We start from the raw sequence: 57671 nt of genomic DNA on the forward strand, positions 1-57671 counted from the left end.
CCTGAGGACCTTGGGGTTGTCGTTGAACGAGGCCAAGCGGGCATTGGACGAGCCCGATTTCGCACCGGCCGATCTGGTGGGAGACCTCATCCGGCACACGCGCCGGCGGATCGCTGCGGAGCAGGAACTGCTCGGCAAGCTCGAACGCGTCGACGCCGCCTCACCTGCGGAGTGGGACGACGTCCTGCGCATCGTCAGTCTGGTGCGTGCGCTCGAATCGGAGTCCGCGGCCCGCCGTCAACAAGCGATCCTGTCTCACGACGGGACCGCGTCGCTGCCCGTCGACGCGCTGGTCGAGGCCATCCTGTCGGAGGACGACCCCAATGTGGCCGGAGCGCTGCAGTGGTCGCTGGCGCGGGCCGCCGGCCCGGGACTCGCGGATCTGGCCGACGGTCTCGACGCGAAGGAGGTCGATGTCCGGCGTCGCGCCACTACCGCGATAGCGGCAATCCACACCGCGGAGGCGGCGGTTCATCTGACACGAGCCCTCGATGATTCGGACGCCACGGTCCGCGGGTACGCCGCCCTCGCTCTCGGCTCTCGCGGAAACGTCGACGCGATACCCGCCCTGATCGAGATGGTCGTCGAGGGGCGACGCGATGTCGAGGCCGCCGAAGTGCTGGGCCTGCTGACGACGGTCTCACCCTCGGCCGACGACATCGTCCAGGCCCTGCAGGACAGGCTCGACAATGGCGACGACGCGCCGACGCGGTTGCGGATCACGCAGGCCCTTGCCGAGATTCCCGGCACCGCGGCCCGGCGGGTACTCGACGGGCTGACCCACGACGGCGACCGGACGATCGCGTCCACCGCGGCCGCGATCGTGAACATGCAGGACCGCGGACGAAGCCGGCGCCGCCGATCGGGAATCGGGACGGCAGTGACGGTGGACGACACACGGTCATCCAAAGTTGCTGGAGCATGACAGCATTCGTAGTCGACCCCTACTCGGTGGCGGTCCGTGGCCGTGATCGAATTTTCCCAGCGCATTGCGGCCTTTGACCGATTGACGGCCATCCGTTGCCGGTAGTCGGGTTCGGGGTTGGTTCGCACCGGACTGCCGATCCGGGGTATGCCGGGCGGCCGGCTCCGGGCGCTCGCGTCGACCAATGACGGCCGATGCGGGTGAAGGGAGTCGACGATGATGACCCGATTGCAAATCGCGGCAGCGGTGGTCGTGGGCTATTGGCTGGGCCGAGGGCACCGGAAGAAACTGGGACTGCTGCTCGCGGCGGCGGGTGCCGGCCGCCTCGCCGGCGGACCCCAGGAGATGGTGGACCGGGCCTCGAAACTGCTGCAAACCTCGCCCGAGTTCGCCGAGCTCAGTGAATCGGTGCGTGGCCAACTCCTCGACGCCGTGAAGGTGGCGGCCATGACCGCCGCCACCGCCCGAGTCGACGCACTCGACAATCGGCTGCTCTCCGGCAGCGATGCGGTCCTGGAGACCGCCGAAGACCTGGTCGAGGACACCGCGGACATGGCCGGAGACGTCACCGACGACACCGTGGACACGGTGGACGAAGCCGCCGACGACACCGTGGACACGGTGGACGAAGCCGCCGACGACACGGTGGGCATGGTGGGCGCGCTGGGACGCAGGAAACGACCGAAGAAGGCACCGCCGCCGGACGACGTCGACGACGAGACGGCAGAGGAGGCCGCGGAACGACCGGCGCGGCGACCGCCCCGCAAGCGGAGCACCCCGGCGAAAACCTCCGGTAGTCGAAGGCGAGGAGCACAGCGATGACCACAGCAGGTGGCGGCCCGAGTTCCAGCGGCCTCGCCGATGTCATCGACACCATCTTGGACAAGGGCCTCGTCACCGACGCCTACGTGCGGGTCTCGCTGGTCGGTATCGAACTGCTCACCATCGACGCCCGCGTCGTTGTCGCCAGTGTGGATACCTACCTGCGCTTCGCCGAGGCGGTGAACCGATTGGAGATCGGCAGCGAACCGAAGGGCCTGACCGACCTCGTGTCCGAGGTGAAGGGCAGCGGCAGCACGAAGTCCAAGACCAAGGGCGCGCTCGAGGCCGTGGGGGAGACGCCCGGGGAGCTGCTCGGCGGTTCGGAAGCCGAACGCGAACCCGAGCCGCGCCGAAGGCGAACGTGATCCGACGACGCCGACGTGGCCGCGCCGGCGCTCAGGCCGATTACATATTGCTGTTCCCGATAGGAGACGCCCACAGCCGGGTACGTTCGTGGCATGGGTGACGAGGCAATCGACCCCGAAGTGGCTTATGAAGCCCTGTCCGCCGGCGCGCGCCTCGCTCTGCTGCGAAACCCCGAAGGCATCATGCCGCCGCAGTTCATCGGGCAGGTGATGGCCGTATGCGGGGACGCGTCCGTCGCGGGGATCAGTGGTGGAGCTGATTCGGTACCGCAGATGGCGGTTCTCCAAGGGCCACTCTCCGAGTACCTCTCCCAGTGCAGGTATGTACTCGATGCGTGGTGGAACTCCCTGACGCCGCGACTCCGGGCGGTCATCAGGTGTCGCGAAGCCGTACCCGAATCGCTGACACTGCAATTACCCCAACACACGCCCTGGACCGCGGTGTCCACGCCGTGTTCTCACCTGTTGGTGCGGGACTATCTCGAATTGCAGGCAACGGGACTCGAACTGATGTAACGCCGGCGGTCAGTCGGGGATCTTCTTTCCGGAAATCTCGCCTGGTTCGTATTCGTCGTGGCGGCGCAGCCAACTCATGAAGGGGTCGTCGCCGCGGCGGGGTTCTGGTTCCCAGTCCTCCTGACGGCCGCGGGCAGTGAGGTCGAGCCAGTGATAGGTGCCGAGGAGGATCTCGGTGGAGCGCGCATAACCGGAGTAGGTGTGGAAGATGCGCTCACCCTGGCGGAGAAAAGCACTGACGCCGTGCTCTTCGCCGCACCAGCCTTCCCATGCGGGGTCCAACCGCACGAGCTCGGCCTCGTCCTTGTAGTTGTATTCGACCGGGGCGACCGACGCGTCGAGGGTGACGTGGTAGTCGTAGTTGAAGTCGCTGCCGTGCGAGGAATACCACGGAAACATCCAGCCCATGCGCCGGCGGTACTGCTCGAGTTTGGGCAGCGGTGCACGCGACACAGCCGCGAACGAGGTGTCCCGGGCGTACAGGTGCCGGAGGTCGCCGACGTTGTCCATCGTGAACGAGCAGGAGGGGCATCCCTCGTCGGCGTCGGGTTCGAACATGAAGTGGTAGATCAGGAGTTGGCTGCGGCCGTCGAACAGGTCGGCCAATCCGGTCCTGCCGTCGGGGCCGTCGAAAACGTAGTTCTCGGTGATCTCGACCATCGGCAGCGCGCGCCTGGCGGCGTTGACCCGGTCGCGGTGGCGGGTCAGCTCCTTCTCCTGTGCGAGTAACTCGCGGCGCGCGATGAGCCATTCCTCGCGGGTGGTGACCTGTGGATCGGATGCTGTCATCGTTCGACTCCTCTCGAAGGGCACATGCAATCGTCGCAGGCGGCTCCCGGCGGTGGCTACCACCGAGACCGGGAACGACTGATTCGCGGTTCGTCTCCTCGTGCAGGATGCGAAGCTGAGTTCGTGAGTAGCGCTCTCCATCCTGCGGTGGAACCGTACGAAGCCGGGTTTCTCGAAGTTTCCGACGGCCATTCCCTGTATTGGGAGACCACCGGAAATCCCACGGGGACGCCGGTGCTGTATCTGCACGGAGGCCCGGGATCTGGATGCACTCCCGGCGCACGACGCTTCTTCGACCCGAATGCTTTTCGCGCGGTGCTGTTCGACCAACGCGGATGCGGGCGCAGCCGCCCGCTAGCCGCCGGCCCCGACACCGACCTATCGACCAACACGACAACACATTTGATGGAGGACATCGAACGCCTGCGTAAGCATCTGGGAATCAGGCGTTGGGTCGTGGCCGGGGTGTCCTGGGGTGTGACCCTGGGTTTGGTCTACGCCCAGCGCCATCCCGAGCGTGTCCTCGCGATGGCGCTCGGAGCGATCACGTCCGGATCCCGAACCGAGATCGAATGGATCACCCGCGACATGGGTCGGATCTTCCCCAGGGAGTGGGAGGAGTTCATCGCTCCCGTACCAGCCGGCGAACGGGACGGGGATCTGGCGGCCGCCTATGCGGGCCTCCTCGCCGACCCGGACGCGGCGGTGCGCGAGGAGGCGGCGACGAGGTGGTGTGCGTGGGAGGACACCCACGTGTCGTTGATGCCGGGATGGACACCGAGCCCCCGATACGAGGACGCAACGTTCCGGATGATTTTCGCCAGGTTGGTGACGCATTACTGGAGTCACGAGTGCTTCCTCGTCCCGAACCAGATACTGGACGGAATGAGCTGTCTGGCAGGTATCCCGGCAGTGCTGATCCACGGCCGTTTCGATGTTTCTGGACCGTTGGACACGGCCTGGAAGCTCTCGCGGGCCTGGCCGGAAAGTCGACTCGTCGTGGTTGACGATGCCGGCCACGGTGGAGGCGGATTCAGCTCCGCGCTGGTGGCCGCCTTGGACTCCTTCAGCGGGCCATGATCGCGGCACTTCGAGAGCTTCGGCCGACGTCAGGTACTCGTGAGGATGACGAGTCGCTGGGTCGCCCTGGTCATGGCGACGTAGCGGTCGACGGCTCCTTCGATCCCCGTGCCGAAGGTGTCCGGGTCGACGAGGACGACCAGGTCGAACTCGAGCCCCTTCGACAGCTCCGAGGTCAGCGAATGGACGCGGGGCGTTGCCCGGAACGTCGAATCGCCGATGACGCAGGCGATTCCGTCGGAGTTCGTTTCGAGCCAGGTGTCGAGGATCGAACCCAGATCGGAAACGGATCCGTGCATGACGGGGATGTCGTTGCTGCGGATGGAGGTCGGCACGTTGGCGTCCGGGAGCACGGCGCGGATGACCGGCTCGGCTTCGGCCATGACCTCTTTCGGTGTCCGGTAGTTGACGGTCAGAGAGGCCAGTTCGATCCGGTCGAGCCCGACCCTCTCGAGCCGTTCCTGCCACGACTCCGTGAACCCGTGCCGGGCCTGGGCGCGGTCGCCGACGATGGTGAAGCTCCGGGACGGGCAGCGCAGCAACAACATCTGCCACTCGGCGTCGGTCAATTCCTGCGCTTCGTCCACGACGACGTGTGCGAACGTGCGGTCGAGCAGGTCGGGGTCGGCGCTGGACAGCGCGGCTTCGTCGACCAGCATCTCCTGCAGGTCCTTCTGTCGCAGTTGTGTCATCAAACTTTCACCGTCGTCGTAGGCATCGGACGCGATCAGGTCGTCGATGACCTTGGACCTCTGCTCGCGTTCGGCGGCGACGGCGGCCTGGTGGCGACGTCGGCGTCGTGGTTCCTCCGGGTCGCCGAGCCGCTGCCGTGCGGCGTCGAGGAGCGGCAGGTCGGACACCGTCCAGCGCTGGGCGTCCGGGCGTTGCAGCTTCCGAACGTCGTCGGGGTTGAGCCAGGGCGCGCACTTGCGCAGGTACGCGGGCACCGACCACAGGTCGGCGACGAGGTCGGCCGCCTCGATCAGTGTCCACGCGTTGTCGAGGGTCGTGCGCAATTCGTCGTTCTGCTGCAACGACTTCCGGAGCTGGACGGCCGGAACGGCACCGTCGTACTTGTCGATCAGGATCGTGAGCAGCAGCTCCCAGATCTGCTCGCGCGCCTCGTTGTGCGGAGTACCGGGTTCCGGCGCTTCGAACGCCTCGGCCCAGTCGTCGGCGCTCAGCCAGATGTCGGACCACTCGGTCGCGACCGTCATACCCTCGGTGGGTGGCTCCTCGTAGAACGCGACGGCCGCGTCGATGGCCTTCACCAGATCCGCGGACGACTTCAGGCGGGCCACATCCGGGTCGGTTTCGACTGTCGCGGTGGCACCCTCGGCGACGAGGTCCCGCAGTGTGCAGAGCTGCACGCCCTCCTCTCCGAGGCTGGGCAGGACATCGGCGACGTAGGCCAGGTAGGGCTCGTGCGGACCGACGAACAGCACGCCGTGACGGAGTCGGGCGTCGGAGTAGAGCAGATACGCGGCGCGGTGCAACGCGACGACGGTCTTGCCCGTACCCGGCCCGCCGTCGACAACGAGGGCGCCACGGGATCCCGCGCGGATGATGGCATCCTGGTCGGATTGGATGGTGCCGAGCACGTCCCGCATCCGGGCCGACCGGTTGCTGCCCAGGCTGGCGATGAACGCGGACTGGTCGTCGAGCGCGGCGTTCCCTGCGAACCCGTCCGGGGTGAACACCTCGTCCCAGTAGTCGCTGACCCGGCCGCGGGTCCAGCGGTACCGGCGGCGGCGTTCCAGACCCATCGGATTGCCGTGGGTCGCACCGAAGAACGGCTCGGCCACGGGGGAGCGCCAGTCGACGAGCAGCTGATTGCCCGCACGGTCCATGAGGCCGAGTCGTCCCACGTACACAGTCTCGGGGTTGTCTGCGCTGACGAAGTGCCCGAGGCACAGGTCCAACCCGTAGCGGCGCAGGGCACGCAGCTCGGCGTTCAGCCGGTGGACCATCATGTCCCGCTCCATCGCCTCCTGACCCAGCCGGCGAGGTGCCTTGCGCTCGGTGTCGATGCGGTGGTCGAGGTCGGCGATCGACTGCTCGAGGCTTTCCGCGATAGCCGCGAAGTGTTGCTCGTCGTCGGCGATCAGCGTCGGGTCGGCCTTGGGCGCGAGGTGGTCGGGAAGGTCGAATGCGCTGGTAGTCAAGTTGGTCATGTCAGCAACTCCGATCCGAGGTTCGGACGATCGTGTCGAGCAGCAACGTCGCGGCGACCGCTGCACCGTCGGTGCGGATCGTGCCCGCCACGGCGGCCGCGCGTGCTCCGGTCTCGGGGGTCAAGGCCGCCGTGAGCGCGGCCGACAGGGTCTCGACGGCCGGAACCGGACCGTCGTGCGCCGCGCCGATGCCCAAGTCGGCTACCCGACCGGCCCAGTAGGGCTGGTCCGCCATCTGCGGCACCACCACCTGAGGCGCGCCGGCCCGGGTGGCCGTCGTCGTCGTCCCGGCGCCGCCGTGATGCACGACAGCGGCCACGCGCCGGAACAGTGCCTGCTGGTTGACCTCGCCGACGGCGAAACAGTCGTCCACGTCGTCGATCAGGGCCAGGTCGGCCCAGCCGCGCCCGACGAGTACGCGGCGGCCCTGCGCGCGGACCGCCTCGATGGCCACCGAGGCGGCGTCCGTCGCCGCGTGCAAAGGCATGCTGCCGAAGCCCACGTACACCGGTGGTGTGCCTGCGTCCAGGAACGTCATCAACTCGGCAGGGAGTGGACGGTGGTCGGCCAGGATCCACGCGCCGGTCTGTACGACGTCGAGGTCCGGTGTCTCCTGCCACGGATCCAGGGTCGGGTCGGTCGCCAGCCACGGCCGGTCGCCGATGACGTAGTCGCGAACGTTGCCCACCGGGGGCAGGCCGATCGACGCCCTGTTGGTGTCCAGCGCCTCCCCGAACAGCGCATCGATGCTCTGAGCGTCCAGGTCCCACAGCACCCGGTTGTCCGTCACGTCCGGCGGGAATGCCCGGCCCGGATACGCGAGCGGCGGGCGATGCGGCGACGGCAGGGTCAGCTGCTGGAACGTCACGGACACGGAGCGGATGCCCAGCTTCTCGGCCACCGACAGTGCACCGGCAGCGGCCGGCATCGCGCCGGTCGCCACCAACGCGTCGCATCCCTCGGCCGCCGCGGTGACCGCGTCGAACTGGCCGGCGATCAACTCGGCCGCGCGCCGGGGCAGGTCCGCCGCCGACGGCGCGGCCGTCGTCAGCGCGCGCGCCGACCGGCCGACAGGCACCATCGACACACCGACCCCGGCCAGCCGCTGCGCGAAGTCCTCGTCCGGCGGCGCGCACACCCGCACCTCCGCGCCGAGTGCCTGCAACTGCACCACGAGACCCACCAACGGTTCGACGTCCCCACGCGACCCATACGTCGACAACAACACACGCACTCGCGACTCCTATTTCTGCAGGTTCTGGCTTCGGCCGGTAATTCTGCGGCACGACCCGGGCCTTGCCGCAAGCCCTGGGGTGCGCTATAAATTTGAAAGTGGAAAGGGGTTGGTACTCCTCTCCAGTTCCTGGTCCGATTCGGGCAAGCCCCAAGGCATCGTCGGCCCGTCGTGGATCGAATGCGTTCGCCCACAATCGAGCTCACCGATCACGGTAACGCCATCCGGTGACGGCACTTGGCGGTATAGACTTCTCGGCACACGCCGCTGGTACGCCCTGGCCTGTCGTCCGCCCTCGCGGACGCCCTGTGTCAACACTCAGGAGGTCGCAGATGACTCCGCAATCGTGCGACGACCTGACCGTCGCCACCCGGCGTAGGGAGCGCCGATGGTGACGGCTCACCCGATCCCGTCTCGGGTGATGCCGCACCGGCCTCGACGCCTCCTGCAAGAGGCATAGGCATTGCACGTACCTCTCCCGACCTCCGCCATCCCGAGAGTGGCCGCCGCGGTGGTGGTCGGTGTCGCGGCGGGCTCCATCGGCGGCCTGGTGATCACAGCCGCGTTGGGGGCTCTCGTCGGCATCGCCGCTGCTGCCGCCGTGTTCGTCGTCTCCGGTTGGGCGGTGTTGTGGCCGATGGATGCGGCGGCGACTCGCCGCAACGTGGGACGCGAGGATTTTCGTCCGATAGTCGACGAATTGGTCGTGGTGACAGCGGCTTCGGGAGGTCTCGGAGCAATCGTCGCACTGCAGGTGGCCGGCGGATCCTCGGCGGGAACCGCGCACGCCGCCGTGGCCCTGATCGGGGTCTTCCTGGCGTGGGCTTCGCTGCACCTGATGTATGCGGCCCGATACGCCTTTCTGTACTACGAGGGATCGGGTCCTGAAAAATCAACGGGTGGTATCGATTTCAATTCCACCGCCCCGCCCGCGTTTCGCGACTTCTTCTACTTCAGTTACAACCTCGGGATGACCTACCAGGTATCCGATACCGACGTCTCGAGCCCGGAGATCCGGGCGGTGGCGCTCCGGCACTGCCTGTTGTCCTACGTTTTCGGTGCAGTCATCCTCGCGACGACGATCAACCTGGTCGCCGGGATCCTCACCAGGTGAAGACTCGGATTCTCGTACTGATTTCAGGGCTCGCGAGAACCGAGCATCCTGCCTGGTCCCCGGTGTTAATGTTGATCTACTCGGCCACACCGAAAGGTGCACCTCGATGAGAAGATTCACTCGAAGAGTCGGTGGAACCATCGTGGCGCTGACGCTTACCGCCGCGGCATTCGTCGTGTCACCACCACCGGTGTACGGATTCGCCGAGGATATTTGCTACACCGAGGACGGTGCCCCACCGCACAACTGCGCTCCGCTGCCACCCGAATGCCTACTCGACGATCCGAACTCGCCGATCTGTGGCGCCGAGGCGTTCCTCCGCTACGGCTTCACGTTGCGCCGTCCGCTCGGCGGACGGAGTCTCGTGCATTCGGACTCGACGTACATCATCGCCCGCACCGTCGGCTTCTCCGAGCGGGACGCCTACTGGATCGCGGCGTACGACGAGGCGACCGACCTCGGCACGTTCGCCCCACGCGACATCTTCGGCCGGCTCGTCCCGGACGCCGACGCATTGACCACCAAGGACATCAGCGGACTGGTGCGCACCCACTTCGCCACCGGCGGGTTCCTCTTCCACTTCCTGCCCACGCTGCGCGGACCGGCGGATCCCTTGCCCAACGGCCTGCAGCCGGATGTCGACGATCCCCGGCACGAGGTCATGCTCACGCACCTGCGGACTTGGGCCCTGGCCGGGCCGGGAAGTGGCGCTCCGTTGTGCACGGGAGGTTTCACGAACCCCTCGGAGAACGGCGACTATGCTACGGGTGCAACGTGTTACGGCGATGCCGATCCCGTGCAGATCAACGGCACGTACAGCCTGGAGACTCCGGCCGCCATACCGTTCACCAACATGACGGGGCAGCAGGTCATCTCCGACACGGTCCTGTCGTCACAATTCGACTCCTGGATCGGCGAGAATTCCTGGAATGCGCGGACCGGCATCTACATTCACGCACTCGGTGACCGCATCTCGCACCACGTCTGCACCGACGCCGGCGCGATCACGCCGCCGGGTCCGGCCGGGCCGGACTTCCGGATCGATCTGAACCAGCCCACCTGCGACCAGGGTCCACACGCCGTCCGCCACGAATACGAGACGGGCGTGGACTTCGCCGGGCTGCACCCGGAAGACCGGACCACCGAGGCGGCCCTGTCGATGGTGTACGACGAACTCGTCAACTTCGCGCGGGTGCGCGGAACCCTGGACGATCGCGCCACGGCGCCGTCGACCAAGAATGCACTCCTGACCGACGGCCTCGTGCCTGCGCTCGAGATCCGGGAGCCGGTCGAGCGGTTGACCGCCGTCACCGCCGTCGGCTGCCGAGTCGGCGTTCCGGCGTTCCCCGGAAATCCGGCGTGCCGGGATTGATCGCGCCCGACGGCGTCAGCTGCCGAAGGGGGATGCGCTGTTGGAGTACCGCGCGAAGTCGCCCTGCGCCCCGCTGTAGACGTTGAGGTCGACGTCGCCGTTGACGCCGGCGATGCGACCGGTGCTGGTGTACTGCCAGAACGTCCAGTTGCTCCAGCCGCCGGGGAGGGGGCCGGGGGCGTTCTGACCGTTGTAGTCGGCGATCCACAGCGGGTAGCCGGCGAACTCGTTGGTGTTCGCCATCGCCGTCCGCCAGAAGTTCGGGTACGTGTAGATGATCGGCTGACGCCCGGTGAGCGATTGGACCGTGTTGAGGTAGCGGTGCGTCCAGTCGATCAACGCCGCGGGCGGCAGCCCACCGGAATGCTCGATGTCGAGGACCGGAGGCATGTCACCCGGACCGTTGATGCCCAGCACCACCGTCGAGTAGAACGCGGCCTGCGCTTCCGGCGACTGGGTGGGGTCGGCGTAGTGGTACGCGCCCCGCGAGACGCCGGCCACCCGCATGGCGAGGCAGTCCTGGACGAAGAACGGATTGACGTAGTTGAGACTCTCGGTGGCCTTGACCATCGCGAAGTCGTGGCCGGCGTTGCGGACGGCGAACCAGTCGATCGGCGACCCACCCGGATGTTGCCACGAGGCCACGTCCGGACCTCTGACAGGTTCGGCGGCAGCATGCCCCGGCACTGCGGCCGCGAGCGCACCGGCGAGCAGTAGTGGTGCGATCTTGGAGAACCTTCGGACCTTCACCCCGATAGCCATGCGCCCGAGGGTAACGTCTTCCCGCTGCCCGCACGTGGCAACGGACGTCACTTCGTCACGTACGCCGCCTGCCGGAGCGTCTCGCCGCGCGCAGCGCGTCCCGGGGCCGACGACGCGTTGATCGCGAGCACCGACAGCAACTCGTACGCGACATGCGCTGCCGCGATGCCGGTGATCTCGGCGTGGTCGTATGCGGGCGCCACCTCCACGATGTCGGCGCCGACCACGTTCAGGCCGACCAGTCCGCGCAGTGTGTTCAGCAACTCGCGGGACGTCATCCCACCGGCCTCGGGTGTTCCGGTGCCCGGCGCGTGCGCGGGATCGAGGACGTCGATGTCCACGGACACGTAGACCGGTCCGCCGTCGAGCCGTCGACGCATCCGTTCGACGATGCTCGCGACCCCGTCCACCTCGTAGTCGTCGGAGCGGATGACCTGGAAGCCGAGAACGGCGTCGTCCTCGAGGTCCTTCTTGCTGTACAGCGGGCCGCGGATACCGATGTGCTGCGAACGCTCGAGGTCGATCAGCCCCTCCTCGCTGGCCCGCCGGAACGGGGTGCCGTGCGTGTAGGGGGCACCGAAGTAGGTGTCCCAAGTGTCGAGGTGCGCGTCGAAGTGCAGCACGGCGATGGGGCCGTGGTCGCGGGCGAGGGACCGCAGGATCGGCAGGGCGATGGTGTGGTCGCCGCCGAGCGTCAGCACGGTGGAACCGTCCTTGCGCAGGTCGGTGACGGCGCCGTCGACGGTGGCCAGGGCTTCCTGGATGTCGAACGGGTTGACGCCGATGTCGCCGAAGTCGGCGACCTGCTGCGCCGCGAAGGGGTGCACGTCGAGTGCGGGGTTGTACGGACGCAGCAGCTTCGATGCGGCGCGGATGTGGCCGGGGCCGAAGCGTGCGCCGGGACGGTAGCTCACGCCGGAGTCGAACGGGACGCCCATCACGGTGACGTCGGCGCGAGACACCTCGTCGAGCCGGGGGAGGCGGGCGAATGTGCTGGGTTCGGCGTAGCGCGGCGTGCGGGTGGCGTCGACGGGGCCTTGGATGCGGGTCGCGTCGATGGGGCCCTGGATGTCGTCTGTACTCATCGGAATCCTTCGGTGTGTGCCGGAGACGTGGCGTCGTCGTATCGTTTCCTTGGAATGCATTCTTGTCAACACCTGTTTCCTATACGAGACACAACGAAGGATCGATGCATGGCGAACGAGCTCGCAACCGAAGGTGCGTCGGGCGTCGACGCGCCCAGAATCGGCCCCCGGCTCAAGGCCGCCCGGCAGGCCCAGCGCCTCACCCTCGATGACCTGGCCGCCAGCTGCGGCATCACCAAGGGCTACCTGTCGAAGATCGAGCGGGACCACGCGAGCGCATCCGTCGCCACGCTGGTGCGGATCTGCGCCGCACTGAACATTCCCGTCGGGTCGCTGTTCGAGAGCTCCGCCGCAGGTGAGGTGGTACGAGCCGACAACTACCCGCCGATCAGTTTCGGCGGGGAGCGCATGGCCGAGTTCCTGCTGACCCCGTTCGGCGAGCGCCGCATCCAGTCGCTCCTGAGCCGAATCGAGCCCGGCGGCGGGAGCGGCTCGGAAACGTACGAGCTTCCGGTCGACGTCGCCTTCGTCTACGTCGTCTCCGGCCGGATCTGCATTTCCTTCAACGGTCCAGGGGCCGGGGAGGACGTGTCGCTCGCGACCGGGGACGCGTTCACCTTCTCGCCCCAGTTGCCGCACAGCTTCCGCGCGCTCGGCGACGACACCGCGACGGTCCTGTGGATTCTGACCCCCGCACTACCGGACGACGTCCGGCCCACCTCCCGCTAGGAAACCGTCAAGCGGTTTAGGAAACATGTGTTGACAGTCACGGCTTGCCCGTTCATTGTTGTCCACATCACTCCACCGCTCAGGAGCTCAACGTTGGACATCACCAAGATTTCTCCGCGCCCGCCGGGACTGGCCGGCGCACTGCGCGCCCGCAAATCGGTCGACGCGATCGTGGCGCGCAACGACCAGGAACCCGGTCACGGCCTCAAGCGGTCGATGGGCCTGGTGCACCTCACCGCACTGAGCATCGGTGCGTCGCTGGGAACGGGCATCTTCGTCATCCTCGGCGAGGCGACACCCAAAGCCGGCCCCGCCGTCGTCCTCGCCTTCGTGCTCGCGGCATTCACCGCCCTCTTCTCCGCCCTCTCCTACGCGGAACTCGCAGGCAGCATCCCTGTCTCCGGTAGCTCCTACTCGTACACCTACGCGACGATGGGCGAACTCTTCGCGTGGATCTGCGGCTGGTGCCTGATGCTCGAATACGGCGTCTCGGTCGCAGCCGTCGCCGTCGGCTGGGGCGAGTACATCAACGAACTACTCCACGGCATGTTCGGCATCGCACTACCCACCGCGATCAGCGAATCACCGGGCGCGGGCGGCATCGTGAACGTGCCCGCCATCGTCATCGTGCTCGTCGCGGTGGCACTGCTGACCCGGGGAGCTTCCGAGAGCGCCCTGGTGAACACGGTCATGGTCGCCCTCAAGATCCTCGTGCTCGTATTCTTCTGCGCGGTCGCGTTCACCGCGTTCCGCGCCGGAAACTTCGCACCGTTCATCCCTCTCGGCGCGGCAGGCGTGACGGCCGCGGCCTCCCAGGTGTTCTTCGCCTACATCGGGTTCGACGCCGCGTCGACCGCAGGCGACGAGGCGAAGAACGCGAAACGCGACCTTCCCCGCGCCATCATCCTCTCGCTCCTGATCGTCACGATCCTCTACTGCCTGGTCGCGATCGCCGCCGTCGGCGCGATGCCCTGGCAGGACATCGCGGGCGAGGGCGCCGCACTCGCGACCATCCTGAATGCCGCGACCACCAGCACCTGGCCCGCCATCCTCCTGTCGGCGGGCGCGGTGATCGCCATCGCCAGCGTCGTCCTCGCCGTGATGTACGGGCAGACCCGGATCCTGTACGCGATGTCGCTCGACGGTCTCGTTCCGCGGGTCTTCTCCCGCGTCAACCCGCGCACCCGGGTGCCCGTCGTCAACATCGTCGTCGTCGGCGGTGTCGTGTCCGCGCTCGCCGGCTTCGTGCCGCTGGGCGAACTGGCCGACGCGACGAGTATCGGCTCGCTGTTCGCGTTCATGCTCGTCAACATCGCCGTGATCATCCTGCGCCGGCGCCATCCCGACCTGCACCGCAGCTTCCGGACGCCGCTGTTCCCACTGATGCCGGTTCTCGGCGTCGTGTTCTGCGCGCTGCTGCTGTTCGGCCTCGGCGTCTCGACGTGGGTGGCATTCGCGCTGTGGATGGCAGTCGGGCTCGCGATCTACTTCGCGTACGGCGTCCGCAAGTCCGAACTCCGCAACAGCCCGGAAGAGGTGACGGCACCATGAGAGCAGCGCTGTTCCAAGGTCCCGAACTGTCCTTCGACGTGGCGGCGAACCTCTCCGCCATCGAGTCGGTCGCGCAGACGGCGGCGGCATCCGGGGCGTCCATCCTGGTCTGCCCGGAGATGGCGGCCACCGGCTACAACATCGGATCTCTGATCGCGGAGCGGGCCGAACCCGCCGACGGACCGATCGCGACGCGGATCGCGGAGATCGCGCGCGAGTCCGGGATCGCCGTCGTCTACGGATACCCCGAGGCGGACGGGGGCGTCGTCTACAACAGCGTGCAGGTGTTCGACCCGTCCGGGACGCCGCTCGCCAACTACCGCAAGACCCACCTGTTCGGTGAGCTCGACCGCTCGCACTTCGCCGCCGGCGACGAACTGGTGGTCCAGTTCGACCACGCCGGAATCCGGTGCGGAATCCTGATCTGCTACGACGTCGAGTTCCCGGAAGCCGTTCGCGCACATGCCGACCGGGGAACCCAGTGGCTCGTCGTCCCCACCGGCCTGATGAGCCCGTACGAATTCATCGCGGAGAGCGTCGTCCCCACCCGGGCCTACGAGAGTCAGCTCTTCGTCACGTACGTCAACCGGTGCGGCACCGAAGCCGACCTCGACTACTGCGGATCCAGTTGCGCGATCGCGCCCGACGGCACCGAACTCGCCCGCGCCGGCCGCCACGAGGAGCTGGCGATCGTCGACCTCGAACTCGACGTCCTCCACCGATCCCGCCGCGGGAACACCCATCTCGACGACCGACGCGTCGACCTCTACCCCTTCCTGCAGGAGAAGACTTCATGACGATCCCCGTCACTCCGGACAGCACCGCCGCGGACACCGATCCCCGGCCGCTCACCATGTTCGGCCCCGACTTCCCGTTCGCCTACGATGACTACGTCACGCACCGCTCAGGTCTCGGCGCGGTGCCCACCGATCGCCACGGCACCGAGGTGGCGGTCATCGGCGGCGGACTGTCGGGGATGGTCACTGCGTACGAGCTGATGAAACTCGGGCTGAAACCGATTGTCTACGAGGCCGATCAGATCGGTGGCCGGATGCGGTCGCATCCGTTCGACGGGCACCCGGACGTGGTCGCCGAGATGGGCGCGATGCGGTTCCCACCGTCGTCGACCACCCTGTTCCACTACCTCGACGCCATGGGACTGCGGACCGAGGCATTCCCGAACCCGCTCGCCGACAGCACCCCCAGCACGGTCATCGACCTCAAGGGCGAAAGCTACTACGCGCAGCACCTCGACGACCTGCCGCCCGTGTTCCGGGAGGTCTCGGATGCGTGGCAGCGCACGCTCGAGGACCACGCCGAGCTGATTCCGCTCCAGCAAGCGATCCGCGACCGCGACACCGCCGAACTCAAGCGCATCTGGAACGACCTGGTGGTCCGGCTCGACGATCAGACGTTCTACGGCTTCCTCGCCTCGTCGAAGCACTTCGCGTCGTTCCGGCATCGGGAAGTGTTCGGGCAGGTCGGTTTCGGAACGGGCGGCTGGGACACCGACTTCCCCAACTCCATCCTCGAGATCCTGCGCGTCGTCATCACCGCCGCCGACGACCACCACCGCGGCATCGTCGGCGGGTCGCAGCAACTGCCCCTGCGCCTGTGGACCGACACCCCTACGGGGATGGCGCACTGGCCGGACGGCACGTCGGTGCGTGCACTCAACGGCGGAGCCACCCGGCCCCGCGTCACCGAGGTCCGCAGGACCGCACCGCACCAGGTGACGGTCACCGACTCGTCCGGTGAGATCCGCACCTACCCCGCCGCCGTCTTCACGGCGCAGAGCTGGATGCTGCTCAACAACATTCACTGCGACGACGACCTGTTCCCGATCGACCACTGGACCGCCATCGAACGCACCCACTACATGGGGTCGACGAAGGTGTTCGCCCTCGTGGATCGTCCGTTCTGGAAGGACAAGGATCCGGTCACCGGCCGCGATCTCGTCAGCATGACCCTGACGGACCGGATGAGCCGCGGCACCTACCTCCTCGACCACGGCGACGACAAGCCCGGCCTGATCTGCCTGTCCTACACGTGGTCCGACGATTCACTCAAGCTTCTGCCGCTCGATGCGACGGAGCGGATGAACCTCATGATCAAGTCGCTCGAGGAGATCTACCCGGGAGTCGACTTCCGCAGTCACATCATCTCGACCCCGGTCACGCTGTCCTGGGAGACCGAACGCGACTTCATGGGTGCGTTCAAGGCGAACCTCCCCGGCCACTACCGGTACCAGGAACGGCTGTTCAGCCATTTCGTCCAGGACGAACTCCACCCGCGACACCGCGGCATCTTCCTGGCCGGTGACGACATCTCCTGGACAGCGGGCTGGGCGGAGGGCGCCGTGCAGACCGCGCTCAACGCCGTCTGGGGCGTGATGCACCACCTGGGCGGTGCCGCCCCGGCCGACAACCCCGGCCCCGGCGACCGGTACGCCGAACTCGGCCCGATCCGCTTGTGCGACTAGCGCCCGTGAGTACTTATTAACGTCCCGGGGGCTGTTGCGGAATTGAGTGAGGGCGGTCCGGGTGCGGGTGTCTCGTGCCGCGGTGGGTGCCGGTGCGGGGGTGGCCCCCGCCGGGTCAGGGGGTGGCCGGGAGCGGGGTGCCTCCGGTCAGGTGGGTGAGGATCTTGCCCAGGTTGTGCACGGTGGCGTGGAACGCCCATTCGCTGCGGGCGCGGTCGAGGCCGCGGCTGGTGAAGCGGCGGAATCCGAGGTTGTGTTTGGCGTGCCCGAACACGGTTTCGGCGATGGGTGAGCGTTTGCGGTAGGTGGCGATACCGGCCTCGGTGCGCAGCCGGTGGGTCATGGCCTGGATCGGATCCGCTTGCGGCGGTGGCGGTCCGGTGACCGGATCAGCGGTGGCGGCGGCCTCGAGGTGACGGGATTTGCCGGTGGCGATCAACCGGTCCGGGCCCGGCGCGGTGAGGTTCTCGCGGGAGCAGTAGCCGGCGTCGAAGAGCATCACCCCGATCAGCTCCTCCGGGCTCGTGCCGGTCGGTTCCTTCCCACGTCGGGTGGCGTCGATCAGGTGCGCGGCCGCCCCGGCCTTGTCGACCATCTCGGGGAAATAGTCGTAGTCCGCCGGGCCGGTCCCGACCCCGGTGGCCAGGATCAACCCGTCCTCGCTGGTGAAGGCCTGGCAGTTGTAGCCCTGCACCCAGCCGCCGCCGCGCAGCGGCTGCAACCGCGAGTCGGGGTCGGTGGTGTTGCGGCGCCGCTGCCCGGCGGCGGCGGCGCGCTCACCCTGTTTGCGGAGGGCGGTGTCGAGTTCGGTGCGCCGGCGCCGGGCCAGGTGGTGCTCGTCGACCGGCTTCGGTGCGAACCGGGTGCCCCCGCCCCCGGCCGCGGTGCCACCCTGGAACCGCTCGATCACCGCCTGCTGGGCGGCGACCGCCTCGGCCAGACGCCGCTCGGCGGCGGCGACCTCGGCCCCGACCGGCACCCGGCCCATCACCGTCTGGCCCGCGTCGAGCCGGGCCAGATAGTCCTGTGCTTTCCCCTCCCGCTCGCACTGTTCGGCGTCCTTCTCCGCGTCGAGCTGGGCCAATGCCTCGGCGATCCGGGCCGAGCGGGTGCTGGGATCGGCCAACTCCGCCGGCACCTGTCCCGGGCCCGAATCGTCCTCGCCGTAGAGGTCGTCCTCGGCGTCATCGGTGGCGGCGTGCGCGGCCGCCGCGGCGGCGGCGATCCGCGCGGCCTCGGCCTCGGCTGCCCGGCGCAGCCCGTCCTCGGTGCGGTTGGCGTCCTTCGATGCGTTCGAGGCGATCTTCACCCCGTCCAACGCGATCGTCTCGAGTCGGCCCAGACCCAACCGTGCGGCCAGGATCAGGACCTGCGTGAACAGGGCCTCGCAGGCGGTGTGGTTGTCCTTGCGGAACCGTGAGATCGTCACGTGGTCGGGGGTGTCGCCGGCGCAGATCACCCGGTAGGACACCACCTCCGAGCAGGCCCGCTCGATCTGCCGCGACGACCGCACCCCCCGCGACCACGCCCAGATCAGCAGGGTCACCAGCATGTCCGGGTCGTACCCGGCGCGCCCGGCACCCCCGGTGCGGCGAGAGTCGTGAAAGGCGCTGGTGTCGAGATGGGTGTCGACGATCTCGATCACCGTCCACACCGGATGCGTGGGCGGCACCCACTCCCGCATGTCCGGCGGCAACAAAAACTGCTGATCACGATTCACCGGTCGATACCCCTTGGCCACCAACACATTATCCAAGAAACATCAGGTCGGGGCGCCGCGGCACGCGGACACCCCGACCCGGAAATTTGAAACAGCCCCCCGCGGTTAATAAGTACTCACGGGGGCGCTAGCCCAGCCAGTCCAGAACCGCAGCGGCCGTCCACGACTGCTGCATGCTGCCGAGGGGCTGACCGGTGAACGGTTCGTAGTATTCGGCGAAGCTGCCGTCGCTCGCCTGCCGCAGCCCCTCGGACCGCAGCAGGTGGGCGCGCTCGGCCCACCCGCGCCGGGCGAACGCCCAGGAGAACAGCCACGTCATCACCGGCCACACCGGACCACGCCAGTACTCGCGCGGACGGAAATCGCCCGACACCGGCGACGTCGACGGCGGCACGGCGTACCGGAGGTCGGGGTGGCCGCAGAATTTCGGCCCCTCGAACGTGCGGAGCAGGGCGCGTTCGGCGTCACGGCTCAGGCCGCCGCACAGCAGGGGCGAGAACATCGCGAGGGTTTCGGTGGAAATCCACCGGCCGCTACGCAGATCGAAATCGCGTGCCGCCCCGGACCGTTGGTCGGTGGTGGTGAGGACACCCTGCCGGAACCGGGCCGCCCACCCGTGCAGTTCCCGGACGTCGGAGTTCGGCATCGAGTGTTCCTCGCCGATGGTCGCGAGCACCTCGCACGCCATCGAGAACACGGCACTGACGAACACGTCCTCCACCGCGAAGCTCATGGCGGTGGCCAGTTCCTCGTCGTCGTAGCGGACGGTCTTCATCTCCTCGAGCAGCCACAGGTAGCGGTCGTATTCACCGTTGGACGGACGCTGTCCGGTGTCGGCGACGTGGGACAGATCCTCGCGCAGATACGTGGGTATCTCCCCGGCCACGACGTTGGCGTACGAGTGGTCCCAGCGCGGCGAGTTGTCCATGCCGGACTCCCAGCCGTGGTACAGCGCGATCCGGCCGTTGCCGTCGAGGTCGCGGGCGTTGGCCAGCCAGCGGTGCCAGCGCACGAGGTCGGGCCAGCGCCGGTCGAGGAACTCCTCGGCGACGGCGCGGGTGCTGCGGCCGTGCCTGCGCGAGTGGTCGAGGATGCGCTGCACCGCGATGGCGTGCACGGGCGGCTGGGTGATCCCCGACGTCTGTGTGCCGCTCGGCGCGTGCGCCGCGAGGGTCCCGCACTCCCAGCGCCCGGGGCCGGGGAAGTATCCGTCGACGCCGTTCGCGAACACGATGTGCGGGATCATCCCGTTCTTCCACTGCGCCGACAGCAGGGTGTCGAGTTCGACGACGGCCCGCTCCACGCTCAGGGGCGCCAATCCGACCGCGACGAACGCCGCGTCCCAACTCCACATGTGCGGGTACAGGCGCGGCGCGGCACTCGTCATCGTGCCGAGGTCGTTGCCGCGAAGCAGGTACGCGGCACGTGCCGCGAGCTGTGTGGGGGTGAATCCGCGGTCCGCCATTGCACCATTCTGCTGCGGGTCGGCCCACATCGCTCGTCGGACGGGTTCAGCCCGCGAATCCGCACAGGGTCAAGGTCGGACGCGAGTTGCGCAGTGGCCGCAGTTCCGACAGCCTGCGCAGCAGGGTCGACCCCCACAGGCCGCGGCCGAGGGGCAGTGTCACCTCGCGGGTGAACGCGAGGTCCGGCACCTGTCCGGGCAGGTCCGCCGCGTCGCCGGCGGAGAGGTGGAACGGCATCGGCGGGACGGTGTAGTCGCCGTGAATCCGCATTCCCTTCTGCGTCCTGCGGCTGAACCATTTCGGTACCGAGTCGAACATCATCCGGCCGCCGGGGAAACGCCGGGCGCAGTCCCCGATCAGGGACAGCGACTCGTCGGCGGGCAGATGCATCAGCAGGCCCTCCGCCGAGACGAACACGGCCCGACCGGTGTCGACGTGGTCCATCCACGAGCGGTCCAGCGGACACGGCGAGTGTGGTGACGTGCGGCTCGTCCGGCAGCAGTTGCCTGCGCAGCGCGGCCACCTCGGGCAGGTCGATCGACACCCACCGGATGTCGGGGTCGCCGATCCGCCAGTAGCTGGTCTGCAATCCTTCAGCGAGGGCGACGACCGTTCCGCCGGGGTGGTCGGCGAGAAACGCCCGTGATGCCGGCGATCGGGAACGAGATCAGCACGGCCGGGCCGGTGACGGAATGCGCGACCGAGCCGGCGAGTGAGAAGACGCCTGCGCCGATGATGCCGCCGACGCCGATCGCGGTGAGTTGCCACAGGCCGAGCGATTTGGTCAGACGCTCGTCGGGCGGAGTGTCGTCCTCGACCTCGGTGAGGGGTTTGCGGCGCAGCATTTGGGTGCGCAACTTGTCCATCGACATTGCCGGGCTCCGCTTCCCAGTGGGGTGAGATGCGGTATCTCACTCAATCACCTTTCGGGGCCCGCGTGGGCGAGGAACACGGTACCGGGTGGCCGCCATCACCCTTGCGAGAATACGGTAGGGGGGTATGGTAGTTCTCAGAGACGACATCGACACCCCGAAGAGAGGCAGACTCGTGAGCACCTCGAGCGTCACCGTCAGCGGCATGACCTGCAACCACTGCGTGTCCTCGGTCACCGAGGAGATCAGCGCACTTCCCGGCGTCACCAACGTCAACGTCGATCTGGCCACCGGCAAGGTCGTCATCGACAGCACCACCGACCTCGATCCGAGTGCTGTCGCGGGCGCTGTCGAAGAAGCCGGATATTCCGTCGCCGGCTGAGCCGGCAACTCCGACGCGGCCGGCTGAGCCGGCAACTCCGACGCGGCCGGCGAAGCCGGCGACTCCAACGCGACCGGCTGAGCCGGCGACTCCACCACAGGAGACCCATCATGAACGCAACCGGCAAGTTCGCCGGATTCACCGTCGGCCTCGTCGTGATCTTCGGCGCCGCGCTCGCACTCGGGTCGGTTGCCGGCCCGGACGTGGCCGAGCCCGCCGCGCACACGGCCGAGGACGACGGGCACGGAGCGGGAGGACACGACGCGGGTGGCCACGACACCGCCGCCGACCCGACCCCGGGCGGACTGACGCCCACTGCGGACGGCTACACCCTCGAACTCGCATCCGACCAGGTCACCGCCGGTGCCGCGGTCCCGGTGCAGTTCCGGATCACGAACCCCTCGGGGGTACCCGTGACGGACTACACCGTCGAGCACGAGAAACTGCTGCACCTGATCGTCGTCCGCCGGGACCTCGCCGGATTCCAGCACGTGCACCCGACGCTCGACGCTGCCGGAACGTGGAGCGTCCCCCTCGACCTCACCCGCGGCGGCGACTATCGCGTGTCCGCGGACTTCACCACGGCGGGCGGCGAAGGCGTCACCCTGGGCACGGACCTGCGCGTCGCGGGCACCTACGACCCGCAGCAACTGCCGGCTCCCGCAGCGACCGCCACCGTGGACGGGTACACCGTCACGCTCGACGGCGCGCTGCGACCGGGAGAGACGTCGAACGTGACCCTCTCGGTGAGCCGCGACGGGCAGCCCGTCACCGATCTGCAGCCCTACCTCGGCGCATACGGTCACCTGGTGGCGCTGCGCACCACCGACCTCGGATACCTGCACGTGCACCCGGACGGACACCCAGGCGACGGCGTCACCGCGGCGGGCCCGGGGATCGACTTCGCCGTCACCGCACCCAGCGCGGGCGACTACCGGCTGTTCCTGGACTTCCAGCACGCCGGCGCCGTCCACACCGCGGAGTTCACCGCCTCCGCCGGACCGGAGGAGAAGTGATGACCCGCGGGACCGACATCGCGGCACCGCCCGATTCCCAGATCGAACTGGCCATCGGCGGAATGACCTGCGCGTCGTGCGCCAACCGCATCGAGCGCAAGCTGAACAAACTGGACGGCGTCACCGCGACCGTCAACTACGCGACGGAGAAGGCCCGCGTCCATTACGACGCCGCCGACGTCTCGCCCGAAGACCTCGTCGCCACGGTCGAGCAGGCCGGGTACACGGCGCGACTGCCCGAGGTGAAGCCCCCGGCCCCGGAGGAAGAGGACCCGGCGGCGGAACTGCGGCAGCGGCTGCTCGCGTCGGCGGTGCTGACGGTCCCCGTCATCGCGATGGCGATGATCCCGGCGCTGCAGTTCACCAACTGGCAGTGGCTCTCGCTCACCCTCGCGGCCCCGGTCGTGGTCTGGGGTGCGTGGCCGTTCCACAAGGCCGCCTGGACGAACCTGCGGCACGGCACCGCGACCATGGACACCCTGGTGTCGATGGGCACACTGGCCGCGTTCGGTTGGTCGCTGTACGCACTGTTCTGGGGCACCGCCGGCATGCCGGGGATGACGCACCCGTTCGAGCTCACGATCGCGCGGGTCGACGGCACCGGCAACATCTATCTGGAGGCCGCGGCCGGCGTCACCACGTTCATCCTCGCCGGCCGCTTCTTCGAGGCCCGCGCCAAACGGCGGGCGGGAGCGGCGCTGCGGGCGCTGCTCGAACTGGGCGCCAAGGAAGTGTCGGTGCTGCGTGATGGCACCGAACAGCTGATCGGCATCGACCAGCTCGACGTCGGCGACCTCTTCGTGGTCCGTCCCGGCGAGAAGATCGCCACCGACGGCGTCGTCGTCGAAGGTTCGTCGGCGGTGGACGCGTCGATGCTGACCGGTGAATCCGTGCCGGTCGAGGTGTCGCCGGACTCCCAGGTGGCGGGTGCGACGGTCAACGTCGGCGGCCGAATCGTGGTTCGCGCCAGCCGGATCGGAGCCGACACGCAGCTCGCGCAGATGGCGTGGATGGTCGAGGACGCGCAGACCGGCAAGGCCGAGGTGCAACGCCTGGCCGACCGGATCTCCGGCATCTTCGTCCCGATCGTGATCGCGTTGTCGGTCGCGACCCTCGGTTTCTGGATCGGCACCGGCGGTTCGATCGCCGCCGCGTTCACCGCAGCGGTCGCCGTCCTGATCATCGCGTGCCCGTGTGCGCTCGGACTCGCCACCCCGACCGCCCTCATGGTGGGCACGGGACGCGGGGCCCAGCTGGGCATCCTGATCAAGGGACCCGAGGTTCTGGAATCGACGCGGCGGGTCGACACCGTGGTGGTCGACAAGACCGGAACCGTCACCACCGGCACGATGTCGCTGCACGACGTGGTCGCCGCGGACGGTCAGGACGAGGAGCAGGTGCTCCGGTACGCCGGCGCGCTCGAGGACGCGTCCGAGCACCCCATCGCGCGGGCGATCACCCGCGGCGCGAAGGAGCGGCTGACGACGCTCCCCGCAGTAGAACAGTTCACCAACATCGCCGGTCTCGGCGTCCAGGGCATGATCGACGGACACGCGGTGGTCATCGGCCGCGCGAAACTGCTCCGCGACTGGTCGCTGCAGCTCACCACGGAACTCCAGCGCGTCGCCGACGCGGCGGAATCGGAGGGCAAGACCGCCGTCGGGATCGGCTGGGACGGAAAGGCGCGCGGCGTGCTCGTGGTCGCCGACACCGTGAAGCCGACGTCACGCGAGGCGGTGGCGCAGTTCCGCGAACTGGGCCTCACCCCGATCATGCTCACCGGCGACAACACTTCCGCGGCCCGGGCCATCGCCGCCCAGGTCGGCATCGGCGAAGTCGTCGCGGAGGTACTGCCCCAGGACAAGGTCGACGTGATCAAGCGTCTGCAGGCCGACGGCAAGGTGGTCGCGATGGTCGGCGACGGGGTCAATGACGCCGCCGCCCTCGCACAGGCCGACCTCGGTCTCGCCATGGGAACCGGGACGGACGTGGCCATCGAGGCCAGCGACCTCACGCTGGTACGCGGCGACCTCCGGGCCGCGGCCGACGCGATCCGGTTGTCGCGCAGGACGTTGAGCACGATCAAGGGCAACCTGTTCTGGGCCTTCGCCTACAACGTCGCGGCGTTGCCGCTGGCCGCGGCGGGCCTGCTCAACCCCATGTTGGCGGGTGCCGCCATGGCATTCTCATCGGTGTTCGTCGTGAGCAACAGCCTGCGACTGCGCCGCTTCCAGCCCCTGACCACTCCCACCCGAGGGGAACACTCATGACCGAGCAACCGACCACCACCGACCACGCTGACGAGCACACCACCGGCCACGGGTACATCAGCGCCAAGGACGACTACCTGAAGCGCCTGCGCCGCATCGAGGGCCAGGCGCGGGGTCTGCAGCGGATGGTCGAGGACGAGAAGTACTGCATCGACATCCTCACCCAGGTCTCCGCGATGACCAAGGCGCTGCAGGCCGTGGCGCTGGGTCTGCTCGAAGACCACATCAGCCACTGCGTCGTCGACGCCGCCGTCGCGGGCGGCACCGAGGCCGACGCGAAGATCAAGGAAGCCACCGACGCCATCGCACGACTGGTGCGTTCCTGAAAACCTGACCACGAGAGCAGCTTCCGAGGGAGCAGGCATGTCTCACGATCATCAGCAGCAGGAAGTGGAACAGGTCCGGGACACCGGGCACGCCGGGCACGGTGAGCACGCGGATCGGCATGCCGGTCACGGTGCGCAAGGTGAGGTGTTCCGGCAGAAATTCTGGATCAGTCTCGCGCTGTCGGTGCCGGTGGTGGTGTTCAGCCACATGTTCGCCGACCTCCTCGGCTACACCGTCCCCGACTTCCCCGGTGCGTCGTGGATTCCGCCGGTGGTCGGCACCGCCATCTTCTTCTACGGCGGCGCGCCGTTCCTCACCGGCGCGTGGGGTGAGCTGAAATCGCGGCGGCCCGGCATGATGCTGCTGATCGGCATGGCGATCACGGTTGCGTTCCTCGCGTCGTGGGTGACGACCCTGCAGATCGGCGGGTTCAACCTCGACTTCTGGTGGGAGCTGGCGCTTCTCATCGTCATCATGCTCCTCGGACACTGGCTGGAGATGCGGGCGCTGGGGTCGGCGTCCGGTGCCCTCGACGCGCTCGCCGCCCTGCTGCCGGACACCGCCGACAGGGTCACCGACGACGGCATCACCGAGGTGCCCGTCTCCGAACTCGCCACCGGCGACCTCGTGCTGGTGCGGGCCGGTGGCCGCATCCCGGCCGACGGCACCGTCGAGGACGGCCGCGCGGAGGTCGACGAATCGATGATCACCGGCGAATCCAACCCTGTCCCACGGTCGGTCGGCGACACCGTGGTGGCCGGCACGGTCGCCACCGACAGCGCGCTGCGGATCCAGGTGGGCGCGGTGGGGGAGGACACCGCCCTCGCCGGGATCCAGCGACTGGTCGCCGACGCGCAGTCGTCCTCGTCCCGGGCGCAGGCCCTCGCCGACCGCGCCGCGGCATTCCTGTTCTACTTCGCCTCGATTGCAGGGCTTCTCACGTTCGTGGTGTGGTCGCTGCTCGGCAACGTGGACGAGGCCGTGGTGCGGACCGTCACCGTTCTGGTGATCGCCTGCCCGCACGCACTCGGCCTGGCGATACCGCTCGTGATCGCCATCTCCACCGAACGCGCCGCGAAGGCCGGTGTCCTGGTGAAGGACCGGCTGGCGCTCGAACGCATGCGCAACGTCGACGTCGTCCTGTTCGACAAGACCGGCACCCTCACCCAGGGCAGACACGTCGTCACCGGCGTCGTCACCACCGCGGGTGTCACCGAGGCCGAACTGCTCGCGCTTGCCGGCGCCGTGGAGGCCGACAGCGAGCACCCGGTCGCCCGGGCCATCGTCGCCGAGGCCGGCGCGAATGTGCCCGGGGACGAGCGGCGAACCGCGTCCGACTTCCGGTCACTGCCCGGACGGGGGGTGCGCGCGAACGTCGACGGCACACCCGTCGAGGTCGGGGGTCCGGCGATGCTCACCGAACTGAACGTCACTGTTCCCGACGACGTTGCCGCGCAGACGACACGGTGGGTCGAACGCGGCGCCTCGGTCCTGCACGTGGTCCGCGACGGGCGGGTGCTCGGGGCGCTGGCGCTCGAGGACGCCGTCCGCGAGGAGTCGAGGCAGGCGATCGACGCCCTGCACGCGCGCGGCGTGAAGGTCGCGATGATCACCGGAGACGCCCGTCAGGTGGCCGACGCCGTCGCCGCCGACCTCGGGATCGACGAAGCGTTCGCCGACGTGCTGCCGGAGAACAAGGACGCCGAGGTCGCCGCACTCCAGGCACGCGGTCACCGCGTCGCGATGGTCGGCGACGGCGTCAACGACGCGCCCGCACTCGCCCGCGCCGACGTCGGCGTCGCGATCGGCGCCGGCACCGACGTCGCCATCGAATCGGCGGGTGTCGTCCTCGCCGCCGACGACCCCCGCGCCGTGCTCTCGATCATCGACCTGTCGCAGGCCAGCTACCGCAAGATGTGGCAGAACCTGGTGTGGGCCACCGGATACAACGTCATCGCCGTCCCCCTGGCCGCCGGGGTCCTCGCGTTCGCCGGGGTCGCGATCTCACCCGCGGTCGCGGCGATCCTGATGTCCGTCTCCACCATCGTCGTCGCCCTCAACGCGCAGCTGCTGCGCCGACTCGATCTGGATCCGGAACGGCTGGCGCGGAAGTGATCACGGTGACGACGGGTTCGGTGATTCGGTGGAGCGCGGACACCAGCCCGCCGACTGTGTCGGTGACCGCCGCGATGTAGGCGTCGGGGCGGATGACCCAGACCTCGCCGGGCTTCGCGTCCAAAGTGGCGGTGAGGACGCCGGTGGTGTCGATCTCCGACAGCCGGACGAGGCGGATCGGCGTGTGCACCGCTGCGAGGGCCGCGCGGCGGATCGCGTCGACGTCCACACCCTCACCCGCGAGAAGCAGGATGCCGTGCCGGGCGATGGCGCGGAGCCGACTGCCGTCACCGCCGCGCAACGTCACCGGGGTATCGGGCAGGAGGATTCCCGGCGCGGCGGCCGGGGTGCGGCCACGCTCGGGGCGCCCGGCGAAGGGCCGTTCCGGATCGATTGTGGTCAAGGGCGATTCGACGTACCAGAACGGCTCGGCGAGGCGACCGCTGTCGACGTGTGCCCGGGCCTGCGGGTCGGTGAGCGCCGCGGTGAGCACGTCGCGCCGGTGCCGGTGCTGGTGTTCGGACTGCGGGACGAGGAAATCCATCGTCGCCGTGGTGACCGCGATGTTCTCGACGGCCGCCGCGTGCCGCTCGGTGTGATACGTCTCGAGCAGTGACTCGTCGGCCCAGCCCCGCAGGACGAACGCGAGCTTCCATGCGGCGTTCTCGGCGTCGGCGACACCGGAATTCAGGCCTCGCGCCCCGAACGGCGACACGATGTGCGCGGCGTCCCCGGCCAGCAGCACCCGGTCGACGCGCATCCGGTTCGCGACCCGGGAGTGAAAGCGGTACACCGATTTCCACACGATCCGGTAGTCGGTGTCGCCGATGATCTTCCGGATCCGCGCGTCCAGCGCACCCGACTCCTCCTCTGTCTCGAGGTCGTACTCGCCGGGCACCTGCCAGTCGATGCGGAACGTCGAGTCCGGGCACGGGTGGATGAGCACCTGCCTGCCCGGGTTCCACTCCGGGTCGAAGTAGAAGCGGCGCTCGTCGGCCCAGCCCGGAATGTCGGCGGCGATGTCGCAGATCAGGAACTTGTCGTCGAACGAACGACCGTCGAACGTGACACCCAGCTGCCGCCGGATCGCGCTGCCCCGCGACCCCACGGCCACCACCGCGTAGTCCGACGTGACGGTCTTCTCCCCGGAGCCGGTGCGGCAGGTGACGGTCACGCCGGTGTCGTCCTGATCCACCGACGTGGCCTCGTATCCCCACCGGACGTCGATCGACGGCGTGGCCGCGATCCGCTCGTCGAGCAGTTCCTCGGTCCGTGCCTGGGAGATGTTGACGAACGGCGGGAACGACGAGACGCCGCGGTCGACGAACGTCTGCGCGAACAGTTCGTGGTCGCGGTGGAAGGTGCGGGCGCACCCCCACGTCACGCCCTCGTCGGCCAGCCGCCTGCCGACGCCGATCGCGTCCCACACCTCGAGGACGTCCCGCTGCTGGCAGATGGCCTTCGATCCGATCGGGTCACGCTCGGCCCGTGCGTCGAGCAACGTCACCGGTATTCCCCAGCGCGCCAACAGCAACGCCGTCGTCTGCCCCACCGGGCCGTTGCCCACGACGGTGACCGTGCCGCCGCGGGTGTGTCGTCTTCCCATGATCCTCGCCTTGTCAGTGTGAAAGGTGACGGACGTCAGCCCTGTGAAACGGTGACGGACGTCAGCCCTGCAACTGGTCCCAGACCTCGCGGTCACGCTCGGCGGTCCAGATGACGGGCCGCTCGATGCCCGACAGTTCGTCCCACACGCGGGAGACGTCGAAGGGGAGGCAGTGTTCGAAGATCGGCCAGTGCCCGTACTGCTCGTTCAGTGCGGCGTGGGTGGCTTCGAACGCCTCCTTGAGGGTGCCACCGCGCTGCTGGACGGCACCGACCTCGGCCAGCATGACCTCGATGAAGTGGCGGGTCTGCTCGATCGCGGCGTCGACGGCCTCCCGACCGTGGGAGACGGCGCCGCGTCCGCCGATCAGGACCTCAGCGCCGAGCTCCTTGATCCGGTCGAGGGTGCCGGTGGACCAGTCGCGGTGGAAGGCGTCACCGGTGTAGAGCGCGGCCTGAGCCTCCACGAGGTCGCCGGCGAAGAGGATCTTCTGCTTCGGCAGCCACGCGGTGATGTCGCCCTCGGTGTGTCCGCGGCCGAAGTGCTGGAGAACCAGGTCGCCGCGTCCGCCCCCGAGGTCGATGGTGAGCTTGTCGGCGAACGTCAGGGTGGGCCACGTCAGTCCGGGCACCGAGTCGGCCGCTTTGGCCAGGCGCGGCATGCGTCCGAATTCGCTTGCCCAGTCTTCTTTTCCACGCTCCTCGATGAGCGCGCGGGTGGTCTCGTGCGAGACGATGGTCTCGGCGTCGAACGCGGCCGCACCGAGAACGCGGACGGCGTGGTAGTGCGAGAGCACCAGGTACCGGACCGGCTTGTCGGTGTGCTCGCGTAGCTTGCGCAGCCAGTCCTGGGCGGCCACCGGGGTGGCGAGCGCCTCGAAGCAGACGACGAAGTCCTCGCCCTCGATGGCGCCGATGTTGGGATCCCCCTCGGCGGTGAGGGCGTACACGCCGTCGGCGAGGACCTCGAGGGTCTGTTCCTTCTCACCGAGGTCGGCCGACGAAGCGAAGCTCGTGGGGCTCATGCGATCCACCTAACTAATCAAAGGTTTGATTGATGGTGGACACAGTAACCCGGATCACAAAATAATGAAAGCCTTGATCAAAAATTGGGCCCTGGACTCCGCGCCCCGACCGAACCAACGGGACGCTCGTGCGATCTGACGCAACGAGCGTCCCGTTCGTCGCGGAGGGGGGTGATCGGGGGGCGACAGGGGTGGGTCGGCATCACCCCGCGAGCAGTACGCCGACCAGGGCGATCGATGCGACCCAGACGGTGGAGATGCCCGCGAGCACGAAGGGTCGTGCGCCGACCTTCTTGATCGTGGCGATCTGGACGCCGGCACCGAGGGCGAACATCGCGGCGGTGAGGAGACCGGTCTGCACGATCTTGGCGTCGGCGAGCAGGCCCTCGGGCAGCAGGCCGGACGATCGCAGGCCGACGCAGACGAGGAACGCGAGGACGAAGAGCGGGACGAGCGGGGGCCGCTTCACGTCGGCGTCGGTGCCGGCGAGCTTGCGCTGGCGCACGCTGAGGACGGCCATGACCGGGGCGAGCATGAGGACTCGCGCGAGTTTGATGACCGCGGCGACGCCGAGGGCGGCACCGCCGATCGCGCCGCCCGCGGCGACGACCTGCGCGACCTCGTGGATGGAGCCGCCCGCCCACAGGCCGGCGTCGGTGTCGGAGAGTCCCAGCGCCCGCGACAGCAGCGGGATCGCGGGGATCATGAGCGTGCCGAAGATGACGACGAGCGCGACCGCGGTGATCACCTCTTCCTCGTCGGCGTCGACGACACCGTCCACCGCCGCGACGGCGGCCGCACCGCAGATCGAGAATCCGCAGGCGATGAGCAGGCGCTGGGTCCAGCTGAGGCCGAGCAGCTTGCCCACGAACATCGTTCCCACGATGCCGAGACAGACGATCGAGACGACCACGACGATGACGCCCCAGCCCAGTCCGAGGATGTCGCTCAGCATCAACTGGAGTCCGAGGAGGGCGATGCCCACCCGCAACAGCTTCTTGGCAGAGAACTGCAGTCCTGGGCGCAGGCGTTCGGGCAGATGCACGACGTTCGACAGAACGGCACCGAGCACGATGGCGATGAGCAGTGGGCTCACCGTCGGAAGGAACCGGCCGACACCCATGGCGACGGCGGTGGCGACGGCGCACAGCGTCAGACCCGGCAGGAGAGCGGCCGTGGCGGTCTGCAGTCGCGGCAACGTTGCCGGGCTCTCGACGCGCCGTTCCTCGGACTTCGATTCGCTCAGTTGACTACTCATGGCTCCACGGTCCGTCACCGCGGCCGTCTCCGGTAGCCGTCATCTCGACATACACATATATCAACGTGATATGTCTTGCGCCGGGGTCATATACTCGATGCATGTCCCGCAGATGGCCCGAGTTCCCCGTTCTCGAGTTGCTCGTGGGCGTCGACGACCACGGAAGCCTCAGCGCTGCCGCCAGACTCGCCGGAATGGCGCAGCCGAATGCGAGTCGCGCCATCAAGCAACTCGAGCGCCAGTTCGGCATGACACTGCTGCAGCGCAGCCCGACGGGCTCGATACTGACACCGCAGGGAACCGTGATCGCGCACTGGGCGCGCCGGGTGCTCTCCGACACGCGCCGGCTGCTCGACGTCGCCGAGGGATTGCGCGCGGAACGCGCCGCCGAGTTGACGGTGGGTGCGAGCATGACAGTCGCGGAACACCTGATGCCGGGGTGGCTGGGGCAGTTTCGCCGTTTGCACTCCGACGTAACCATTCACCTGCAGGTACACAACTCGACTCAGGTGTTCGAGCGGATCGACAGCAGGATCTGCGACGTCGGGTTCGTCGAATCGCCGACGGTACCACGACCGTTGAAGAGTCTCACGGTCGCGCGTGACCGGCTGGTCGTCGTCGTTCACCCCACCCATCCGTGGGCACGGCGACGGAAGGCGCTGTCCGTCGCCGAGTTGGCGCTGACACCGCTCCTGGCCCGCGAGCCGGGATCCGGAACGCGGACCACCCTCGACGTGGCATTGCAGGAATACGACCGGGCGGCACCGCTTCTCGAGCTGGGCAGCGCCGCCGCGATTCGCACCAGCGTGCTGGCCGGGGTCGGTCCCGCGGTGATGAGCACCCTGGCGGTGGCGGAGCAGGTCGGCGCCGGAGAGCTGAAGGTGATCGACGTCGACGGTCTCGAACTCGACAGGGTGCTGCGCGCCGTGTGGCGGGGCGCGCGTCAGCTCGACGGTCCCGCAGGCGAACTGGTGCGTCTGGTCCGCCGGGTCGGTGCCGAACCGTGAGCAGCTGTCACCCGAGAATGCAGGTCGCCGCACCGGCGGCGATCACCAGTGCGATGACCGCGGAACGGAACACCCCCGGCGGAAGTCGGCGGGCGATCGCCAGCCCGATGACGTTGCCGATCAGCGCGGCCCCGACGAAGACCGGGAGTCGCGGCCAGAACATCGATTCCGTGATTTCGTCGTGGAACCACAGTACCGCGAGCGCCATCACGTTCGCGACGATGAAATAGCCTGCAAGATCGGCAATGAAGGCCATCGGTGGCAACCGCGCGCGCATCAGCAACAGGACCGGTGGCGGTCCGTTGAGCGACGTCGTCGTTCCGAGGTACCCACCCACGGAACCGGTGAGGACGTGCGCGGTCGTGGAGGGCGCACGTGTGGCTTCCGCCCGGTTGGGGAGCGCCATCGCAAGCCCGCACAACATCACCACGACTCCCGCTGCCGGCTTCAGATACTGCTCCGGCAGCGAACCGAGCGTGACCGCGCCCAGCCAGGCGCCGGGCAGGCTGCCACCGCCGAGCAGCGCCACCCGTCCCCACGTGATGTGTTCTCGCAACTGATACGCGGCGCCGATCCGCGTGATCAGGCCCGTCACCAGATTGACGAATACCACTTCGGGAACGGCGAATCCGACCATCAGCATCACCGGCGTCGCGATCAGTGCCGTCCCGAACCCGGTGGCGCCGCCGATGACCGACGCGATGCCGATACACAGGGCACCGATGAGGAGCATCGTCATCGCGGCTTCCTTCCCGATCCGGTGGCACGTTCCCGTGCAGGTCTGATATTCAGGTGGCCAAGGATTGGACTGCGCTCACCAGAGCCATCAGTTCGATGTCGCTGCCGGTGCACCCTCGGGACAGGTCGTTCCACGGTGCGGCCAAGCCTTGCAGGATGGGACCCAAGGCTATTGCACCACCGAGCCGCTGAGCAATCTTGTACCCGATGTTGCCGGCATCGAGATTGGGGAAGACCAACACGTTCGCCCGGCCAGCGACCCGTGAACCGGGCGCCTTGGACGCGCCGATCTCGGCGACCAGCGCGGCATCGAATTGCAGGTCACCGTCCACGTGCAACTGCGGGTCCCGGACGCGCACCAGTTCCGCGGCCTCGCGGACCTTCTCCACTCGCGGGTGGCTGGCGCTGCCCTGGGTGCTGAACGACAGCATCGCCGCGATCGGCGTCTGCTCGGTGAGCTGGAAGTGGGTGGCGCTGGCGGCCAGCGCGATGTCGACCAGTTCCTCGACCGTGGGGTCGGGTACTACGGCGCAGTCGGAGAACGTCAACTGCCTGCCGTCCGACAGCAACATCAGGAACGAGCTCGACAGGATGCTCGAACCCGGCGCGAGACCGACGATGCGCAGTCCGGCCCGCAGCACGTCGGACGTCGGCCTGCTCGCACCCGCGACGCAGGCGTCGACCACTCCGGCGCGCAGTGCCGCTGCGGCGAGGCACACCGGGTCGGACAGCGCCGACTCGATCCGGTCGGGGTACCTGGCGAATCCCGATTCGACGGCGTCACGGATCGCGGGGTCGGCGGCCGCCTCGGCGAGGTCGACGACGAGTTCCTCGGCCAGTGGGATACCCGCGGCCTCGGCGATGCGCCGGATGACGTCCCGCCGCCCGAACAGCCGCGGGGAGACGACACATTTGTGGTGCAGATGGTGGGCCGCACGTATCGCGCGCTCGTCTTCTCCGTCCGCCAGACCGACGATGCGGTTCTCCCCACGCAGGGTGGCGATCCAGTGGTCGATCAGCGACGAATCATTCAGTCGTGCAGCGTCGGTGGGTGGTACAGCGGTGACGCCCGGGGCCATGGCCTCGCTCTCCCATCACTACGAAGAAGGGTGGCGGTCGTCGATCTCGACGACCGCCACCCGCTGGAACTCGGGGAACGTATCGTTCCTACGGCTGGATTGCCTTTTCGATGTCGGTGAGCATGCTGTCGATGCCGTGGAGCAGTTCCGAGAGCACCTCGTCGTCGGCGACGAGGGGCGGCGAGATCATCAGCATCGTGGCACCCCGGTCGTCGCCGCGGAGAATCACCTTGGTGCGGGCGAACGCCTCCGGCAGTACCTTGCGCAACACCGTCAGCGATTCCTGCTCGGTGAACTCGCGGCCGCTGTCGCTGTCGGCCATCAATTCGATCGCGTAGAAGAATCCGGTGCCGCGCACGTCCTTGACGCAGCGGTGCGCGCTCATCAGCGAGTCGAGTGCCGACTTCAACTTCGGGCCGCGCGCGGTGACGTTGCCCAGCACGTTCTCGTCGCGCATCGCGGTGATGTTCGCGACCGCCACCGCCGTCGACACCGGGTGCCCGCCCCACGTCGCGCCGTGGGTGAACACGCCGCCCTTGGGCGAATCGTAGAGCTCGCGCACCAGCTGCTCACGCACGATCAGGCCGCCGAGCGGGGCGTATCCGGACGTGGAGCCCTTCGCGAACGTGATCATGTCGGGCACCACACCGGTGAGCCCGTGCCCGAACCAGTGCCCGAGGCGGCCGAACGAGCAGATCACCTCGTCGGAGACCAGCAGGATCCCGTGCTTGTCGCACAGCGCGCGCAGCGCAGACCAGTATCCGTCCGGCGGAACCAGGGCGCCGCGCCCGTTCTGAACCGGCTCGGCGAACACGGCGGCGATGGTGTCGGCACCCTCTTCCTCGATGACGGCTTCGATCGCGGCGATGCAGTCGAGCTCGTTCGCCGGGCCGCAGTCGCCGAGGTAACCGAGGGTGTTGGGCACGGAACGAACCCCGGGCAGCAGCGGGCCGAACGGGTCTTTGATCTTGGGCAGCTGAGTTACCGAGAGCGCGCCGAGAGTGGTTCCGTGGTACGCCATCTCGCGGCTGATGATCTTGGTTCGCTGAGGGTTGCCCTGGCTGCGGTGGTACTGCCGGGCGAACTTCACGGCCGTCTCCACGGCCTCGGATCCCGAGTTGACGAAGAAGGTCGTCCCGAGGTCGCCGGGTGCCAGGTCGGCGATGAGCGCGGACGCCTCGATCGCGGGGATGTGGGCGCTGCCCCAGTTGGAGGCGTAGGCGAGCGTCCCGATCTGCTCGCTCGCCGCCTTGGCGATGTCGTCGCGGCCGTGACCGATGTTCACGCAGAACAGGCCTGCCAGACCGTCGAGGAAACGGTCCCCCTCGGTGTCGATCAGATAGCTTCCCTCGCCACGAACGAACACCGGAAAGTCGCTTTCCCAGGTGTCCTTACGGGTGAAATGAGGTCCGAGGTGCCGGCGGGCCCGTGCTCGCAATTCGGTGACGTCCACGACCATCTCCTTCGTTGTCGAATGGCTGTGATCCACAACATACCGACGGCGCAGACTGCAGGTCAGGGCCAGAAGAGCGGTATTCGATGGGTCCAGTCTGGTCCCCGTAGACGGCGCTCAACTGGTCCTTCTGGTCCCATGCCAGAGTGATCCAGACTTCGGTATCGCTCGGGCACCACGACGTGTGGTCGGAGCGGCGAACAGCCCCAGCTAACGGAGGTCTCAGATGAGGATCGGTATCCCCAAGGAAGTCAAGAACCACGAGTACCGGGTGGCGGCCACTCCCGCCGGCGTCCACGAAATGGTCGCCCACGGGCACGACGTGTTCGTGGAACGCGGTGCGGGGGAGGGCTCGTCGATCGGCGACGATGCCTACGGTGCCGCCGGCGCGAAGATCCTCGACTCCGCCGATGCGGTGTGGCAGAGCGCGGAACTGCTGCTCAAGGTCAAGGAGCCCATCGCGGAGGAATACCACCGGATGCGTTCGGACCTCACGTTGTTCACGTACCTGCACCTCGCTGCGGGTGAGGAGTGCACCCGGGCACTGCTCGCCGCAGGCACCAATTCCGTTGCATACGAGACCGTTCAGCTTCCCGACGGTTCACTGCCGCTGCTGTTCCCGATGAGCGAGGTCGCCGGCAGGCTCGCACCGCTCGTCGGTGCGCAAGCACTCATGCGCCCGGAGGGTGGCCGCGGCGTACTGATCGGCGGTGTATCCGGTGTGTCCCCGGCTCGCGTCGTCGTGATCGGTGCCGGCGTCTCGGGCATGAACGCCGTCGCCGTCGCCGCAGGCACCTGGGCCGATGTGGTCCTGTTCGACAAGAACGTCGACAAGCTGCGCGCCGCCGACCGGATGTACCAGGGCCGGATCCGCACCCTCGCCGCGAACGCCTACTCGATCGAGCAGGAGGTCATGCAGGCCGACCTCGTCATCGGTGCCGTGCTCGTCCCGGGCGCCAAGGCACCGAAGATCATCTCGAACTCGCTGGTCTCGCGGATGAAGCCGGGCAGTGTCCTCGTCGACATCGCGATCGACCAGGGTGGTTGCTTCGAGGATTCGCGTCCCACCACCCACGCGGAGCCCACGTTCAAGGTTCACGACTCGGTGTTCTACTGCGTGGCGAACATGCCGGGAGCGGTGCCCCACACGTCGACGTACGCACTCACCAACGTGACCTTGCCGTACACCCTGCAGATCGCCGAGAAGGGCCTCGCCCGCGCTGCCAGGGAGAATGCCGCACTCCGCGCCGGTGTCAGCACCGTCGCCGGGCGCCTGACGAACGATGCCGTCGGCGCCGCACTGGGGATCGAGTCGGTCAGCGTCGACGACGCGCTCAACCTGGTTTGATTTCGCCGCCGGCCCGGCATACTGAGAAGTGCTCGTTCGAGAACTTCTCGGCGTGCCGGGTCGGCCTACATCTGGCCACTCTTGGATCCACAGGAGGCGATGCGTGCCGAGAACACTGATCGAGGTCGACCGCAACTCCGCCGAACCGCTCTACCGCCAGGTTCGACGGGCGATCGAACACGGCATCGCCAACGGACTGTTCGATCCACGCCACCGCCTTCCGAGTTCGCGGGAACTCGCGGTCGATCTGGCGATCTCACGGAACACGATCAACCTGGCGTATCAGGAACTGATCGCCGAGGGACTCGTTCAAAGCCACCAGCGCTCGGGCATGTTCGTCAATCCCGACATGATCGAGACGCTGGCATCGGACGCCCGCGCGACCATTCCGCGCATCGACTGGTCGTCCCGTATCCGGCGTTACCCCGACGCCGACGTCCCGCACATCGAGAAGAACGTCGACTGGCACAGCTACCCGTACCCGTTCCTGGCCGGGCAGATCGACATCCGCAGTTTCCCCGCCCGCGCATGGGTGCGGTGTCTCCGCGACGCGCTGTACCAACCCCACGCCTACGCGAGCCTCCAGGACAGTGTCGGTGCGGACGACCCGATGCTGATCGACATGATCCGCCAGCATCTGCTGCCCTCGCGCGGCATCGAGGCGAGTGCGGACGAAGTTCTGGTGACGGTCGGTTCCCAGCAGGGGCTGGACCTCGTCGGCCGGGTGCTGCTCGGACCCGAGGATCGGGTTGCCATCGAAAACCCCGGCTATCTCGATGCGCGACACATCTTCCTGCGCACCGGCGCCCAGGTGTACGGCATCGACGTCGACGATCGCGGCCTGCGCCCGCCGGAGACTCTCCGCGGCACGGACCTGATGTATCTGACGCCGAGCCATCACCATCCGACCAACGCGACGCTCGGCATCGACCGTCGTCAGCGTCTGCTGCAGCTCGCCGCGGAGTCCGGCACCGTGATCGTGGAGGACGACTACGACAGCGAGTTCCGCTATCACGGCAGTCCCAGCCCGGCGCTGAAGGCGCTCGATTCCAGTGGCGACGCCGTGTATCTCGGCACGTTCTCGAAGTTCCTGGCCCCGGGCCTGCGTCTGGGCTACCTCGTCGGGCCCGCGGACCTGGTGCGCGAACTGCGGAAGGCCCGGCGGTACGTGCTCCGACATCCACCGGGTCACCAGCAACGGGCCCTGGCCATGCTCATCGACAGCGGGGAGTACCACCGCGCGCTGCGCCACCACCGCACCCAGATGAAACACAAATGGGAGCGGCTGTGCGCGGCCGTCGACAAGTACCTCCCGTGGCCACAGGAGCCGTATCCGCCCGGTGGCGTCAGCTTGTGGATGACCGGCCCGGAGAACCTCGACTGCCGGGTGCTCATGCGCGAGGCGGAGGCCCGCGGTGTGCTCATCGAACGGGGCGACATCTTCTTCACACAACCGGTCCCGCCCCGCAACCACTTCCGCATCGGCTACGGCGCGATCCCGCTGCGTTCCATCGAAGAAGGCATCGCGCTCCTCGGCCAGGCGTGCCAGGCGAGTTTCCGCTTTGGCAGGTAGACCCGACAACACCCGCGCCCCGGCCGCACCTGCAGGACGTCCTCGCCCCGATCGCGGGGATGGCCCGGTGGCAGGCCAGTCCGGTTTCGTGGCGGGGTGGTCGGTGCCAGTCGGCTGCACGCACACTGCCGCCCAGACGGCGGCCTGTTCGGCCGGCTTCCTCGCAGCCGCAGTGGCCCACGGCCCGCGGTGAGAACGTATTCGGAGGCGCGTCGGCTCGGGGACTCTAGGGTGGTCAGCACATGACTACCGCAGAAGCATTGTTGGCCGGCCCATGTGGGCGTCGGATGCTCCTCGCCTACGCGAGAGACGCCGAACGAACTCTGCAGTCCGAGTTCCGCAGTGACTTGTTCGATCACGCCGTATTTCTGGCGTCGTATCACCTCGAGTCCGGTCGGGAAGGTGCACGCGTGCTGTTCGGGCCCGGCGCTGAAGAGGCTCGGCGGACCGTCCTCACTGCAGACGATGTGGCGCACCGCCTGTCCCAGGTGCCGCTGCCCGAGGTGACGGCGGTTGCACTCCGTTCGGCCCTCGCCGACGCGGTGGACGCGGCGCGCTACTGGCAGGACCCGGACGGCGAAGACATCCTCGTCGCCGCCGAGCCGGTGCGCCGTGAGCTTCGACGGGTCGCCGAGCACATCGCACGATCCCCGCATACGCAGTGGTGGACGACGCCCGCTGCGACCGATCAGTGGTCGGTGGGCTGGAGTGAGGACGGTACGGATCCCGTTGACTCCACTACCGCAGAACTGTTGCGTGACTACCGTGATCGGACTGCCGCGGAGGAAGTGCGAGCAGAACGCGATCGTCCGGCGGATCCGTCGGCGAACTGGTCCGGCTGGTGGTGGTCGACTCCACCTACACGGTGTTCGTCCCGGCCGCTGTTCGACGGGACCCCGGCCGGCTTGTGGTTCGTCGAGGACAGCATGGGATGGGAGCGCGCCGTCACGCGACGAATGAACATTCCCGCCAGCGCTCGCGTGTACGAGGTCGACGGTGCGCAGGCGTGGGCAGAACTGTGCAGACAGTTCTCCGTCGAGGTCACCGCGCAGAAACGACACGATTGGTACCGCACCACCGGACGTTCAGGACGATGGGTCATTCCGGACTGGCCGCGGCTCTCCGAACGGTACGAGGGCGTACATCTCACCGTGGCGGGATACCTCGCCGCGGCGGGCACCGCGATCACCGTCGACGCCGACACCGCGAGTGTCATCGCGGGATGGGCGCCCGACGACACCTACTGGCTCACCGATACCGTCAACCTCGACAGCGACGACTCCCGAACCTGGGTGTGCGACACCAGTGGAAGACATCCTTCCTGGGTCGAAGAAGCGCACCGCTGAGGACTGCTGGCCCCTGTGCCGCAAGCGGATCCGCGAACGCGATGCCGGCGGACAGGCGGCACGCGGCACTCAGTCCGGCATGATTGGGCGATGCCGGTGCTGATACGTCTCGGGTGGGTCGCTCTCGCTTCACTTTCAGCGGCGGTGTCGGCGGATTGGGCGCTCGGTCCGATGCTGTGGACCACCGAATGTCAGCTCGGCGAATTTCGGACTGAACTCATCGCCAGTTGGGACGAGTGCATTTCCTCAACGCTGTCGGATTACGGCAACACGCTGCTACTCGTCCTCGCCGTTCCGATCCTGCTCTGCTTGATTCCTGCCGTGCTCCCCCGTCTCGTCGTGGCTCGGACAGTTGTGACAGTTCTGGCAGCTATGAACGTGTTGTCGATCTTGAACTCTTTCAACGTGCTGCCAGGAAACAGCGACAGTGTCTATTGGTTCGCAACAGACGGCATCCCCATCACGATTGGCGCGACGATGAATCCGACCTCGGCTACTGGAGCATCGAACTCGTCAAGCGTGCTCCCGATCACGCTGCGTGCATCTGCGGCTGCGGTGGCCGTGAGCACCAACCATGAGTCTGTCGGCAAACTCCCGTCTGGATCCGGTGGAGCGGATCGTCGAACGCTCAACCGCTGAAGATGCGATGGGGGAAATCCCCGATCGAGTAGTGGATGGTCCAATTCCGCGACGCCCGGTTTTCGGGTACCGCCCCGACCATCCCGTCCTCGACTCGGTGAGCTTCACCGTCGCACGCGGATACGTGGAACAGAACGCGCCCGCGATCGCGGGCGCCGTCCGGGAGAACCTCACCCTCGCCCGCCCCGGAGGTGACGGACGAGCAGTGCTGGGCGGCCCTGGACACCGTCAACCTGCGCGACCGGATCGACACCGAAACCGCGGCTTTGCACGCGCAGATCGGTGAGCACGGGATTCGCCTGTCCGGTGGCGAGCGGCAACGGTTCGGCGCCCAGCACGTGCCGTAGCGGTGGGCGCGGAGGATGTCCCGAGTTCCGTGGAGTGTGGTGGGGGCCCGGTGACGTGTCAGGCTGCGCTCGTCTCGTCGTTGTGTACCACGATTCGACAGGTTCGGCGGACTCGGCGGCTCAGAGCTTGTCGGCGAGCACGTCGAGGTAGCTGATTTCGGGCGGCGCAGCGAAGAGTTCGTCGGCGCGTTCGCCGAGGGCCTTGCCGACCGGCCCATTGAGATGTGTGTCGCGGGCGGCCTCGTCGGGGAATGCGTCGATGATGCCGAACGTCGAGGGGCCGAACCGTACCGCCAACCAGGGCTTCGTGCCGGGCTCCTGTTCGACGAGTGGCAGCGCCGATCGGAGGAATTCCTCGACCACGCTTTCCTTGCCGGGTTTGGCTTCGAGTCGGACCAGCAGCGCCTTGGTGGCCATGTCGGGTCTCCTGTTCGAGGTGGTGGACATGGTCCAGCATCACACCATCGACCGGTGAAGGGAAGGAGCCCCCGAGCCCACCAATCAAGGAAACCGATCTCACCCCTAGTAATCGTGGAGCCGAAAGAGGAGACTCCATGGTGGATGGAATGCGACGCCTGGAATGCGCCCGCTGTTATCGGCTGTGACGCGAAACGTGGTGGTGTGCCAACGTTTTGGTGTTGTTTTCAGTTCCGTGCGCTGTCGCGTCTGCCCCAGCGGCACGATTCATTCGGTCGCTCACATGTCATCGCCTGTGGCCGCCGGGCCGGGATCCACCGGGAAACGCAGCATCAGGGAGTCGAGATGAAAGCGCTTGTGTACGACGGGCCACGTGAGGTTCATGTGAAGGATATGCCCGATGCCAGGATTGAGCAGCCGACCGATGTGCTGGTAAAGATCACCAGCACCAATATTTGCGGGTCGGATCTGCACATGTACGAGGGCCGCACCGACCTGGAGCCCGGGATGGTCCTCGGTCACGAAAACCTGGGGATCGTCGCCGAGGTCGGCAACGCGGTGGTCAAGGTCTCACCCGGGGATCGGGTGTGCCTGCCGTTCAACATCGGCTGCGGGTTCTGCCGCAACTGCGAGGAAGGGTTGACCGCGTTCTGCCTGACGGTGCACCCGGATCCGAAGATGGCCGGCGCCGCATACGGGTTCGCCGGGATGGGCCCGTTCTGGGGCGGGCAGGCGGAATATCTGCGGGTGCCGTTCGGCGACTTCAATTGTCTGCGGTTGCCCGAGGATGCCCAGGACAAGGAAACCGACTACGTGATGCTCTCCGACATCTTTCCCACCGGCTGGCACTGCACCCGCCTCGCGGACATGCAGCCCGGCGATTCGATGGTGGTGTACGGGGCCGGGCCGGTCGGGTTGATGGCGGCGTATTCGGCGATGATCCAGGGCGCGAGCAAGGTGATGATCGTCGACCGGCATCCGGACCGGCTCAAGCTCGCCGAGCAGATCGGCGTCATTCCGATCGACGATTCGAAGGGCGACCCGGTCGAGCAGGTCCTGGAACAGACCCGCGGGCAGGGTGCCGACAAGGGTTGTGAGTGCGTCGGCTATCAGGCGCACGACCCGCAGGGTCACGAGGACGCCGCGATGACGATGAACCGGCTCGTCGACTCGGTGCGCTTCACCGGCCACATCGGGGTGGTCGGGATCTTCCTGCCCCAGGACCGCAACGGCCCCGACGAACTCGAACGCCACGGCAAGATCGCCTTCGACATGGGCAAATTCTGGTTCAAGGGGCAGAAGGTCGGAACCGGGCAGGCCAACGTCAAGCACTACAACCGGCAGCTGCGCGACCTGATCCACCAGGGCCGTGCCAAGCCGTCCTGGATCGTCTCCCACGAACTGCCACTGGCCGAGGCCGAGTCCGGTTACCAGCATTTCGATGCCCGCGACGACGGATGGACCAAGGTCGTACTGCATCCGTGAGGCGGCCCGGACCGAGAGGAGCACAATGATGGCAATGACACTGCAGGGCAAGCGGATCGCGATACTTGCTGCCGACGGGGTCGAAAGAGTCGAACTCGAGCGACCCCGCGACGCGGTGCACCAAGCCGGTGGGCACACGGAGCTGCTGTCGCCGAAGACCGGCGAAATCCAGGCACGCAACAACGACCTCGACGCGGCCGGCACGTTCACCGTAGATCGGGCCGTGTCCGATGTTGCGGTCGACGACTACGATGCCTTGCTGCTGCCGGGCGGCACGGTGAACCCGGACAAGCTGCGAATCGAGGAGGCGGCGGTGTCGTTCGTGCGCGACTTCGTCGGCTCGGGAAAGCCGGTCGGGGTAATCTGCCACGGTCCCTGGACCCTCGTCGAGGCCGGTGTGGCCAAAGGCAGAACGCTCACCTCATACCCGAGTCTGCGGACCGACCTGCGCAACGCCGGGGCCGACGTCGTCGACGAAGAGGTCGCGATCGACGGGAACCTGATCTCTAGCCGCTCGCCCGACGACCTCCCCGCGTTCTGTCAGGCCATCGTCGAGCAGTTCGCGAAGCCCCGGGCGGGTGCGTCATGACAGTGAACCAGACCTCGGTGTCCCTCGACGATGCGCAGCGGGTGATCGCCGCCGGGCAGGCCAAAGCTGACGAGATCGAGTCGCCGTCGAACATTGCGGTTGTCGATGCCGGCGGCAACCTCGTGGCCCACGTGCGGATGGACGGTGCCTGGATCGCCAGCATCGACATCTCGATCAGCAAGGCGTTCACCGCGCGGGCGCTGGACATCTCGACCGAGGACCTCGCGGCCAACGCGGGTCCGGGCGGGCAGTTCTACGGGATACACGTGTCCAACGGTGGGCGCACCATGATCTTCACCGGCGGTGTGCCGCTGCGGCACAACGGCCAGGTCGTCGGGGCGGTCGGCGTCAGCGGCGGCACCGGGGAGCAGGACAAGACCGTCGCCGAGGCGGCCGCAGCGGCGCTGTGAGCAGTGAACTGCGTCGTCAGGGAACTGCGTCGACAGGGCGACGTCGCGGATGTGAGCGTCGAAGCGGTCGGAATGGAGGCGCACGCCCCTGGCCACGGGGACCTGTACAACCGGGTCGGCAGCAGCTGCGGTGGCACAGCGAGCGACCGACGTCCGGGCGGAGCGGGCGGAGGAGTACGGCCGGCTCAATGCGGGCGAGGGGATGCTGCTGGTGCGGATCACCCCCGAGAAGGTGATATCGGAGAACAACATTACTGGTGAACAGCAACGGGCGATGATCATGACCACTGGTCGACGATGACGGTCTACGACGGCAACGCCGCCGGGGGATCTGCCGGCCGCGAGCCCGACACCGACGGATCGCAGGAGTCGAATGGGCGGTCGGTGGGCAACCTGGAGTTGTTCTTCGACCTCACCTTCGTGTATGCGATGTCGCAGGTCACACACCTGATGCTCAGTGACATCTCCTGGCAGGGTTTCGGACGGGGTGTGCTCGCTCTGCTCGCCCTGTGGTGGGCGTGGGTGTGCTACGCCTGGCTGACCAACACATTCGAAACGGCGCGGGTGATGCACACGACTTTGATCATCGTCGCGATGGCGGCGATGCTCATCGCGGCGATCGCACTGCCGACCGCATTCACCACCGGGGCCCTCGTTTTCGGGCTCGCATTGCTCGCCGTCCGCGTCATCAACGTCGGTATGTTCCTCGCCTCGTCATCCCACGACGAGGATGGATTGGCGTCGGCGATCCGCCGACTGGCGCCGGGCCTGCTCGTCGGGCCGGCCTTGATCGTTGCCGCTGCTTTTGTGGCCTCCCCCTACCGTGAGTTGCTGTGGGTCGCGGCGGCGGCGGTCGACTTCGGCAGTCCCCTGATAGCGGGAATCAGCGGACTTCGAGTCGTACCTTCGTATTTCATCGAGCGCCACGGTTCGGTCATCATCATCGCGCTGGGCGAGACGATCATCGCGCTGGGGTCGGGGGCAACCGAAAACCTGCGCCGTCCCGGTGTCCTCGGCGCTGTGGTTCTCGGGGTGCTGATCTCAGCCACCCTGTGGTGGACCTACTTCGGCCTCACCGCCGGCGCCGAAAAACGTATGCAGCGAACACTCGGTGTCGATCGGGCACGGTTGGCGCGCGACGCCTACAGCTACCTGCACCTGCCGCTCGTCGCGGGGATTGTCTTCTTCGCCCTCGGGGCTCGGGTTTCGGTGGAACACATCGACGAGCCGCTGGCGCCGCTGGCCGCCCTCGCCCTCACCGGTGGGGTGGCACTGTTCTACGCCGCCGAGGTGGCCTACCGTTGGCGTGACCACCATCAGCTCACCGTCGATCGGCTCCTCACCGCCGCCGCGGCCCTCCTAGTTTTTCCGGTAGCGATTTCCGTCCCCGCCGTCTTGTCGCTGACCGTTCTTACCGCGATCGGAGTCCTGCGACTCGCATGGGAACTGTGGCGGCGCCCGCAGATAGGCACCGGCATAGGGGGAGCCCTACGGTGAGAACGACTCCGCTGACGTATGCACCGTCTAGTTAAACTTCAGGGCGTTGCAGTGAGTGGGCGATTGACTTGCCCTGATGGGCACATGGCCGAACGTGACAACGACGAAACCGTACGCCATCGACGTCGCAGGTTTGGTCGATACGCCGCCGCGCTGATTTACGACGTCGCTGCGGCCGTCGAGATCCCGCCGACGACTTCGCCCCCGTCTGGTTGTCGTCCGCCCAAAGTAGTTGCGGCGTTGGGACGAACTGCCGCTACGGCTGGTCAGCTCCGCGTACCGGGCCACGTGGTGATCGGTTGAGCCGAACTCGTACCGAACGGCTGTCGGCCTCGACCTGTCGCCAACCCCCGTCGACCCGGGTCAACGGGCGCCCACCTGCCCTGCGCCAGTACGCTATTCGAACCATTGGCCATCGGGCCCACCAGGTCTCAGATCGCGTCGGCTGGCCTTCCCGGACGAGTCCCCGCAGGGTCCACCGCCCGACGGGAGGGCGGGAAGGTGACCGTCTAGAGTCGCATCGAGCCGGACTCCAGGTACCGCTGGTGGAACGAGAACGCCTCCCCAAGCAGGTGCGGCGTCTGGCCGGCTCCCGCAGTGGCCGTCGCCCGCTCGACGTAGTCGGTGAGCAGCGGCCGGAATTCCGGATGCGCGCAGCGCTCGATGATGACCCGTGCCCGACGACGCGGCGACAACCCCCGCACGTCCGCAAGGCCCTGCTCGGTGACCAATACCTGGGTGTCGTGCTCGGTGTGGTCGACGTGCGGGGTCATCGGGACGATCGACGAGATCGCTCCGTTCTTCGCCGTGGACGGGCTGAGGAACATCGACAGGTACCCGTTGCGCGCGAAGTCCCCGGATCCGCCGACGCCGTTCATGATCTTGGTGCCCATCACGTGGGTCGAATTGACGTTCCCGTAGATGTCGGCCTCCAGCATCCCGTTCATCGCGATGATTCCCAATCGGCGGACCACCTCGGGGTGGTTGCTGATTTCCTGCGGACGGAGCCGGATGTGCTGCCGGTAGAAGTCGATGTTGGAGGTCAACTCCTCGATCCCGGCCTCCGAGAGTGCCAGCGCGGTAGCCGACGCGAACCGGACGGTGCCGTGCTTGATCAAGTGCAGCATCCCGTCCTGGATAACCTCGGAATAGCAGGTCAAACCCCGATACGGGCCGCGATCGAGTCCCCCGAGGACGGCATTGGCCACGTTTCCGACGCCCGCCTGCAGTGGCAGCAGGGTGTTCTCCGGGAGTCGGCCACGCCTCACCTCGTGGTCGAAGAAGTCCAGCACGTGGGCCGCGATCGCCTCACTGACCGCATCCGGAGCGGTAAGCGCGCTCGCACTGTCGGGGGCGTTCGTCTCCACCACCGCAACAACCTTGGCCGGGTCCACCCGGTAATGCGGTTGCCCGATGCGGTCCTCGACGCCGGTGAGTTCGATCGGTCGGCGGTGCGGGGGCAGAGCTGTGCCGTAGTAGATGTCATGGATACCATCCATGGCGTCCGGGACCCACGAGTTGACCTCGAGAATGACTTTTTCCGCGACGTCGAGCCAGGTCTTGTTGTTTCCGACCGACGCGGAGGGGATCAGCTCACCGGTCTCGGTGATGCCGGAAACCTCGACGACCGCGACGTTCACCACACCGTAGTAGCCCTCCCACACCTGCTGGGCCACGTGCGAGAGGTGGATGTCGACGTAATCCATGCGCCCCTGGTTGATCTTCTGCCGTGCCGTGGATTCCGCCTGGTAGGGCATCCGCAGGGCGATTCCGTCGATCTCGGCGAGCATCCTCTCGGTCTCCGTCGACACGGACGCCCCGGTCAGCAGGTCGATGGTGAAATTCGCGCCAGCCGCCCGGGCGGCGTGAATCCGGTCAGCCAAGGCCGGGATGACCGCCTTGGGTGTCCCGGCACTGGCGAAACCGCTGACAGCGACGGTGTCACCCGGACCGATGGCCTTCACCGCTTCCTCCGCCGACGTCACCTTCTGCTGGAAGGCCGAGTGACGAATCCGGCTCGACTGCACCGGGGACGCGGAATCACTGATCTGGAGGCTCACGGCGGCCAGTGTAGGAGTGGGCCACGTGACGCGACCACCCCGACAGATCGTGATGTTCACCGGATCACCCCGGTGTTCGCCACTGCCCGCCGTCCTCGACCGTTCGTCGCGGCGGACCCGCCGCTCGCAGGCTCCGCGAGGTCGCCCACCGAATCACGCCCGAATGCGCGTCGAATCGTGATCCTGCTCACTGCCCGAGCGCTTCCGTGAGAGGGCCCGGCGATCATGACGCCGACAGTTCTCGATTCCTGGCCGCCCCACAGCGGTCCGTCACCGGGGTCACCCTCCAACTCGACGTCCGCACCGACCGGCGTGTCCGCCGAGTCGGAACCGTCCCGAAATACGCGCCGCGACGCGAGGCCGCCAGCATGCACTCGGCAAGGATCCGATGACCGAATATCCTTCCATGTGATGCTGGATTCAGGGGCCGGGACGGGGTAAGCGGATCGGCGAACGGGGTGCAGGCGGGAGCCTCGGTCTGGTGAACTACCGAGTGACTGCACGTAGCCGTCTGGCGATAGCTCGAGTTGGTTCCGGCGTTGGCGCTCTATGGCGCCGTCCTGGGAATGCTCGCGTCGTGGCGTGGAGGTGGGTCGGACGCCGACATTCGGGCCGCCGGGCCCGATACCGGCGATTGCCAGATTTTCGGCCGGGCCACCGTCCCCACCCTGGGTACTGCTGTAGTGGTCGGTCGCACCAGTCGGCGGCCTCCTCGGCGCAGCCGTCGGGGGTGGTCATGACCACGTACCACTGGCGACGACGGCGTGCGATGCCGGTTAGGTGACCGGTTCGACGGGTGTCGGTGAAGGATCGATGACCTGCTTTGAGGGACCATCCGCGCCGGATCGGTCGATCAGCCCCGGCACACCGGCCAGCATAAAGACCCCACCGACTCCCGCTCTTGTCGACGATGCCTCGGCGGACCCGGTGGACCTGTCAACCGGACACGGACAGCGCGGCGGCGCCGTGATCGACTCGCACCCACTGCCTGGGAGTTTGGGGGCAGACCGGGCGGGTACGCGAAGACGGTGAAGGCGAACGAACACCTCCAGGGAGGGCAATCCGGTGCCGCGGGTGAGCAGGCCTCAGTGCTGTTCATCGCGGATCCGGGCAAACCTGCGGCTCTCGCCGAACGCGTCGCGGAGCACCTGCCGCAACGCATGCGAAGCCGTGACCGCCTCGAGCGCCGGTGGACTACATGCGTGCGCAGCAAGCCGTACCTCTCAGACGAGCAAGCGGATTTCGCAGACGTGATCGACGCGGTCGATCCATCCTCCGAAGGCGAGGACATCGTCGTGTACCTCACCGACCTACCACGCCGCGAAGACACCCTGCCGGTGGTGGCCGACGTCAGCGCCGACCACCTCTTCGCGCTCATCTCCGTCGCCGCGGTGGGCGGCGTCCACATCGAGCGCCGCATCCGCACCGTCACCGAACTCGCGATCGCCCACATCCTCGGGGAACCGGAACTCATGCCCCCCGGCGCGGCACGACGCTTCCCGTGTGTGCAGATCGAGAACGGCATCCGGTACTTCGCGCCCTCGGGACTGCGGCGACTGCGACTGCTGTCGGGGATGGTGCGGGCGAACCGGCCGTGGCGGCTGGTCACCGGACTGTCGAAGGTGCTCGTCGGCGCGTTCGCCACGGGTGCGATCGCACTGGCCACCAACACGATCTGGTTGTTCGCCGACACGATGGGCCCATGGCGTATGAGTGCGGCGACGATCCTGTCGATCGTGGCGATGATTCTCTGGCTGATCCTCGATCACGAACTGTGGGAGCGGCCGAAGTCGCCGGAGGAGCGCGATCGATCTGTGTTGTACAACACCGCGACCGTCGCCACCCTGGTCATCGGTGTGATCGTCCTCCACGTGGCCCTGTTCTGCCTGCTCCTGTTCACCGCGTGTCTCACTCTTCCCCCGGAACTGCTGTCCCGCATTCTCGGGCACGGGGTGAACTTCTCCGACTACCTCACGCTCACCTGGTTGCTGGCGTCCATCGCCACCATCGGTGGGGCGCTCGGGTCGGGTCTCGAGGACGACGCCGCCGTCAAGGAGGCGGCGTACGGGGTCCGGCAGCGCCAGCGCATCGAGGAGACCCAGAGTCGAACGAACGAGGCGGAATGAATGATCGCCCGGGAAGGGGGTCCAGGACGGCTTCGACTTCGTCGCTACCGACGCATGGTATGTCGGCGAGGAACCGTATCGCCGCCCCCAAAGGGCCTAGCCCGGCGCGTACACCACGTCGCTGACGATCACCCTCGACGACGACCCTGACCACAAGGCTCACCGGATTCCACCCGGGGATTCGCCTGAGGACTACATCCGCCAGCTTCCCGGCGACAATTAACCGATCCCGATCCCGATCCCGATCCCGATCCCCTACATGCACGGTCTGTGACCCGGGACGGGTATCACGATCGCCTCGAAACACAGCGCCACGAGATCCTTGGGCGGCCCGGGCCGATCCGAGGTTGGGTACTCAGCGCCTGGTCTCGTACCTGGTCAGGACCACGCCGTCAGGGAACGTCCCGGTCTCCACCAGGGTCAGGTTCACCCAGTTGTCCAGGGCCGCAAAGAACGGGGTGCCGCCACCTACCAAGACCGGATGGGTGACGATCGCGTACTCGTCGATCAGCCCTTCGCGCACGGCCACTGCGGCGAGTGTGGCGCCGCCGATGTCCATGGGGCCGCCGTCCTCGGCCTTGAGCCGGGTGATCTCGGTGACCGCGTCGCCTGTGACCAGGCGGGTGTTCCAGTCGACCGTGCTGGTCGTCGAGGAGAACACCACCTTCGGCATGTCCCGCCAGCGGCGGGCGAACTCGATCTCCGCCGGTGTGGCACCCGGCTGCTGGTCGGCGGTCGGCCAGTGGGAACTCATCGTCTCCCACAGTTTGCGCCCGTACAGCGCCGTGCCTGTCGCCCCCACCCGGTCGGACCACCATTGGAACAGCTCGTCGCTCGGCACACTCCAGCCGAGGTCGTCGCCGGACGCGGCGATATAACCGTCCAGGCTCACGTTCATGGCGAAGGTCAGTTTCCGCATGGTGTCAGCCTCCCGCGAGTCGGTATTCGGTGTACAGACCAGCACGGCGCGGAAAAATCATCGGTCAGGCCGACCACCCTGCCGCGACGGCCGTCTACACCGGGCGTCGGGCTCCTTCGTGGGCGGTGAGGAGCAGGCGATCGAACTGGGTGCGCAGACCCGCTCCGGTCTCACACTGACTGAACCCGGCGACGATCCGTTCCGCGAGAATACGTAGCCGGGTGTTGGTCTCCTGCGACCGCCAGACGAGGACATCGAACGCCCGGTCGGCGGGAATGCCATAGACCAGCATCAACGCACCCTTGGCCTGCTCGATCACCGCCCGCGATTGCTCGAGCTCGGCGACCGCCTCGTCGACCGACTCGTTCACCTCGTCGCGGTAGGAGTCGGTGAGGTCGATGTAGAACCCGGTCGTCCCGATCACCGCACCGGTGTCGTCGCACAGGCGGTCCCCGACGACGACGACCTGGTGGATCTCGCCGGCGGTGTCGAGGATGCGGTGTCTGCTGCTGAACGGTTCGGCGGCGCTGATCATCCGGTCCAGGACCCGCGCCACGTGCGGGTGGTCCTCGGGGTGCTTGTGGGAGAGCAGCAGTTTCGTGGTCGGTGTGACCTCACCGGGCTGGTAGCCGTGCATCCGGGCGACGGCATCGGACCATTCCCACCGCTGCCCGTCCAGGAAAAAGCGGAAGCTGCCCACCCGCTGCGGATCCCCATCGAACACCTGCTCTGAGTTCACGTCCTAATTTCTAGCGCATCGCGGTAGCCGCAGAGTTGCCCACCTCGCGGCCGCCGGTGCGGCGCAGCGGCGGCATGAGCACCGCGGAGATCAAAGCGAGGATCGAAGCCATGTACGCCGACGACCGCCGACCGGTCCACCAGATAGGTCCGCGCTGACACAACAGGGGACAAGATGAATGTGCTGCTTCTGCTGGGTTTGCTGATCACCGCGTTCGCTGCCGTGCCGGCTATGCAGACCGACGAGCAGTCCCGCTCTCGGCACTGATCGTGGATGGGGTTCGGTTTCCGAAGCTGTCGGCAGACGGTGGCGCAGATCGCCGGGGCGCTCGAGCCAGTGCGAGAGCGACGTCCGCAGTGCCGCCATCGTCGAGACAGAACTGTCCGGACCTGGTCCGACGGTGTCAGTGATGTCCGCGTTCGCCGGTGGCCCGTGCCTGGGGTGAGCTCTCCCGCCGGCGCGGACGCTGCCCGGCCTGACGTCGTGGGTGATCGGTTCGGGTGGTCTCCGATGCCGGGCTCGCCGGCTGGTCTGGGTCGGCTCCGAGGTGGGTGGCGTCTGGGTCGGTCTCGGTGGCGGGGGTTTGTTCGGCGCGGAGCTGGGCGTTGTCTGCGGCCAGGCGCCGGTTGTCGCGTTCGAGTTCGCCGGTGCGGTGTTCGAGGTCGAGGACGCGGCCGATGCCGACGAGGTTGACTCCGGAATCGATGAGTTCGGCGACGCGTTCGAGCCGGGCCAGGTCGTGGTCGCTGTACCGGCGGGTGCCCCCGCCGGTACGGAGGGGAGTGATCAGCCCGTACTCCTCGTACAGGCGCAGCGCTGCGATCCCGAACCCGGACAGCTCGGCGGCCACCGAGATGCTGTAAACGCCACGTACCGAGGGCAAGTCGGCATCACGCCCGGATTCTGCGGCCATGTCGCTCCGATCGGGAATTTTCTCGCGCAGGCCCTTGTCATTGCCTACTGAAGATGCTATACCAAATCTACAGCATCTGCTGGAGTTTACCTGATGGAATGAGATGGTTTCAGGAGGTGGACACGATGTTGATGCGGACGGATCCGTTCCGTGATCTCGACCGTCTGACGCAACAGATCCTCGGTACCGCGGCTCGTCCGGCGGTGATGCCGATGGACGCCTGGCGCGAAGAGGACCGGTTCGTGGTGGAGTTCGACCTACCCGGTGTGAATGCCGACTCGCTGGATCTGGACGTCGACAAGAACACGCTGACGGTGCGCGCCGAACGGCCCGCGCTGGACGAGAACCGAGAGATGGTTGCGGCCGAGCGGCCGCGCGGGGTGTTCAGCCGGCAGTTGTTCCTGGGTGAGAATCTCGATGCGGACAGGATCGAGGCGAACTACGACGCCGGGGTGCTGCGGTTGACGATCCCGGTCGCGGAGAAGGCCAAGCCCCGCAAGATCGAGATCAGCAGTGGGCATTCCGAGAGGAAGGCCGTCAGCGCCTGACCGCGGCGACAAGGTTCGGGAGGGGGTGAGCAGAAGATGACATTGGCGAACATGGTTGCAGAGGCGGACGCCACCGAGATTGGGGAGCGTACCGAACGCGAGGTGGTGTGGCCGTGGCACGAACTCGAATATGCACTGCTCGTGGCCGATTCGGACCGACTCCTCGCCGACGCGCTCACGCCGCAGGCCGTGGTCCTGCTCCACCAGGTGGCCACCGCACCGGCCGCTCCGCCGCGGCCATCCCCTCTCGCTTCGGTGTCGTGGACGGTGTCGATCCCACCGGTCCCCGAGATCCGGGCCACGCAGCGCTCACCACCGAGGCCGGAGAAAGACCGACCGCAACGATGCGCTCTCACCGATGAACAGTCGCGAAAGGGGTGATCAACCACACGAGAGCACGTGTCAGGGTTCGCCGTTGCCGCCTTCCTTCACCTGTCATCTCCTTCCCACGCGGCGCGGCGATCCCGGGCAACCCGCCCGGCCGCCGACCACCCGATGAGAACTGCGCAGACCACGAATCCGATGATCGTCATGGTCGGATCGAGGCGCACCGCCATTGACTGGCATCCGGAAATCTGTCGGCCGTCTCGGGCGGGCAGTGCCCACCCACATCGTCACAAGCCGGGCGGGCCCTTCGTGCGGGTCGGGCCCGTCCCACCCTGGTGGTTCCGGCACCCCGAGCCCGATACCACCTCCTCGTCCGCACCGCACGAAAGGGAAGCGGTGATGGCCACCGAGCAGGATCCATATCTGGTACTGGGGCTGTCCCCGGCGGCGTCCCCGGCCGAGATCACCAGCGCCTACCGGCGACTGTTGCGCGAACACCACCCCGACACCCGTGTACCCGGCCGGCCGGCCGACTCGTCGGCGGACGAGCGCCTTCAGCAGGTCCTGACCGCCTACGCCCTGCTACGCAACCCCGAATTCCGCGTGGCCCATGGCAAGTCAGCCACGTGCCGGGTGGATGTGCAACGGGCAGCGGCCGAACCCCCGGGGCGGTATCGGAGGCCCCCGCGGGTCCCGACCCCATCTACCACCCCGATCCGGATCCGTGGCCTCGTGATCGACACCCCCTCGCAACGACCACCCGCAACCGGCCTGTGGATCGGACCGGCGCGATGGCACCGCTGACCGCAGCGCACCCCTCCCCGCAGTCGAGAAATCGGTCATGAGAATCCTGGATCAGGAAGTGCCACAACGGGATAAACCTGTAAGCCCTCCCGCGGAGGATGGGTTTCAGATGAACCTTGGTGTTGGTGCGTTGGGATATGTCGGCCGGCGATACGTTTGAGCCGGTCGATGTCGTAGTCGCTGTAGCGCCGGGTGCCCCCTGGGTGCGGATCGGGGTGATCATCCCGTACCGCTCGTAGAGGCGCAGCGCCTGGATCGCGAACCCGGACAGCTCCGCGGCCAGCGAGATGCCGTACAGCCCTCGACGGGATCGCGTCGAGGGGCCGACTATCCGCGGACATCGAACCCTCCGAAGTTTCCCAGTCCGATTCACGCCTGATCTCTATCGATTACAAGAGTGAATCTATACTTTTGCTGGAGATAATCCGAGGCATCGGTGGTCCAAGCATTTCCGGAGGGTGCCGCGTCGGTTGGTCGGTGTGGTGGTCACGAGTGCGGCGCCGCGCCCTGTCAGGCATGGGCCGGAATATCGTGCCGACGATCCAGTGATCGTCGCGCTCGCACTGCGGTCGGTGGCCTGCCGCGCGGGACCGGCGGCAGTCGACAACCACTGGCCAGGAACGCCCGCGGGACTCGCGGCGGTGCGCCGTCTGGTCGGAGTCCGGCCGGCATGAGCTTCGCGTAGTCAGCGGGACAAGTCCGCCTCACGCTCGGGCGGCGCACCGCAGCGCCCTCGACGGGCGATTGGGAACCGGGCACACGGGGTGGTCACGGTATACGCCTCGCGCGCATCGACGCGCCGTAGTTCCACATGCTCCCGACGCCCGACGCAGTGCGTGGCGACGACACACAGCAGGTGGGTTCGATGATGAAAATAAGGAAGACCAAAGCCAAAGTTGAGGTTGCCGCAGCGGTCGGCGCCGGATATCTACTGGGGCGCACACACCAGTTGAAGATGGCCGTGAAGATCGCTGGAGCGGGCGGGCGGTCCCCCAAGGGGCCTGAGGATCTGCTCGCACAGGGATCCGAGTTCCTCGCCTCGTCTCCGGAGATCGCGGACCTCGGCGATTCGGTTCGGGACGAGCTACTCGACACGGCCGCCGCCACGGCCGATGCCGGCAGCGAGCACGGCGATTCGTTCCGCGACCGCCTCCGGTCGGGCGGTGCGCACGTCGTGGCCGGCGGCGGGCACCTGGTCGCCGGGGTGAAGACGATCGGCCGTCGCGGGCACGCCCACCCGCGGGACCCTGAAGATTCCACCGTCGACGAGGCGCTGGACCACGGAAAAGACGTGGACGGACGTTCGTCTCCCGCGGTCGAAGAAGAACAACAGGCGAAGCCGCACAGACTGCGCAAACGTCGGATCACGACGCCCAGTGATTCGGCGGGGGAGTCCGGCGACGAATCCGCACAGGAAGCACGACCTGACACAACCGCACGCAGGAAGGGAACGGCCAAGGCGCACTAGCCTCCTCACCCGTTGGGGCCCCGGCACTCATTGATCAGCGCCGGGTTGTCGATGCTCGTCGATTCGCTCCGACCGGCGCCGAAACCGCACACATAGTCTCATGCAGCAACTCCTCGCGGACAACGAACACTTCCTCACGGTCGTGATGTGCGTGGTCGTGGTGGCGCTCGCCGCCGCCGCGGTGTGGACGATCTTCCGCTGACGGACAGGATCCCGAGGTCCGCGAGTCGGGAATCTCGTTGGCCGGCAAGAAATCCCGTGTCCAACGAGCCCGCGCCGCCCCCAGGCCCAATTGCACGACTTCCAGCCCCGCAGCGGATCGTGCGCCTGCGGAGCGACGCCATCGGAGGACGAGTAGATCGGTTGCCTTCTGAGGGCTACTGGCGCCGCATCCGCCGCCGGCCGTCGCCTCCGGGCCGCAGCACGTCGACTTCTCACCGTGGTCGCAGCAGGTGGCTTGTCTTTCGGGGCTGCCACACGTGGACGCCGCAACCTGTGAGGTTGCGTCCGTCCGATCCGTCGTCGGGTTGGCGAACTCGTGGGGGGTTGGTCATGGTGACTTCTTGATCCGTTGGGGATGGGTACCACATCAGACGGAGGAGATGAAGAATTGACATACTGGCCCGTCGCAAACGACGAGGTGCGCCCGTTCCTGGCGCGCCTCACGGAGAACAGTTGCGTGCGCTGGTAGCTCTGGGGTGACACGTTCCCACGGTGGTCGGGCCGACACCACCTGTAATGGGTGGTGTCGACGAGGGGGATATCCGCGGAGTCGAGGGAGGGACTCGAGGATTTCATCGGGTACTGCGGATCTGTCAGTGGGACTGTTCCGCTTTGTACCGGGGTAATGGTGTGGCAGCACGTGCGTGTTGAGTGATGGGAATGGGGCGTCATGTGGTTCGGTTGTGCTTGGCTGCGGTGGTGGTGACGATCGTGGTGTCCGCCTGTGGGGGTGGTGAGTCCGGGTGCCGCGGGCCGATGACCCCGTTGGATGTACACGCCTGCCTGCGGTTCGGCGTCAGCACACGGGGCGGCCCCACGGCCGTCGAGGAATTCGAAGGCGTCGCGAAGATTGTCGGTGAACCACCGACGGTGGTCTTGTCGTATTCCGATTTCACCTCGCCGCCCCCGATCGCCGGCCTGCGGGCCGTGCGGGACCTCGGCGCCGTGCCGGTGATCACCTGGGAACCCTGGCGGTGGCTCGACGAGGGGCGGTACGGGTCGAGTGAATTCTCGTTGTCGTCGATTGCCGCCGGTGTCCACGACAACTACCTGTACCGGTGGGCGGACGAACTGATCACCTGGGACGCACTGGTCTACCTCCGTTTCGCCCACGAGCCGAACGGAACCTGGTACCCGTGGAGTGTGGCCCAGGGAACGCAGCCGAGCAGCTATGTTGCTGCCTGGCGTCACATCCACGACCTGTTCGCATCGAAGGGCGCCGACAACGTGAAGTGGGTGTGGGCGCCCAACGTCGTATTCACAGGCAGCAGTCCGATGGCTGACCTGTATCCCGGGAACGATTACGTCGACGTTCTCGGCGTGGACGGATACAACTGGGGCACGACCCAGCCGTGGAGTACCTGGGTGGAAGCGGCCGAACTTTTCGGTCCGAGCCTGGACGAACTACGGAACCTGGCGCCGCGTAAACCGATCCTGGTCACCGAGGTAGGCAGCGCCGAAGCCGGTGGGTCGAAGGCCGACTGGATCGGTACGCTAGTCGACTTCCTCACAGCGCAGGACGACGTGTCCGGTTTCATATGGTTCGATCACGACAAGGAAGCCGACTGGCGGCTGACGAGCACGCCGGAATCGACTGCCGCTCTGGCGGACGCATTGGGGAGGAAACACCGCTGACATGGACATTCCGATCATTGCCGCGGACACCGAGATCGCGCGGCTTCGTTCACTCGAACAGCTGGCGATCCTGGATACGGCACCGGAGGCGCGTTTCGACCAGATCACCCGAATGGCGCGTCACCTCTTCGGAGTTCCGATGTCGGCGGTGTCGCTGCTCGATCGGGATCGGCAGTGGATCAAGTCGACGCAGGGCCTCGACATGCAGAACATTCCGCGATCGCAGACCGTGTGCGAGACGACGATCGCCCGGGCGTATCACCATCCGGAGGATCCGATGGTGATACTCGAGGACGCGCGTCGCGATACGGTGTTCGCGGATCTGCCCGGGGTTGCCGCGGACGGCGGGGTGCGGTTCTATGCCGGCTACCCGCTGTACGGGCCCGGCGGCCACCCGGTCGGGACGTTCTGCATCTACGACACCGAGCCCCGCAGACTCGACTCGGCACAATTGGCCGCTTTCGTCGAACTCGCCGAATGGGCGCAGCGCGAACTCGAGCACTCCGACGAACTCGAGCAGGCCGCCAGGATTCAGCGTGAACTTCTCCCTCGACAGGAGATCGACCTACCGGGATACGACCTGGAATCGTCGTGCGTGCAGGCCTTCGCGGTCGGCGGCGACTTCTACGACTATTACCGGATCGGCCCGTACTCGATGTTCAGCCTCGCCGACGTCATGGGCAAGGGCCTGGGCGCGGCGATCCTGACGGCTTCGGTCCGGTCCGCGTTGCGGGGCGTCACCCATGCTTTGGCCGGATACGGCGATGATCGCCCCGACCTCGGACGCACACTGGCTGCTGTGGCGGCACAACTCGCCGACGACTTCGACCGTACCGGCACGTTCGTGACCCTGTTCCACGCTGCACTCGACGTCGAATCCGGCGCTCTCGACTATGTCGACGGCGGACACGGTCTCGCGATGATCG

At 67.4% G+C, this 57671-nt stretch carries 54 protein-coding genes and 1 pseudogene (2 of these 55 running past the window's edge); 34 read left to right on the top strand and 21 right to left on the bottom strand.

Going from position 1 to position 57671, the window contains the following annotated elements; genetic code table 11:
- The 4 genes from RHA1_RS17065 to RHA1_RS17080 form a co-directional block, all read left to right on the top strand.
- A protein-coding gene (locus RHA1_RS17065) for a MerR family transcriptional regulator (RefSeq protein ID WP_011596137.1) crosses the window boundary here: on the top strand, positions 1-925 show its 3' portion. The gene continues 155 nt to the left of window position 1, outside the view; the window shows 925 of its 1080 coding nt (coding positions 156-1080); its start codon lies beyond the left edge, outside the window; its stop codon occupies positions 923-925.
- Between the two features lie 219 nt (positions 926-1144).
- Entirely contained in the window at positions 1145-1747 is a 603-nt protein-coding gene (locus RHA1_RS17070) for a hypothetical protein (RefSeq protein WP_011596138.1), read from the top strand.
- Positions 1744-2112, top strand: a complete 369-nt coding sequence (gene gvpJ, locus RHA1_RS17075; RefSeq protein ID WP_011596139.1) for a gas vesicle protein GvpJ — start codon at positions 1744-1746, stop codon at positions 2110-2112. The genes RHA1_RS17070 and gvpJ overlap by 4 nt, the downstream gene beginning before the upstream one ends.
- A 93-nt stretch (positions 2113-2205) precedes the next feature.
- Positions 2206-2628, top strand: coding sequence for a hypothetical protein (locus RHA1_RS17080; protein WP_011596140.1), 423 nt, complete (start codon positions 2206-2208; stop codon positions 2626-2628).
- Positions 2629-2637: 9 nt separating this feature from the next.
- Here RHA1_RS17080 and RHA1_RS17085 read toward each other — a convergent pair whose 3' ends face one another.
- Positions 2638-3417, bottom strand: a complete 780-nt coding sequence (locus RHA1_RS17085) for a DUF899 domain-containing protein (protein ID WP_011596141.1) — start codon at positions 3415-3417, stop codon at positions 2638-2640.
- Between the two features lie 123 nt (positions 3418-3540).
- Between RHA1_RS17085 and pip the strand changes: the two genes are divergently transcribed.
- A complete protein-coding gene (gene pip / locus RHA1_RS17090) occupies positions 3541-4497 on the top strand; it encodes a prolyl aminopeptidase (RefSeq protein WP_011596142.1) in 957 nt (318 codons plus the stop codon).
- Between the two features lie 29 nt (positions 4498-4526).
- Here the strand turns inward: pip and helR are convergent, their stop codons facing one another.
- Together helR and RHA1_RS17100 are read right to left on the bottom strand one after the other, a co-directional pair.
- On the bottom strand, positions 4527-6671 hold the full coding sequence (gene helR, locus RHA1_RS17095; RefSeq protein WP_011596143.1) for an RNA polymerase recycling motor ATPase HelR: 2145 nt from the start codon (positions 6669-6671) through the stop codon (positions 4527-4529).
- Between the two features lies 1 nt (position 6672).
- Positions 6673-7905, bottom strand: coding sequence for a glycosyltransferase (locus RHA1_RS17100; RefSeq protein WP_011596144.1), 1233 nt, complete (start codon positions 7903-7905; stop codon positions 6673-6675).
- 463 nt (positions 7906-8368) lie between these two features.
- Here RHA1_RS17100 and RHA1_RS17105 point away from each other — a divergent pair, with 463 nt between their 5' ends.
- Together RHA1_RS17105 and RHA1_RS17110 are read left to right on the top strand one after the other, a co-directional pair.
- A complete protein-coding gene (locus tag RHA1_RS17105; protein ID WP_011596146.1) occupies positions 8369-9019 on the top strand; it encodes a DUF1345 domain-containing protein in 651 nt (216 codons plus the stop codon).
- A gap of 106 nt (positions 9020-9125) precedes the next feature.
- Complete coding sequence (locus RHA1_RS17110) at positions 9126-10391, top strand: hypothetical protein (RefSeq protein WP_011596147.1); 1266 nt, start codon at positions 9126-9128, stop codon at positions 10389-10391.
- Between the two features lie 15 nt (positions 10392-10406).
- On the opposite strand, the gene RHA1_RS17115 is transcribed toward RHA1_RS17110, so the two are convergent.
- The gene (locus RHA1_RS17115) at positions 10407-11153 is read right to left on the bottom strand and encodes a glycoside hydrolase family 25 protein (RefSeq protein WP_016884796.1); all 747 of its coding nucleotides are present in this window, start codon (positions 11151-11153) and stop codon (positions 10407-10409) included.
- Positions 11154-11200: 47 nt separating this feature from the next.
- Entirely contained in the window at positions 11201-12238 is a 1038-nt protein-coding gene (speB, locus tag RHA1_RS17120) for an agmatinase (protein ID WP_011596149.1), read from the bottom strand.
- Positions 12239-12346: 108 nt separating this feature from the next.
- On the opposite strand from speB, the gene RHA1_RS17125 reads away from it, so the two are divergent.
- The 4 genes from RHA1_RS17125 to RHA1_RS17140 all read left to right on the top strand — a co-directional run bounded on the left by RHA1_RS17125 (position 12347) and on the right by RHA1_RS17140 (position 17000).
- Entirely contained in the window at positions 12347-12967 is a 621-nt protein-coding gene (locus RHA1_RS17125) for a helix-turn-helix domain-containing protein (protein WP_011596150.1), read from the top strand.
- Between the two features lie 93 nt (positions 12968-13060).
- Positions 13061-14518 carry an amino acid permease gene (locus tag RHA1_RS17130; protein ID WP_016884795.1) on the top strand — a complete coding sequence of 486 codons (1458 nt, stop codon included), beginning with the start codon at positions 13061-13063 and terminating at the stop codon, positions 14516-14518.
- Positions 14515-15315, top strand: coding sequence for a carbon-nitrogen hydrolase family protein (locus tag RHA1_RS17135; RefSeq protein ID WP_011596152.1), 801 nt, complete (start codon positions 14515-14517; stop codon positions 15313-15315). The genes RHA1_RS17130 and RHA1_RS17135 overlap by 4 nt, the downstream gene beginning before the upstream one ends.
- The gene (locus RHA1_RS17140) at positions 15312-17000 is read left to right on the top strand and encodes a flavin monoamine oxidase family protein (RefSeq protein WP_011596153.1); all 1689 of its coding nucleotides are present in this window, start codon (positions 15312-15314) and stop codon (positions 16998-17000) included. The genes RHA1_RS17135 and RHA1_RS17140 overlap by 4 nt, the downstream gene beginning before the upstream one ends.
- A 115-nt stretch (positions 17001-17115) precedes the next feature.
- On the opposite strand, the gene RHA1_RS17145 is transcribed toward RHA1_RS17140, so the two are convergent.
- The 4 genes from RHA1_RS17145 to RHA1_RS44630 form a co-directional block, all read right to left on the bottom strand.
- Positions 17116-18747, bottom strand: a complete 1632-nt coding sequence (locus RHA1_RS17145; RefSeq protein ID WP_011596154.1) for a transposase — start codon at positions 18745-18747, stop codon at positions 17116-17118.
- A gap of 100 nt (positions 18748-18847) precedes the next feature.
- Positions 18848-20185, bottom strand: coding sequence for a glucosylglycerate hydrolase (gene ggh, locus RHA1_RS17150; RefSeq protein WP_029539757.1), 1338 nt, complete (start codon positions 20183-20185; stop codon positions 18848-18850).
- A gap of 46 nt (positions 20186-20231) precedes the next feature.
- Positions 20232-20630, bottom strand: a complete 399-nt coding sequence (locus RHA1_RS44625) for a hypothetical protein (RefSeq protein WP_016884793.1) — start codon at positions 20628-20630, stop codon at positions 20232-20234.
- Between the two features lie 149 nt (positions 20631-20779).
- Positions 20780-21058 (bottom strand): hypothetical protein, encoded by a 279-nt coding sequence (locus tag RHA1_RS44630; protein ID WP_016884792.1) that lies wholly within the window; start codon positions 21056-21058, stop codon positions 20780-20782.
- Positions 21059-21233: 175 nt separating this feature from the next.
- On the opposite strand from RHA1_RS44630, the gene RHA1_RS17160 reads away from it, so the two are divergent.
- The 5 genes from RHA1_RS17160 to RHA1_RS17180 all read left to right on the top strand — a co-directional run bounded on the left by RHA1_RS17160 (position 21234) and on the right by RHA1_RS17180 (position 27168).
- A complete protein-coding gene (locus RHA1_RS17160; protein ID WP_011596157.1) occupies positions 21234-21440 on the top strand; it encodes a heavy-metal-associated domain-containing protein in 207 nt (68 codons plus the stop codon).
- A gap of 110 nt (positions 21441-21550) precedes the next feature.
- Positions 21551-22456: a DUF8832 domain-containing protein gene (locus RHA1_RS17165; RefSeq protein WP_011596158.1), complete on the top strand. Its 906-nt coding sequence runs from the start codon at positions 21551-21553 to the stop codon at positions 22454-22456.
- Complete coding sequence (locus tag RHA1_RS17170; protein ID WP_011596159.1) at positions 22456-24726, top strand: heavy metal translocating P-type ATPase; 2271 nt, start codon at positions 22456-22458, stop codon at positions 24724-24726. Before RHA1_RS17165 ends, RHA1_RS17170 begins: the two co-directional genes overlap by 1 nt.
- Complete coding sequence (locus tag RHA1_RS17175; RefSeq protein WP_011596160.1) at positions 24723-25052, top strand: metal-sensitive transcriptional regulator; 330 nt, start codon at positions 24723-24725, stop codon at positions 25050-25052. The genes RHA1_RS17170 and RHA1_RS17175 overlap by 4 nt, the downstream gene beginning before the upstream one ends.
- Before the next feature lie 37 nt (positions 25053-25089).
- Complete coding sequence (locus tag RHA1_RS17180; protein ID WP_011596161.1) at positions 25090-27168, top strand: heavy metal translocating P-type ATPase; 2079 nt, start codon at positions 25090-25092, stop codon at positions 27166-27168.
- Here the strand turns inward: RHA1_RS17180 and RHA1_RS17185 are convergent.
- The 3 genes from RHA1_RS17185 to RHA1_RS17195 all read right to left on the bottom strand — a co-directional run bounded on the left by RHA1_RS17185 (position 27110) and on the right by RHA1_RS17195 (position 31056).
- The gene (locus RHA1_RS17185) at positions 27110-28774 is read right to left on the bottom strand and encodes an FAD-dependent monooxygenase (protein WP_011596162.1); all 1665 of its coding nucleotides are present in this window, start codon (positions 28772-28774) and stop codon (positions 27110-27112) included. The genes RHA1_RS17180 and RHA1_RS17185 overlap by 59 nt on opposite strands.
- Before the next feature lie 61 nt (positions 28775-28835).
- On the bottom strand, positions 28836-29798 hold the full coding sequence (locus RHA1_RS17190; protein WP_011596163.1) for an MBL fold metallo-hydrolase: 963 nt from the start codon (positions 29796-29798) through the stop codon (positions 28836-28838).
- Between the two features lie 202 nt (positions 29799-30000).
- Positions 30001-31056 carry a YeiH family protein gene (locus RHA1_RS17195; RefSeq protein WP_041811599.1) on the bottom strand — a complete coding sequence of 352 codons (1056 nt, stop codon included), beginning with the start codon at positions 31054-31056 and terminating at the stop codon, positions 30001-30003.
- Between the two features lie 101 nt (positions 31057-31157).
- Between RHA1_RS17195 and RHA1_RS17200 the strand changes: the two genes are divergently transcribed.
- Positions 31158-32063 (top strand): LysR family transcriptional regulator, encoded by a 906-nt coding sequence (locus RHA1_RS17200; protein WP_011596165.1) that lies wholly within the window; start codon positions 31158-31160, stop codon positions 32061-32063.
- 7 nt (positions 32064-32070) lie between these two features.
- On the opposite strand, the gene RHA1_RS17205 is transcribed toward RHA1_RS17200, so the two are convergent.
- From RHA1_RS17205 to RHA1_RS17215, 3 genes are all read right to left on the bottom strand, one after another.
- A complete protein-coding gene (locus RHA1_RS17205; RefSeq protein ID WP_011596166.1) occupies positions 32071-32802 on the bottom strand; it encodes a sulfite exporter TauE/SafE family protein in 732 nt (243 codons plus the stop codon).
- 49 nt (positions 32803-32851) lie between these two features.
- Positions 32852-33880, bottom strand: coding sequence for a phosphotransacetylase (locus RHA1_RS17210; RefSeq protein ID WP_009476618.1), 1029 nt, complete (start codon positions 33878-33880; stop codon positions 32852-32854).
- Positions 33881-33968: 88 nt separating this feature from the next.
- Positions 33969-35339: an aspartate aminotransferase family protein gene (locus RHA1_RS17215; protein ID WP_016884783.1), complete on the bottom strand. Its 1371-nt coding sequence runs from the start codon at positions 35337-35339 to the stop codon at positions 33969-33971.
- 220 nt (positions 35340-35559) lie between these two features.
- Here RHA1_RS17215 and ald point away from each other — a divergent pair, with 220 nt between their 5' ends.
- The 5 genes from ald to RHA1_RS51910 all read left to right on the top strand — a co-directional run bounded on the left by ald (position 35560) and on the right by RHA1_RS51910 (position 40586).
- Positions 35560-36681, top strand: a complete 1122-nt coding sequence (ald, locus tag RHA1_RS17220) for an alanine dehydrogenase (protein ID WP_009476621.1) — start codon at positions 35560-35562, stop codon at positions 36679-36681.
- Between the two features lie 103 nt (positions 36682-36784).
- On the top strand, positions 36785-38254 hold the full coding sequence (gene pdxR, locus RHA1_RS17225) for a MocR-like pyridoxine biosynthesis transcription factor PdxR (protein WP_011596167.1): 1470 nt from the start codon (positions 36785-36787) through the stop codon (positions 38252-38254).
- A gap of 242 nt (positions 38255-38496) precedes the next feature.
- Complete coding sequence (locus RHA1_RS17230; protein ID WP_011596168.1) at positions 38497-39600, top strand: hypothetical protein; 1104 nt, start codon at positions 38497-38499, stop codon at positions 39598-39600.
- A gap of 90 nt (positions 39601-39690) precedes the next feature.
- On the top strand, positions 39691-40239 hold the full coding sequence (locus RHA1_RS17235) for a hypothetical protein (RefSeq protein WP_041811606.1): 549 nt from the start codon (positions 39691-39693) through the stop codon (positions 40237-40239).
- 191 nt (positions 40240-40430) lie between these two features.
- Complete coding sequence (locus RHA1_RS51910) at positions 40431-40586, top strand: hypothetical protein (protein ID WP_237726917.1); 156 nt, start codon at positions 40431-40433, stop codon at positions 40584-40586.
- A 120-nt stretch (positions 40587-40706) separates the two neighbouring features.
- Here RHA1_RS51910 and RHA1_RS17245 read toward each other — a convergent pair whose 3' ends face one another.
- Complete coding sequence (locus tag RHA1_RS17245; protein WP_041811617.1) at positions 40707-41003, bottom strand: putative quinol monooxygenase; 297 nt, start codon at positions 41001-41003, stop codon at positions 40707-40709.
- 393 nt (positions 41004-41396) lie between these two features.
- Between RHA1_RS17245 and RHA1_RS17250 the strand changes: the two genes are divergently transcribed.
- The 5 genes from RHA1_RS17250 (at position 41397) to RHA1_RS17265 (ending at position 44984) form a co-directional block, all read left to right on the top strand.
- Positions 41397-42488 carry a glutathione-independent formaldehyde dehydrogenase gene (locus RHA1_RS17250; RefSeq protein WP_237726894.1) on the top strand — a complete coding sequence of 364 codons (1092 nt, stop codon included), beginning with the start codon at positions 41397-41399 and terminating at the stop codon, positions 42486-42488.
- Positions 42489-42516: 28 nt separating this feature from the next.
- Positions 42517-43077 (top strand): type 1 glutamine amidotransferase domain-containing protein, encoded by a 561-nt coding sequence (locus RHA1_RS17255; RefSeq protein WP_041812442.1) that lies wholly within the window; start codon positions 42517-42519, stop codon positions 43075-43077.
- The gene (locus RHA1_RS17260; RefSeq protein WP_011596173.1) at positions 43074-43487 is read left to right on the top strand and encodes a GlcG/HbpS family heme-binding protein; all 414 of its coding nucleotides are present in this window, start codon (positions 43074-43076) and stop codon (positions 43485-43487) included. The genes RHA1_RS17255 and RHA1_RS17260 overlap by 4 nt, the downstream gene beginning before the upstream one ends.
- A 130-nt stretch (positions 43488-43617) precedes the next feature.
- Positions 43618-43788 carry a pyridoxamine 5'-phosphate oxidase family protein gene (locus tag RHA1_RS50545; protein WP_167540946.1) on the top strand — a complete coding sequence of 57 codons (171 nt, stop codon included), beginning with the start codon at positions 43618-43620 and terminating at the stop codon, positions 43786-43788.
- On the top strand, positions 43785-44984 hold the full coding sequence (locus tag RHA1_RS17265; protein WP_011596174.1) for a low temperature requirement protein A: 1200 nt from the start codon (positions 43785-43787) through the stop codon (positions 44982-44984). Before RHA1_RS50545 ends, RHA1_RS17265 begins: the two co-directional genes overlap by 4 nt.
- A gap of 509 nt (positions 44985-45493) precedes the next feature.
- Here RHA1_RS17265 and scpC read toward each other — a convergent pair.
- Complete coding sequence (gene scpC, locus RHA1_RS17270; RefSeq protein WP_081437529.1) at positions 45494-47044, bottom strand: succinyl-CoA:acetate CoA-transferase ScpC; 1551 nt, start codon at positions 47042-47044, stop codon at positions 45494-45496.
- 1028 nt (positions 47045-48072) lie between these two features.
- Between scpC and RHA1_RS17280 the strand changes: the two genes are divergently transcribed.
- Complete coding sequence (locus RHA1_RS17280; RefSeq protein ID WP_041811622.1) at positions 48073-49170, top strand: membrane protein; 1098 nt, start codon at positions 48073-48075, stop codon at positions 49168-49170.
- 355 nt (positions 49171-49525) lie between these two features.
- Here RHA1_RS17280 and RHA1_RS17285 read toward each other — a convergent pair whose 3' ends face one another.
- From RHA1_RS17285 to RHA1_RS17295, 3 genes are all read right to left on the bottom strand, one after another.
- Positions 49526-50089 carry a dihydrofolate reductase family protein gene (locus tag RHA1_RS17285; protein ID WP_011596180.1) on the bottom strand — a complete coding sequence of 188 codons (564 nt, stop codon included), beginning with the start codon at positions 50087-50089 and terminating at the stop codon, positions 49526-49528.
- Between the two features lie 94 nt (positions 50090-50183).
- Positions 50184-50828 (bottom strand): PAS and ANTAR domain-containing protein, encoded by a 645-nt coding sequence (locus tag RHA1_RS17290; RefSeq protein ID WP_041811624.1) that lies wholly within the window; start codon positions 50826-50828, stop codon positions 50184-50186.
- Positions 50829-51231: 403 nt separating this feature from the next.
- Positions 51232-51741 carry a MerR family transcriptional regulator gene (locus RHA1_RS17295; protein ID WP_011596182.1) on the bottom strand — a complete coding sequence of 170 codons (510 nt, stop codon included), beginning with the start codon at positions 51739-51741 and terminating at the stop codon, positions 51232-51234.
- Between the two features lie 125 nt (positions 51742-51866).
- Here RHA1_RS17295 and RHA1_RS17300 point away from each other — a divergent pair, with 125 nt between their 5' ends.
- The 3 genes from RHA1_RS17300 (at position 51867) to RHA1_RS17310 (ending at position 53420) form a co-directional block, all read left to right on the top strand.
- Complete coding sequence (locus RHA1_RS17300) at positions 51867-52289, top strand: Hsp20/alpha crystallin family protein (protein ID WP_011596183.1); 423 nt, start codon at positions 51867-51869, stop codon at positions 52287-52289.
- 36 nt (positions 52290-52325) lie between these two features.
- A complete protein-coding gene (locus tag RHA1_RS17305) occupies positions 52326-52670 on the top strand; it encodes a hypothetical protein (protein WP_011596184.1) in 345 nt (114 codons plus the stop codon).
- A 345-nt stretch (positions 52671-53015) separates the two neighbouring features.
- Entirely contained in the window at positions 53016-53420 is a 405-nt protein-coding gene (locus RHA1_RS17310; protein ID WP_041811627.1) for a J domain-containing protein, read from the top strand.
- 146 nt (positions 53421-53566) lie between these two features.
- Here RHA1_RS17310 and RHA1_RS51915 read toward each other — a convergent pair.
- Positions 53567-53751, bottom strand: a pseudogene (locus RHA1_RS51915) (MerR family transcriptional regulator); the annotation flags it as partial.
- A 534-nt stretch (positions 53752-54285) separates the two neighbouring features.
- Here RHA1_RS51915 and RHA1_RS17315 point away from each other — a divergent pair.
- The 3 genes from RHA1_RS17315 to RHA1_RS17325 all read left to right on the top strand — a co-directional run.
- Positions 54286-54888 carry a hypothetical protein gene (locus RHA1_RS17315; protein WP_011596187.1) on the top strand — a complete coding sequence of 201 codons (603 nt, stop codon included), beginning with the start codon at positions 54286-54288 and terminating at the stop codon, positions 54886-54888.
- Positions 54889-55866: 978 nt separating this feature from the next.
- Positions 55867-56745, top strand: coding sequence for a glycoside hydrolase family 26 protein (locus RHA1_RS17320; RefSeq protein ID WP_011596189.1), 879 nt, complete (start codon positions 55867-55869; stop codon positions 56743-56745).
- Between the two features lies 1 nt (position 56746).
- On the top strand, positions 56747-57671 hold the 5' portion of the coding sequence (locus RHA1_RS17325) for a PP2C family protein-serine/threonine phosphatase (protein ID WP_009476649.1). It continues 299 nt past the right edge of the window; the window shows 925 of its 1224 coding nt (coding positions 1-925); its start codon is at positions 56747-56749; the stop codon falls past the right edge of the window.

Source organism: Rhodococcus jostii RHA1 (assembly GCF_000014565.1).
Taxonomy (GTDB): domain Bacteria; phylum Actinomycetota; class Actinomycetes; order Mycobacteriales; family Mycobacteriaceae; genus Rhodococcus_F; species Rhodococcus_F jostii_A.

Bases quoted from the DNA above. Each gene is read 5' to 3' on its own strand.
- RHA1_RS17255 (WP_041812442.1), top strand. From the start codon at position 42,517: ATGGCAATGACACTGCAGGGCAAGCGGATCGCGATACTTGCTGCCGAC.
- RHA1_RS17320 (WP_011596189.1), top strand. From the start codon at position 55,867: ATGACCCCGTTGGATGTACACGCCTGCCTGCGGTTCGGCGTCAGCACA.
- RHA1_RS17200 (WP_011596165.1), top strand. From the start codon at position 31,158: ATGTCCCGCAGATGGCCCGAGTTCCCCGTTCTCGAGTTGCTCGTGGGC.
- RHA1_RS17140 (WP_011596153.1), top strand. From the start codon at position 15,312: ATGACGATCCCCGTCACTCCGGACAGCACCGCCGCGGACACCGATCCC.
- RHA1_RS17110 (WP_011596147.1), top strand. From the start codon at position 9,126: ATGAGAAGATTCACTCGAAGAGTCGGTGGAACCATCGTGGCGCTGACG.
- helR (WP_011596143.1), bottom strand. From the start codon at position 6,671: ATGACCAACTTGACTACCAGCGCATTCGACCTTCCCGACCACCTCGCG.
- RHA1_RS17315 (WP_011596187.1), top strand. From the start codon at position 54,286: ATGATGAAAATAAGGAAGACCAAAGCCAAAGTTGAGGTTGCCGCAGCG.
- RHA1_RS17115 (WP_016884796.1), bottom strand. From the start codon at position 11,153: ATGGCTATCGGGGTGAAGGTCCGAAGGTTCTCCAAGATCGCACCACTA.
- RHA1_RS17165 (WP_011596158.1), top strand. From the start codon at position 21,551: ATGAACGCAACCGGCAAGTTCGCCGGATTCACCGTCGGCCTCGTCGTG.
- RHA1_RS17250 (WP_237726894.1), top strand. From the start codon at position 41,397: ATGCCCGATGCCAGGATTGAGCAGCCGACCGATGTGCTGGTAAAGATC.
- RHA1_RS17170 (WP_011596159.1), top strand. From the start codon at position 22,456: ATGACCCGCGGGACCGACATCGCGGCACCGCCCGATTCCCAGATCGAA.
- speB (WP_011596149.1), bottom strand. From the start codon at position 12,238: ATGAGTACAGACGACATCCAGGGCCCCATCGACGCGACCCGCATCCAA.
- RHA1_RS17085 (WP_011596141.1), bottom strand. From the start codon at position 3,417: ATGACAGCATCCGATCCACAGGTCACCACCCGCGAGGAATGGCTCATC.
- RHA1_RS17210 (WP_009476618.1), bottom strand. From the start codon at position 33,880: ATGGCCCCGGGCGTCACCGCTGTACCACCCACCGACGCTGCACGACTG.
- RHA1_RS17195 (WP_041811599.1), bottom strand. From the start codon at position 31,056: ATGAGTAGTCAACTGAGCGAATCGAAGTCCGAGGAACGGCGCGTCGAG.
- RHA1_RS17175 (WP_011596160.1), top strand. From the start codon at position 24,723: ATGACCGAGCAACCGACCACCACCGACCACGCTGACGAGCACACCACC.
- RHA1_RS17215 (WP_016884783.1), bottom strand. From the start codon at position 35,339: ATGGTCGTGGACGTCACCGAATTGCGAGCACGGGCCCGCCGGCACCTC.
- gvpJ (WP_011596139.1), top strand. From the start codon at position 1,744: ATGACCACAGCAGGTGGCGGCCCGAGTTCCAGCGGCCTCGCCGATGTC.
- RHA1_RS17180 (WP_011596161.1), top strand. From the start codon at position 25,090: ATGTCTCACGATCATCAGCAGCAGGAAGTGGAACAGGTCCGGGACACC.
- ald (WP_009476621.1), top strand. From the start codon at position 35,560: ATGAGGATCGGTATCCCCAAGGAAGTCAAGAACCACGAGTACCGGGTG.
- RHA1_RS17300 (WP_011596183.1), top strand. From the start codon at position 51,867: ATGTTGATGCGGACGGATCCGTTCCGTGATCTCGACCGTCTGACGCAA.
- RHA1_RS17265 (WP_011596174.1), top strand. From the start codon at position 43,785: ATGACGGTCTACGACGGCAACGCCGCCGGGGGATCTGCCGGCCGCGAG.
- RHA1_RS44630 (WP_016884792.1), bottom strand. From the start codon at position 21,058: ATGTCGATGGACAAGTTGCGCACCCAAATGCTGCGCCGCAAACCCCTC.
- RHA1_RS17080 (WP_011596140.1), top strand. From the start codon at position 2,206: ATGGGTGACGAGGCAATCGACCCCGAAGTGGCTTATGAAGCCCTGTCC.
- RHA1_RS17295 (WP_011596182.1), bottom strand. From the start codon at position 51,741: ATGGCCGCAGAATCCGGGCGTGATGCCGACTTGCCCTCGGTACGTGGC.
- RHA1_RS17235 (WP_041811606.1), top strand. From the start codon at position 39,691: ATGCCGGTGCTGATACGTCTCGGGTGGGTCGCTCTCGCTTCACTTTCA.
- RHA1_RS17245 (WP_041811617.1), bottom strand. From the start codon at position 41,003: ATGGCCACCAAGGCGCTGCTGGTCCGACTCGAAGCCAAACCCGGCAAG.
- RHA1_RS17190 (WP_011596163.1), bottom strand. From the start codon at position 29,798: ATGAGCCCCACGAGCTTCGCTTCGTCGGCCGACCTCGGTGAGAAGGAA.
- RHA1_RS17310 (WP_041811627.1), top strand. From the start codon at position 53,016: ATGGCCACCGAGCAGGATCCATATCTGGTACTGGGGCTGTCCCCGGCG.
- RHA1_RS17185 (WP_011596162.1), bottom strand. From the start codon at position 28,774: ATGGGAAGACGACACACCCGCGGCGGCACGGTCACCGTCGTGGGCAAC.
- RHA1_RS17205 (WP_011596166.1), bottom strand. From the start codon at position 32,802: ATGACGATGCTCCTCATCGGTGCCCTGTGTATCGGCATCGCGTCGGTC.
- RHA1_RS17070 (WP_011596138.1), top strand. From the start codon at position 1,145: ATGACCCGATTGCAAATCGCGGCAGCGGTGGTCGTGGGCTATTGGCTG.
- RHA1_RS44625 (WP_016884793.1), bottom strand. From the start codon at position 20,630: ATGGACCACGTCGACACCGGTCGGGCCGTGTTCGTCTCGGCGGAGGGC.
- RHA1_RS17125 (WP_011596150.1), top strand. From the start codon at position 12,347: ATGGCGAACGAGCTCGCAACCGAAGGTGCGTCGGGCGTCGACGCGCCC.
- RHA1_RS17260 (WP_011596173.1), top strand. From the start codon at position 43,074: ATGACAGTGAACCAGACCTCGGTGTCCCTCGACGATGCGCAGCGGGTG.
- RHA1_RS17305 (WP_011596184.1), top strand. From the start codon at position 52,326: ATGACATTGGCGAACATGGTTGCAGAGGCGGACGCCACCGAGATTGGG.
- RHA1_RS17285 (WP_011596180.1), bottom strand. From the start codon at position 50,089: ATGCGGAAACTGACCTTCGCCATGAACGTGAGCCTGGACGGTTATATC.
- ggh (WP_029539757.1), bottom strand. From the start codon at position 20,185: ATGGCGGACCGCGGATTCACCCCCACACAGCTCGCGGCACGTGCCGCG.
- RHA1_RS17135 (WP_011596152.1), top strand. From the start codon at position 14,515: ATGAGAGCAGCGCTGTTCCAAGGTCCCGAACTGTCCTTCGACGTGGCG.
- RHA1_RS17230 (WP_011596168.1), top strand. From the start codon at position 38,497: ATGACTACCGCAGAAGCATTGTTGGCCGGCCCATGTGGGCGTCGGATG.